This window comes from Pseudomonas inefficax, from assembly GCF_900277125.1.
Classification (GTDB): Bacteria; Pseudomonadota; Gammaproteobacteria; order Pseudomonadales; family Pseudomonadaceae; genus Aquipseudomonas; species Aquipseudomonas inefficax.
Genome location: NZ_OPYN01000103.1, coordinates 53,392 through 98,825 on the forward strand (window position 1 = coordinate 53,392; position 45,434 = coordinate 98,825).

General features: G+C 65.4%; 36 protein-coding genes (1 of these 36 running past the window's edge). 26 read left to right on the forward strand and 10 right to left on the reverse strand.

The features are described from left to right. The 4 genes from sfnR to mrdA form a co-directional block, all read right to left on the reverse strand. A protein-coding gene (sfnR, locus tag JV551A3_RS13040) for a sigma54-dependent transcriptional activator SfnR (RefSeq protein WP_085593485.1) crosses the window boundary here: on the reverse strand, positions 1–309 show its 5' end (the start). 792 nt of this gene lie to the left of the window's left edge; only the first 309 of its 1,101 coding nucleotides appear in the window; the start codon lies at positions 307–309; its stop codon lies off the left edge, out of view. A 9-nt stretch (positions 310–318) separates the two neighbouring features. After that, positions 319–1,506 (reverse strand): acyl-CoA dehydrogenase family protein, encoded by a 1,188-nt coding sequence (locus JV551A3_RS13045; protein WP_133971746.1) that lies wholly within the window; start codon positions 1,504–1,506, stop codon positions 319–321. Between the two features lie 9 nt (positions 1,507–1,515). Beyond that, positions 1,516–2,076 carry an FMN reductase gene (gene msuE, locus JV551A3_RS13050; protein WP_133971748.1) on the reverse strand — a complete coding sequence of 187 codons (561 nt, stop codon included), beginning with the start codon at positions 2,074–2,076 and terminating at the stop codon, positions 1,516–1,518. Positions 2,077–2,473: 397 nt separating this feature from the next. Further along, complete coding sequence (mrdA, locus tag JV551A3_RS13055) at positions 2,474–4,369, reverse strand: penicillin-binding protein 2 (protein WP_133978747.1); 1,896 nt, start codon at positions 4,367–4,369, stop codon at positions 2,474–2,476. A gap of 395 nt (positions 4,370–4,764) precedes the next feature. Here mrdA and JV551A3_RS13060 point away from each other — a divergent pair, with 395 nt between their 5' ends. The 3 genes from JV551A3_RS13060 to JV551A3_RS13070 are packed head-to-tail and all read left to right on the forward strand — an operon-like array spanning position 4,765 to position 8,937. Next, on the forward strand, positions 4,765–5,433 hold the full coding sequence (locus tag JV551A3_RS13060) for an ABC transporter ATP-binding protein (protein WP_133971752.1): 669 nt from the start codon (positions 4,765–4,767) through the stop codon (positions 5,431–5,433). Continuing rightward, positions 5,430–7,892 (forward strand): ABC transporter permease, encoded by a 2,463-nt coding sequence (locus JV551A3_RS13065; protein ID WP_133971754.1) that lies wholly within the window; start codon positions 5,430–5,432, stop codon positions 7,890–7,892. Before JV551A3_RS13060 ends, JV551A3_RS13065 begins: the two co-directional genes overlap by 4 nt. Continuing rightward, on the forward strand, positions 7,882–8,937 hold the full coding sequence (locus JV551A3_RS13070) for a lipocalin-like domain-containing protein (protein ID WP_133978749.1): 1,056 nt from the start codon (positions 7,882–7,884) through the stop codon (positions 8,935–8,937). The genes JV551A3_RS13065 and JV551A3_RS13070 overlap by 11 nt, the downstream gene beginning before the upstream one ends. A gap of 340 nt (positions 8,938–9,277) precedes the next feature. On the opposite strand, the gene JV551A3_RS13080 is transcribed toward JV551A3_RS13070, so the two are convergent. Continuing rightward, a complete protein-coding gene (locus JV551A3_RS13080) occupies positions 9,278–10,024 on the reverse strand; it encodes an enoyl-CoA hydratase (protein WP_133971760.1) in 747 nt (248 codons plus the stop codon). Between the two features lie 101 nt (positions 10,025–10,125). On the opposite strand from JV551A3_RS13080, the gene JV551A3_RS13085 reads away from it, so the two are divergent. The 16 genes from JV551A3_RS13085 (at position 10,126) to JV551A3_RS13165 (ending at position 30,601) form a co-directional block, all read left to right on the forward strand. Then, the gene (locus tag JV551A3_RS13085) at positions 10,126–10,770 is read left to right on the forward strand and encodes a TetR family transcriptional regulator C-terminal domain-containing protein (RefSeq protein WP_112252691.1); all 645 of its coding nucleotides are present in this window, start codon (positions 10,126–10,128) and stop codon (positions 10,768–10,770) included. 75 nt (positions 10,771–10,845) lie between these two features. Next, positions 10,846–11,562: a response regulator gene (locus JV551A3_RS13090; protein ID WP_012271826.1), complete on the forward strand. Its 717-nt coding sequence runs from the start codon at positions 10,846–10,848 to the stop codon at positions 11,560–11,562. Then, the gene (locus JV551A3_RS13095) at positions 11,559–12,335 is read left to right on the forward strand and encodes a substrate-binding periplasmic protein (RefSeq protein ID WP_133971762.1); all 777 of its coding nucleotides are present in this window, start codon (positions 11,559–11,561) and stop codon (positions 12,333–12,335) included. Before JV551A3_RS13090 ends, JV551A3_RS13095 begins: the two co-directional genes overlap by 4 nt. Then, complete coding sequence (locus tag JV551A3_RS13100; protein ID WP_133971764.1) at positions 12,332–14,584, forward strand: ATP-binding protein; 2,253 nt, start codon at positions 12,332–12,334, stop codon at positions 14,582–14,584. The genes JV551A3_RS13095 and JV551A3_RS13100 overlap by 4 nt, the downstream gene beginning before the upstream one ends. 199 nt (positions 14,585–14,783) lie before the next feature. Further along, entirely contained in the window at positions 14,784–16,190 is a 1,407-nt protein-coding gene (locus JV551A3_RS13105) for an amino acid permease (RefSeq protein ID WP_133971766.1), read from the forward strand. A gap of 338 nt (positions 16,191–16,528) precedes the next feature. Further along, a complete protein-coding gene (locus JV551A3_RS13110; RefSeq protein ID WP_133971768.1) occupies positions 16,529–17,323 on the forward strand; it encodes an enoyl-CoA hydratase/isomerase family protein in 795 nt (264 codons plus the stop codon). Between the two features lie 33 nt (positions 17,324–17,356). Continuing rightward, entirely contained in the window at positions 17,357–18,517 is a 1,161-nt protein-coding gene (locus JV551A3_RS13115) for an acyl-CoA dehydrogenase family protein (protein ID WP_039613897.1), read from the forward strand. A 17-nt stretch (positions 18,518–18,534) separates the two neighbouring features. Further along, positions 18,535–20,652: an acetate--CoA ligase family protein gene (locus tag JV551A3_RS13120; protein WP_133971770.1), complete on the forward strand. Its 2,118-nt coding sequence runs from the start codon at positions 18,535–18,537 to the stop codon at positions 20,650–20,652. Next, the gene (locus tag JV551A3_RS13125) at positions 20,645–22,252 is read left to right on the forward strand and encodes a 5-guanidino-2-oxopentanoate decarboxylase (RefSeq protein ID WP_133971772.1); all 1,608 of its coding nucleotides are present in this window, start codon (positions 20,645–20,647) and stop codon (positions 22,250–22,252) included. Before JV551A3_RS13120 ends, JV551A3_RS13125 begins: the two co-directional genes overlap by 8 nt. 34 nt (positions 22,253–22,286) lie before the next feature. Continuing rightward, on the forward strand, positions 22,287–23,516 hold the full coding sequence (alr, locus tag JV551A3_RS13130) for an alanine racemase (protein WP_133971774.1): 1,230 nt from the start codon (positions 22,287–22,289) through the stop codon (positions 23,514–23,516). 24 nt (positions 23,517–23,540) lie between these two features. Then, complete coding sequence (locus JV551A3_RS13135; protein ID WP_133971776.1) at positions 23,541–24,731, forward strand: pyridoxal phosphate-dependent aminotransferase; 1,191 nt, start codon at positions 23,541–23,543, stop codon at positions 24,729–24,731. Beyond that, positions 24,724–26,139 (forward strand): aldehyde dehydrogenase family protein, encoded by a 1,416-nt coding sequence (locus JV551A3_RS13140; RefSeq protein WP_133971778.1) that lies wholly within the window; start codon positions 24,724–24,726, stop codon positions 26,137–26,139. The genes JV551A3_RS13135 and JV551A3_RS13140 overlap by 8 nt, the downstream gene beginning before the upstream one ends. Positions 26,140–26,182: 43 nt before the next feature. Then, on the forward strand, positions 26,183–26,884 hold the full coding sequence (locus JV551A3_RS13145; RefSeq protein ID WP_085692816.1) for an NAD(P)H-dependent oxidoreductase: 702 nt from the start codon (positions 26,183–26,185) through the stop codon (positions 26,882–26,884). A 279-nt stretch (positions 26,885–27,163) separates the two neighbouring features. Further along, the gene (locus JV551A3_RS13155; protein WP_133971780.1) at positions 27,164–28,267 is read left to right on the forward strand and encodes a polyamine ABC transporter substrate-binding protein; all 1,104 of its coding nucleotides are present in this window, start codon (positions 27,164–27,166) and stop codon (positions 28,265–28,267) included. 34 nt (positions 28,268–28,301) lie between these two features. Further along, on the forward strand, positions 28,302–29,714 hold the full coding sequence (locus JV551A3_RS13160; protein WP_133971782.1) for an aminotransferase: 1,413 nt from the start codon (positions 28,302–28,304) through the stop codon (positions 29,712–29,714). 53 nt (positions 29,715–29,767) lie between these two features. After that, positions 29,768–30,601: a helix-turn-helix transcriptional regulator gene (locus tag JV551A3_RS13165; RefSeq protein WP_235874569.1), complete on the forward strand. Its 834-nt coding sequence runs from the start codon at positions 29,768–29,770 to the stop codon at positions 30,599–30,601. A gap of 160 nt (positions 30,602–30,761) precedes the next feature. Here the strand turns inward: JV551A3_RS13165 and JV551A3_RS13175 are convergent, their stop codons facing one another. Continuing rightward, positions 30,762–32,096 carry a D-serine ammonia-lyase gene (locus JV551A3_RS13175; RefSeq protein ID WP_133971786.1) on the reverse strand — a complete coding sequence of 445 codons (1,335 nt, stop codon included), beginning with the start codon at positions 32,094–32,096 and terminating at the stop codon, positions 30,762–30,764. Between the two features lie 208 nt (positions 32,097–32,304). Continuing rightward, positions 32,305–33,177: an HTH-type transcriptional regulator CatR gene (catR, locus tag JV551A3_RS13185; protein WP_133971790.1), complete on the reverse strand. Its 873-nt coding sequence runs from the start codon at positions 33,175–33,177 to the stop codon at positions 32,305–32,307. 135 nt (positions 33,178–33,312) lie between these two features. Between catR and JV551A3_RS13190 the strand changes: the two genes are divergently transcribed. From JV551A3_RS13190 to JV551A3_RS13210, 4 genes are all read left to right on the forward strand, one after another. Next, positions 33,313–34,434 (forward strand): muconate cycloisomerase family protein, encoded by a 1,122-nt coding sequence (locus tag JV551A3_RS13190; protein WP_133971792.1) that lies wholly within the window; start codon positions 33,313–33,315, stop codon positions 34,432–34,434. Between the two features lie 150 nt (positions 34,435–34,584). Further along, positions 34,585–34,875, forward strand: coding sequence for a muconolactone Delta-isomerase (gene catC / locus JV551A3_RS13200; protein WP_013973066.1), 291 nt, complete (start codon positions 34,585–34,587; stop codon positions 34,873–34,875). 282 nt (positions 34,876–35,157) lie between these two features. Beyond that, the gene (locus JV551A3_RS13205) at positions 35,158–35,652 is read left to right on the forward strand and encodes a GNAT family N-acetyltransferase (protein ID WP_133971796.1); all 495 of its coding nucleotides are present in this window, start codon (positions 35,158–35,160) and stop codon (positions 35,650–35,652) included. A 126-nt stretch (positions 35,653–35,778) separates the two neighbouring features. Continuing rightward, entirely contained in the window at positions 35,779–37,875 is a 2,097-nt protein-coding gene (locus tag JV551A3_RS13210) for a putative bifunctional diguanylate cyclase/phosphodiesterase (RefSeq protein ID WP_133971798.1), read from the forward strand. A 171-nt stretch (positions 37,876–38,046) separates the two neighbouring features. Here the strand turns inward: JV551A3_RS13210 and JV551A3_RS13215 are convergent, their stop codons facing one another. Next, the gene (locus JV551A3_RS13215; RefSeq protein ID WP_133971800.1) at positions 38,047–38,871 is read right to left on the reverse strand and encodes an aldo/keto reductase; all 825 of its coding nucleotides are present in this window, start codon (positions 38,869–38,871) and stop codon (positions 38,047–38,049) included. Positions 38,872–39,117: 246 nt separating this feature from the next. Here JV551A3_RS13215 and JV551A3_RS13220 point away from each other — a divergent pair, with 246 nt between their 5' ends. Beyond that, entirely contained in the window at positions 39,118–39,996 is an 879-nt protein-coding gene (locus tag JV551A3_RS13220; protein ID WP_133971802.1) for a DMT family transporter, read from the forward strand. A gap of 85 nt (positions 39,997–40,081) precedes the next feature. Here the strand turns inward: JV551A3_RS13220 and JV551A3_RS13225 are convergent, their stop codons facing one another. Then, the gene (locus JV551A3_RS13225) at positions 40,082–40,678 is read right to left on the reverse strand and encodes a hypothetical protein (RefSeq protein ID WP_133971804.1); all 597 of its coding nucleotides are present in this window, start codon (positions 40,676–40,678) and stop codon (positions 40,082–40,084) included. A gap of 99 nt (positions 40,679–40,777) precedes the next feature. Further along, complete coding sequence (locus JV551A3_RS13230; RefSeq protein ID WP_025338767.1) at positions 40,778–41,683, reverse strand: LysR family transcriptional regulator; 906 nt, start codon at positions 41,681–41,683, stop codon at positions 40,778–40,780. Positions 41,684–42,130: 447 nt separating this feature from the next. On the opposite strand from JV551A3_RS13230, the gene katG reads away from it, so the two are divergent. Next, a complete protein-coding gene (katG, locus tag JV551A3_RS13235; protein ID WP_133971806.1) occupies positions 42,131–44,377 on the forward strand; it encodes a catalase/peroxidase HPI in 2,247 nt (748 codons plus the stop codon). Between the two features lie 231 nt (positions 44,378–44,608). Beyond that, on the forward strand, positions 44,609–45,434 hold an 826-nt coding region (gene pssA / locus JV551A3_RS13240), incomplete at its 3' end, for a CDP-diacylglycerol--serine O-phosphatidyltransferase (RefSeq protein WP_235874570.1).

Consider the following 45,434-nt stretch of genomic DNA (forward strand, 5'->3'; position numbering starts at 1 on the left):
TGCCAGGGCGCCGGTGAAGGCGCCTTTTTCATGGCCGAACAGCTCCGCCTCGACCAGCGATTCGGAGAAGGCACCGCAGTTGACCGCGACGAACGGGCCGTTGCGCCGGCCACTGAGGTTATGGATGTGGCGTGCGACCAGCTCCTTGCCCGTGCCGGTTTCGCCGATGATCAGCACGCTCGCCTCGCTGGGGGCGACCTGTTGCAGGTGGGCGAGCAGCGCCTGTGACCGGGGGTCTTCGAAAACCTGTGCGGTCGCCCGGATCGAGGTGGCCAGTGTCGGGGACGGTGGGAGGGTCAGCAGTTGCATGGGCAATCCTCAGGAATAGAAGGATGGGGCAGGGCGCTTGTCGTTGAGGGCCCACTCGCCGAGTTCGTGGATGCGGTAATCCACCGGGTCGTGCAGGGTTTGCGTGCGCAGGTTGCGCCAGTGCCGGTCGAAGCGCAGCGAGGCATGGGTTGCGCGTGCGCCGGTGACTTCGAACAGGCGGTTGCAGATGTCCAGGCCATGGCGGCTGGCGGCGACCTTGGCGGTGCCGATGGCCAGGGCCAGGTCGCCGCGCTCTTGCGCCGTGAGGGCGTGCTCCCTGGCCCAGGCGGCATCGAGCTGGCGTGCGGCCCGTTCGATCAGCAGGCGCACGCTCTCCAGGCCGACCCAGAACTCGCCGTAATGGCGCAGCACGTACGGGTCTTCGGCGCTGCTGGCGGCGCTGGAGCGGAACCACGGCCGGCTTTCCTTGAGCGTGTACTGGCGGGCCTCCTCGAACGCCCCCTCGGCGATGCCGAGGAACAGGTTGGCGAAGTGCAACTGGGCAATCAGCGGACGCAGGGCGGCAAACGGCGTGCTCAGGGGGCCGGGGTCGAGCAGCAGTTCGTTGTGCTCCACCCGTACCCGCTCGAAGGTGGCGCTGCCGCTGTCGGTCTGGCGCTGGCCGATGTTGTTCCAGTCGCTGTGCAGGCTGATGCCGGTGCGGCCACTGGGGATGGCGGCGATCAGCAGCTTGCCGCCGGCACGTTCGTCCACCGCCGAGGCGATGAGCATTTCCGAGTCGCTGGCGCCGGAGCAGAAGCTTTTCTTGCCGGAAAACTCGCACCAGCCATCGAAGTGCTTGACCACCGTGCGGGTGTCCAGCGGGTTCAGGGCATTGCCCCAGAACCACTGCTTGCGGGCGGTCTGCTCGAACCACGGTTGCCATTGGTCCGGGCGCGAGAACAGGCGCACGGTGGCCAGCATCAGGTGATGGAAACCGAACACGTGGGCGATGGAGCTGTCGACCCGGGCGAACTCGCGCACCACCGCGAAGGTGTCGTGCCAGCTGGCACCCTGGCCGCCGAAGGCCTGCGGAATCACCAGCGACAGCAGGCCGCTGTCACGCAGGGCGTCGCGCTCGGCTTTTGGCGTGCCGCCGCGTTCATCGCGCTCGACGGCGGTCTGGGCAAACTGCCCGGCAAGTTCGCGGGCGATGGCCAGGGCAGGGCGTTGTGGCGTATTCACAGGTGCATTCATGGCCGCTCCTCAGGCGCTCTTGCGCAGCGCATGATGGGCGCCGAACAGCGGCACGGCGCGCTCGGCGGCCAGGCGGATACGGGCGGCAAGGGCTGCGCTGGAAACACGGTAGTCGGCCATTTCCGCCTGGCTGGCGAACACGCCGATGGGCAGGGTCAGGGCTTGCAGGAAGCTGAACAGTGGACGCAGCTGGTGGTCGAGCACCAGCGCGTGGCGCTCGCTGCCGCCGGTGGCGGCCAGCAGCACTGGAGTGTCGACCAGGGCGTCCTGGCCGATCAGGTCGAACAGGTGCTTGAAGTGGCCGGTGAAGCTGCCGCGGTACACCGGCGTGGTCACCACCAGCAGGTCGGCTTTTTCCACCAGGCGCAGTTGCTGTTCGACGGCCTCGGGCAGTTCGCTGCGCCACAGGGCGCTACCCAGCGGGCGGGCGATCTCGCCCAGCTCGATCAGGTGCGGCTTGATGTGCAGGTGCTGGGCCAGTTCGGCGACGATCGCCTCGGTCAGGGCCAAGGTGCGCGAAGGGCGGGCAGTGCCGCCAGACAGGGCTACGACGTTCAGTGGGGTGCTCATGGGCAGGTCTCCGGTTCGGGTTGAGCGGGGGACTTTGCTTGAGCAATCGTCGTGCCGAGATTGAATGTTCTTTTATATCAACTGGTTAGCGCATTTTGATGGTTGCGGCGCTGTTGCCGTGTGGGCGTTGCCTGTTGATCGTGTGTTGCGCTGCAGACAGTTGGCCAGGTGTTGGCGGCTGTGCAGTTAGGATATTTATAGAGGGTCAGGGAGTGGTTAAAAAGGAATAAGATCTTATATTCTTATGCTTTATTTTTATTTCGATGTCCTGGGGCCGCTTCGCGCCCCATCGCGACACAAGGCCGCTCCCACAGGATTTGCGCTGCCTGCTACGCAACACTGAACTTGTGGGAGCGGCCTTGCGTCGCGAAAGGGCTGCGAAGCGGCCCCACAAATCTCAAGTGTGCGGCACGCTCCGAGGCACTACCCCACCCGCAAACTGCGGCTTCAGATGCCCCTGCTCATCCAGCAGATAGGCATCCATCACCTCCCGCACCACCGGCCCTGCCACCCGCCCGCCAGCTTCACCGTTCTCGATCATCACCGCCACCACCACACTCGGGTGATCAGCCGGGGCAAAGCCGACGAACAGGGCATTGTCGCGGTGCCGCTCCAACGTCTTGTTGCGGTTGTAGCGTTCGCCCTGCTTGATCGCCACCACCTGCGCGGTGCCGCTCTTGCCGGCAATCCGGTACTGCGCACCAGCCGCGGCAGCGCGGGCGATGCCGCGCGGGTCGTGCATGACCATCTGCATGCCCTGGCTGACCTGGTCCCAGGCGTGCCTGTCGTGCAGCACGATATCGGGCATCGGGTTGGGGTCTACCGGTGCATCGCCGCCCACGGTCATGGCCAGGTGCGGGCGGTGCCACACGCCCTTGCTCGCCAGCAAGCTGGTGGCCTGGGCCAGCTGCAGCGGGGTTACCTGCATGTAGCCCTGGCCGATGCCCAGGATCAGCGTCTCGCCCGGGAACCAGGCCTGGCGCCGGGTGGCGCGCTTCCACTCGGCCGACGGCATCAGCCCGGACGCCTCCTCGAACATGTCCAGCGAGACCTTCTGGCCCAGGCCGAACTCGGCCATGTAGTCGTGCAGGCGGTCGATGCCGAGCTTGTGCGCCAGGTCGTAGAAGTAGGTGTCGTTGGAACGCATGATGGCGGTGTACATATCCACCCAGCCATCGCCGCTGCGGTTCCAGTTGCGGTACTTGTGGTCGTAGTTGGGCAGCTCGTAGTAGCCGGGGTCGAACACCCGGCTGCCCGGGGTGATCACGCCGCTGTCGAGGCCGGCGATGGCCACCTCCGGCTTCACCGTCGAACCGGGGGCATACAGGCCGCGCAGCACCCGGTTGAACAGCGGGCGGTCGATGGAATCGCGCAGGGCGGCGTACTGTTTGAAGCTGATGCCCTTGACGAACAGGTTGGGGTCGAAGCTGGGGTTGCTGACCATCGCCAGCACATCGCCATTGGCTGGGTCGAGCACCACCACCGAGCCGCGGCGGTCGCCCAGGGCCTTTTCCGCGGCCAGTTGCAGCTGGGCGTCCAGGGTCAGGACGATGTCTTGGCCCGGGGTCGGGGCCTTGTGGTCGAGCACGCGCATCACTCGGCCCTGGGCGTTGGTCTCGACCTCCTCGTAGCCCACGTGGCCATGCAGTTGGCTTTCATAGAAGTGCTCGATGCCAGTCTTGCCGATCGACTGCGTGCCCCGGTATTCGGTGCTGTCGAGGGTCCTGGCCTCTTTCTCGTTGATGCGCCCCACATAGCCCACCGAGTGGGCGAAATGCTCGGCCAGCGGGTACTCGCGGATGAACTGCGGTTCCACCTCCAGGCCTGGCAGGCGGAACTGGTTCACCGCCACCAGGGCTATCTGCTCCTCGCTCAGGCCGACCATCAGAGTCACCGGCTCGAACGGCTTGCGGCCACGGCGCAGATCCTTGTCGAACTGCTTGCGGTCGTCCTCGGTCAGGCTCAGCACCTGGGCCAGCGTGTCGAGCACCTTGGCCGTGTCGCCGCCGGCCCGCTCGCGGGTCATGGTCAGGTCGAAACTGGGCTTGTTGTCGGCCAGCACCACGCCGTTGCGGTCGTAGATCAGCCCGCGCTCGGGGGCGATGGGCAGCACGTGCACGCGGTTGTTTTCCGATACGGCGGTCTGCTGGTCGTGCTGCAGCACCTGCAGCACATAGAGCCGGCCCACCAGCACGGCACACAGGCTGAAGACCAGGGCGGCGCAGGCCAGAAGCCGGCGGTTGACCAGGTGCTTTTCCTTTTCGTGGTCCTTGAGTGGGATGGGTTGCGGCATTGGTGACTCTGTCCTGAGGGTAGCAGTGCCTGTAGGAGCAGCCTTGTGCTGCGAAGCGGGCGGCAGCACCCTAGTAGTTCTGCAGGCCATGATGGCCCATTCGCAGCACAAGGCTGCTCCTACAGGTGACGCGGTGGTTGTACGTGCGCGATCGGGCCGCGGATGCTACGCAACCCGTACCGTACCCTCAAGACGAGTGCCGGCTGGCGATAGGCTGGTATTGGCTGTGTGCCCCGTGCTCAGGGCGCTTGCCAGCAAAATGAAGATTTGTTCATGGCGGCGGCGTGGTGATGGAATTTGCTGATGGACCGATGCAAGTTGAGTCCACGAGCACGCCTATGTCGCCATTAACCTGCTATTCCTAAGAAAACACCTGAACCCACCAAGGCCCGTCGATGCTGGTCATCGAGCAACTGCACAAATCATTCCCCACCCCCCAGGGCCCGCTCCCCGTGCTGCAGGGCGTCGACCTGCGCCTGGCGCGCGGCAGCAGCCTGGCGCTGATGGGCGAGTCGGGCAGCGGCAAGAGTACCTTGCTGCACCTGGTGGCCGGCCTGGACCGCGCGGACAGTGGCCGCATCCTGATCGACGACACCCCGCTCGACAGCCGTTCCGAGGCGTCGCTGGCGTTGTGGCGGCGGGAGGGCGTAGGCCTGGTGTTCCAGCAGTACAACCTGATCAGCAGCCTGGACGTGGGGGCCAATCTCGCGTTCCAGGCCCGGCTGGCCGGTCGTCATGATCCCGATTGGCTGGCCTACCTGGCGCAGCGCCTGGGTTTGGCGGATTTGCTGGTGCGTTACCCGGAGCAATTGTCTGGCGGCCAGCAACAGCGGGTTGCCATCGGCCGCGCCCTGGCCGGGCGCCCGGCCTGGTTGCTGGCCGACGAACCTACTGGCAGCCTCGATGAAGCCAGCAGCGACGAGGTATTGAGCCTGCTGTTGCAACTGGTCGCCGAGGCTGGCAGTGGGGTGCTGATGGTGACCCACAGCCCGCGGCTGGCGGCGCGCTTGCAACAACGGTGTTACCTGCAGGCCGGCCGCGTTCGGCCCGAGCCGGGCGGATGAGACTTCTATCGCTGGCCCTGCTGGTGCTGCTCAGCCACTGGCGGCGCCATCGCGTGCAGTTTTTCAGCATCTTTACCGGCCTGTGGCTGGCCACGGCGTTGTGGACCGGCGTGCAGGCGCTGAACAGCCAGGCACGCAGCGACTATGCCCGGGCCAGCGCGGTGCTGGCCGGGCCGCTGCAGGCGCAACTGGTGCCGCGCCGTGGCGAGCGCTTCGACCAGGCGCTGTACGTGCAGTTGCGCAGGCTGGGCTGGGCGGTGACGCCGGTACTGGAAGGGCGCTTGCGCTTCGCTGGTGAGCCGGTGCGCAGCGTGCGCCTGATCGGCATCGAGCCGTTGAGCCTGCCGCCGGCCAGCAGCATCGCCGGTGTGCAGCCCCGAACGTTCGATCTGCAGGCCTTCATCGGCATGCCCGGGCAAGCCTGGGTCGGGCCGGACACCTTGCGCCAGCTGCATGCAGAGCCCGGGGCGTCAGTACGCGACAGCGAAGGGCAGCTGCTGCCGCCGTTGGTTCTACAACCAGCGCTGGCGCCGGGGGTGATCGTGGTCGATATCGGCCATGCCCAGGCGTTGCTGCATGCACCCGGGCAGTTGTCGCGCTTGCTGTTGGCCGCCACGCCGGGGCAGTTGCCCGCAGATATCGCGCCGTACCTTGAGCTGCAACCCCGGCAGGACGATGGTGGCTTGCAGCGCCTGACCGACAGCTTCCACCTCAACCTGACCGCCCTGGGCCTGCTGGCGTTCGTCGTCGGCCTGTTCATTGCCCATGCTGCAATTGGTTTGGCACTGGAACAGCGGCGCGGCCTGATCCGCAACCTGCGCGCCTGTGGCATCGGCCTGCAAACCCTGCTGTGGGCCTTGGTGCTGGAACTGGGGTTGTTCGCGGTGCTGGGCGGTCTGGCCGGCGTGGCCAGTGGTTACGGGCTGGCCGCGTGGATGCTGCCTGATGTGGCCGCCAGCTTGCGCGGGCTGTATGGCGCCCAGGTCGCCGGGGCGCTGAGCCTGCCCGCAGGGTGGTGGCTGATGGGCGTGCTGGTGAGCGTGCTGGGGGCGCTGCTGGCGGGTTTGGGCAGTGTACTGCGTGCGGCGCGGTTGCCGTTGCTGGCGCTGGCACAACCTCAGGCGTGGCGGTTGGCGCAGGGGCCCTGGTTGCGGCGCCAGGCCCTGGTGGCCGGCTTGTTGCTTTTGCTGGCCTTGGGTTGTGGCGTGCTCGGCGATAGCCTGCCCAGCGCTTTCGCCATGCTGGCCGCGCTGCTGCTGGCGGCGGCGCTGCTGCTGCCAGCCTTGCTCGACCGGGTGCTGGCCTGGCTGGCGCGCCATTGTCGGCGGCCCTTGTCGCAATGGTTCGTCGCCGACAGCCGCCAGCAACTGCCCGCCCTGAGCCTGGCGTTGATGGCACTGTTGCTGGCGCTGGCCGCCAGTGTCGGGGTGGGCAGCATGACCGAGGGCTTTCGCAAGACTTTCGTCGGCTGGCTTGACCTGCGCCTGTCCGCCGACCTGTATGTCACGCCAAGGGATACCGCCCAGGGCTTGAAGATAGCCGAGTGGCTCGGGCAGCAACCTTCGGTGGGTGTGGTACTGCCCGGCTGGCGTGTGGAAACACAGCTGCAGGGCTGGCCGGTGCAGGTCCAGGGCATTGTCGATCATCCCGTCTATCGCACCCGCTGGCCATTGCTGGCGCAGCAAAAGCAGGCCTGGCAGCAACTGGCCGCCGGGCAAGCCGTAATGGTCAGTGAACAGCTGGCCAGGCGACTGAAGCTGCAATTGGGCGATCACCTGAAGCTATCCGCAGACACTTCGCCAGCCCTGAGCGTTGTGGGCATCTATGCCGATTACGGCAACCCCAAAGGGCACATGCTGGTCAATGCTGGTTGGCTGCGCGCGCACTGGCCACAGGCAACCCTCACCGGGCTGAGTGTCGATCTGGCGGCCGATCAGGTGTCGGCGCTCAAGGCTGCATTGCATCAGCGCTTCGCCCTGGACGAGGGCCGCGTGGTCGAGCAGGCGCGTCTCAAACGCTGGTCCACCGATGTGTTCAACCGCACCTTCGCCGCCACTGCCGCGCTCAACAGCCTCACCCTTGGCGTGGCAGGCGTGGCACTGTTCATCAACCTGCTGACCCTGGCCCAGACCCGCCTGGGCCAGTTGGCGCCGCTGTGGGCACTGGGCGTGCGGCGCATGCACCTGGTGTGGCTGAGCCTCGGGCAGACACTGCTGCTGAGCAGCCTTACCGTGCTGCTGGCGATTCCGCTGGGTATCCTGCTGGCCTGGTGCCTGGTAGCGGTGGTGAACGTGCAGACATTCGGCTGGCGTTTGCCGCTCCATGTGTTCCCTGCGCAACTGCTGCAACTGGCCTTACTGGGCATGCTTACCAGCCTGTTGGCCAGCGCCTGGCCACTGTGGCAACTGGCGCGTCGCCAGCCGCGCGAACTGTTGAGGCCGTTTGCCGATGAAACCTAGCGCCTGGCTGTTGCTGTGTGGGTTGCTGGGCGGCTGTGATCAGCCTGCCGAGCAAAGCTATGCCGGGCTCGGGCAGCAAGCGGGCGAATTCAGCCAGGTCAGCCGCGGCCATCGCCTGGAATTTCCGCGTGACCATGGGGCCCACGATGGTTTTCGCATCGAATGGTGGTATGTCACCGCCAACCTCAAGGACTTCCAGGGAAGGGACTGGGGTGCGCAGTGGACGCTGTTTCGCTCGGCCCTGCGCCCAGGACCCGAAACTGCCGGCTGGAACAGCCCGAACCTGTGGATGGGGCATGCGGCGCTGACCGGTCCCGGTGGTCATCGGTCTGGCGAAACCTTGGCGCGTGGAGGTATCGGCCAGGCCGGTGTGCAGGCCCAGCCGTTCCGGGCGTGGATCGATGACTGGTCGTTGCGGGGCAGCAGGGGCATCGAGCATCTGCAAATGGCTGCCGGTGGTGAAGGCTTTCGCTATGACCTGCAACTGCACAGCGATCGGCCCTTGGTGCTGCACGGGGACCAGGGCTACAGCGAGAAGTCCGGCAAAGGGCAGGCATCGTACTATTACAGTCAGCCGTTCTATCGGGTGAGTGGGGAAGTGCAGCGTGACGGCCAGTGCATTGCTGTCACCGGCCAGGCCTGGCTGGACCGGGAATGGAGCAGCCAGCCGCTGGCTGCCGGGCAGACGGGTTGGGACTGGTTTTCCCTGCACCTGGACAGTGGCGCCAGGCTGATGCTGTTCCAGGTGCGCGAGGTGCAGGGGGCGGCGTATCGCGCCGGGACCTGGGTCGGCCCGCAGGGTGAGGTGGTGGCGCTGCAGGGCGCGCAGGTGCAGCTGCAGGCGCTGGCCTGGGCGCGGCAGAAGAATGGCAAAAAGGTGCCGACGCGATGGCGGGTGCAGGTGCCCGAGCATGGGGTTGATGTGCAGGTCGAGGCTGTGGAACCGCAGGCCTGGATGGAGACGCGGTTCCCGTATTGGGAAGGGCCAGTGCGCTTGACCGGGAGTGCGGGTGGGCGGGGGTATCTGGAGATGACCGGGTATTAGCGATCCTGGGGGTTCTGAGTTTTCCTGGGGCTGCGTTGCAACCCACACCGGTAAGCCCACGGGTGCAGCGTTGATCTCGAGGTTGTCGCTGTACCTGTGGGAGCGGCCTTGTGTCGCGAAAGGGCCGCAAAGCGGCCCCAGGATTGATGCGCAATAGTTGAAATTGCTGGGGCTGCTTTGCAGCCCTTTCGCGACACAAGGCCGCTCCCACAGGGAATCGCGCCAACTTTTAGAATTTGACAAGACAGTTGCTCCAACAGGTACTGCACAAGGCTTGAGGTCGATGCAGTCGAGGGGGAGCTGGCTTGCCGGCGATGGGCCGCAACGCGGCCCCAGGTTTTCAATCTTTGATCAACCCTCGCAACACCGCTCGCGCTTCTTCAGTACGCAAGCACTCTATGAACAACCGGCTTTCCCGTGCCACCGTGGCCTCCAGCTCCGCACGCTGGCCATCCTTGAGCAGCCGCTTGCTGATGCGCAGTGCCGCCTGCGGGTAGCCTTGCAGCTGCCGCGCCAGTCGCCTTGCAGCTGCCAGGCAATGTTCACCGTCTTCATGCAGTTCATTTGCGAGCCCCCACGCCACCATCCGTTCGCCGTCGAGCAACTCGTTTGCCAGCAGCAGGCGAGCCGCCCGGGCATGGCCAAGCAAGCGCGGCAGCAGCAAGCTGGAACCAAACTCCGGGCACACGCCCAGCGGCGCGAAAGGGATTCGCAGCTTGGTCGTACGGCTGACCAGCACCTGGTCGCAATGCAACAGCAAGGTGGCGCCGATGCCGATCGCCGCACCACTGACCGCGGCAATCAGCGGTTTGTCCAGGCCCATCACCACCCGCATCAGGCGGAACACCGGGCTGTCCAGGTCGGCGGGCGGGTTGTCGAGGAAGTCGCGCAAGTCATTGCCGGCGGTAAAGCAGTGTGGCCCACCGGTGAGGATGATGGCTTCGACATCAGGGTCTTCACCTGCCGCTTGCAGCAGGTCGCCCAGCTGTTGGTACATGGCGGTGTTCAAGGCGTTGAGCTTGTCGGCGCGGTTGAAGGCCAGGGTCAGTAGGCCCTGGTCCAGGTCACGTGTGATCAGGTCGTTCATGGCAGCCGCTTTTGTTGTTGTGGGCATGAGTGCCAAGGGTTTATCACGCAGTCCGGCTTGTTGTACAGTCGTTCAGTCCAGCCCTAGCCCGAGAGCCGCCGATGAACCAGGAAGCCCGCTACCACCGCATGCTGCCGGAATTGCGCAAAGCCAACCTGGTCGAGGCGACCCTGGTATGCCTCAAGCGCCATGGCTTCCAGGGCGCGTCGATCCGCAAGATTTCCGCCGAGGCCGGGGTTTCGGTCGGGTTGATCAGCCATCACTACGCCGGCAAGGATGAGCTGGTGGCCGAAGCCTACATGGCGGTCACCGGCCGGGTGATGGGCCTGCTGCGCGAGGCCATGGCCCAGGCCGCACCCAATGCCCGCGAACGGTTGTCGGCGTTCTTCCGCGCCTCGTTCTGCGCCGAATTGCTCGACCCGCAATTGCTCGACGCCTGGCTGGCGTTCTGGGGCGCGGTGAAGACCGCCGATGCGATCAACCAGGTGCATGACCATTCCTATGGTGAGTACCGCAATGAACTGAGCGGGCTGCTGGCCACGCTGGCCGACGAGGAGGGCTGGCAGGGCTTCGATGCCGACCTCGCGGCCATCAGCCTGAGCGCCTTGCTCGACGGCCTTTGGCTGGAGTCGGGGCTCAACCCCGGTACCTTCACCCCCGAGCAGGGTGTGCTGATCTGCGAGGCATGGGTCGATGGTCTGCAGGCCGGTGGTCGACGCCGCTTCAGCCCGCCGGAGGGCTGTTGATCGCCTGTTCAGTAACGAGTACGCTGCTGTCGCGAGTGTGTAGAACAACACCAATAAAAAAAGAGACGACACGCAATGACGCCTCGGGTATTGATCGTCGATGACGATCCGCTTATTCGTGACTTGCTGCAGGCCTATCTGTCCCAGGAAGGCTATGATGTGCACTGCGCCGACACCGCGGAAAAGGCCGAAGCCCTGCTCGGCAGCCAGGATGTCGACCTGGTGCTGCTGGACATCCGCCTGCCCGGCAAGGACGGCCTTACCCTGACCCGCGAGCTGCGGGTACGTTCGGAGGTCGGCATCATCCTCATCACCGGCCGCAACGACGACATCGACCGCATCGTCGGCCTGGAATGCGGCGCCGACGACTACGTGATCAAACCGCTCAATCCCCGCGAACTGGTATCCCGCGCCAAGAACCTGATCCGCCGTGTGCGCCATGCCCGCGAGGTGCACCCGGCGCCAGCCTGCGCGCAATCGCTGAAGCAGTTCGCCGACTGGGCGCTGGACACCGACCGTCGGCGCCTGATCGACGCCCGTGGCGGGCAGACCCTGCTGACCCATGGCGAGTTCCAGTTGCTCAGCGTGTTCCTGCGCAACAGCGGCCACACCCTCAGCCGCGACCAGTTGATGGACCAGATCCGCAACCGCGAGTGGGTGCCCAACGACCGTTCCATAGACGTGCTGGTCGGCCGCCTGCGGCGCAAGCTGCACGACGACCCGGCCGAACCCCAGCTGATCATCACCATCCACGGCACCGGCTACCTGTTCACCGCCAGCGTGGCGGCATGACCCGCAGCGCCTGGGTGCTGGCCTTGGCAATGTTCGCCATGCAGGCCAGTGCAAGGCAGCCGGTGCGCTACTGCGACTACCCGGTGTACCCGCCGATTTCCTGGAGTGACGGCCACCAGGTGCGTGGCCTGGCCCCCACCGTGGTGCGAGAGCTGTTCGCGCGCATGGGCTACCAGGTGCAGACCGTGGTGCTGGGCAACTGGAAACGCTGCCTGATGGACGCCGCCGCCGGGCGAGTGGACGTGGTGCTGGCCTACAACAGCGACCAGCGTGACCAACGCATGCGCTTTTCCACGGTGCCGGTGGTGCGCGAGGAAGTGGCGGTGTTCTACAACCGCCTGCGGCCAGTGCAGTTCCAGCGCCTGGAGGACCTGGCCAGTTACCGCGGCGGCCTGCTGTACGGCGAAAGCTACGGCGCCGAATTCGACCGCTTCGTCGCCCGCCACCAGAACATCGAACGGGTGTCGTCCAGCCAGCAGAACTTCGGCAAGCTGATCCGTGGGCGCATCGACTACGTGATCCAGGAGCGGCGCACCGGCCAGCTGTTCATCGAAAACCTGCCCGGGGCGCAGGACATTCGCGTATTGCCCACGGCCCTGAGCGTGGACTACCTGCGCGTTGCGATATCACGGCAATCGCCCTTGAGCCAGCATATGGACGAAATCGACGCGCAGCTGCTGCGCATGAACCAGGCCGGCGAGATCGAGCGCTGGCTGGAGCAGAGCGAAGTGACCTATCGCGACATGGTCAACCTGCCGGCAGACTCCCGATGATCCGCCTGCGCACCGATGGCTTGCTGCGTCGCCTGCTGCTGTTCATCCTGCTGTTCAGCCTGTGCTTCACCGTGCTGGCCAGCTCGGTGCAGCTGTACTTCGAATACCGCCGCGAGATGCGCGATATCGAGGCGCGCATGGCGTTGATCCGGGCGGGTTACCTGGCCAGCCTGGAGCGCAGTCTGTGGGACCTGGACGAGGCACAGCTGGATACACAACTGCGCGGCCTGGTGGACTTTTCCGATGTCGCCCGGGTGCGCCTGGTCAGCGACGATTTCCAGCTGCTGCGCGGCGTCGCCGAGCCCAAGGGGCCGCTGCGCATCGAACGCTTCCCCCTCGATTACCAGCCGCCCTCGGGGCCGGCCAGGCACCTGGGCGAGCTGGAAGTCAGCATCGACCTGGGCGCGGTGCACAGGCGGCTGTATGCCACAGGCCTTGCCAGCCTGCTATGGATGGGCGTGTTCCTGTGTGGCCTGGCGGTGGCGTTGTCGGGGCTATTCTACCGCCTGGTCACCCGCCACCTGCAAGTGATGGCCGAGTTCGCTCGGCGTATTGGCGCCGGCCAGTGGCAGGAACCGTTGCGCCTGGGGCGGCGCACGTCAACACGCCCGGACGAGATCGACACCGTGGCCAATGCCCTGGATGACATGCGCCGCGCCATCCTCAGTGACATCGAGCGCCGCGAGCGTGACCGCCTGGCGCTGCAGGACAAGCGCGACGAACTGCAAGCCATGGTCGAGCGGCGCACCGCCAGCCTGGCCCGGGCCAAGGACGAGGCCGAAGCCGCCAACCTGGCCAAGTCACGTTTCCTGGCGACCATGAGCCATGAGCTGCGCACACCGCTCAACGGCATTCTCGGCATGGCCGAGCTGCTGCGCGGCGGCCGGCTGGAGGCGGCCGACCGCCAGCGCGTCGAGGCCTTGTACAAGGCCGGCGAGGGGCTGTTGGCGATTCTCAACGAGGTGCTGTATTTCGCCCGCCTCGAGGAGGGCGAGAGCCGCGCCGAGCTGGTCGGTTTTTCGCTACGCCAGTTGTGCCAGGAAGTGCTGGCGCTGCTCGAACCCATGGCCAGGGACAACGGCGACGCCCTGCAACTGGAAATCGACGAGCAATTGGCCGAGTACCAGCACGGTGCCGAACAGTATCTGCGCCAGGTGCTCAGCAACCTGCTGGCCAACGCTATCAAGTTCACCGAACACGGCCAGGTGCGTCTTGCGGTGCAGGTACTGGCCAGTGACCAGGGCTCGCAGCGCTTGCGGGTGTCGGTCAGCGACAATGGTATCGGCATCGAGCCGGCTGTGCAGGCCAGGGTCTTCGACCGCTTCGTCCAGGCCAGCGAGGCGGTGGCCCGGCGCTACGGCGGCACCGGCCTGGGCCTGGCGATCTGCAAGCACCTGGTGGAAAAACTGGGGGGCTGCATTGGCCTGGACAGCGTGCAAGGGCAGGGCAGCCGTTTCTGGTTCGAGCTCGACATGGCCCGCGGGCAGCCAGTGCTGGCCAGTTCACCAGCCCCTTCGCCGCTGGCCAGCCTGGACATCCTGGTAGTCGAGGACGTGGCATTGAACCGCGAGGTGGCCGGCGGGCTGCTGCTGCGCGATGGCCACCGGGTGAGCTTTGCCGAAGACGCCGGGCAAGCCCTGCAGGCCTGCGCGCAGCGGCGCTTCGACTTGATCCTGCTCGATGTGCACCTGCCCGGCATGAGTGGGGTGGAGCTGTGCAGGCAGCTGCGTGCCATCCCCGGGCCGAACCGCCATAGCCGGGTCCTGGCCCTGACGGCTGGCGTGCAACCGGGGCAAGTGCCGGGTTATCTGGACGCCGGCATGCAGGGGGTACTGGCCAAGCCCCTGCGGCTGGAGAACCTGCGCCAGGCGCTGGCCGAAGCGGCGCCCGCTGAAGTGACGGGCGTCGACGCGACAATCGACTGGTCGTTGCTGGGCACCCACCGCTCGCTGCTGGGGGAACAGAAGCTGCAAGGCCTGCTGAAGGTGTTGCGCCAGTCGCTGGAGCAGCACGCCACGGCGTTGGCCGAGGCGCTGCCGGCCCAGGACTTTACCGAAGTGCTGCACCTGGCCCACCGTCTGGCCGGCAGTTGCGACTCCCTGGGTTTTTCTGGCCTGGCTGCGCTGTTGCGACGCCTTGAAGACGCAGCCAGGCAGCATGACGAACAGGCATTGAAAGCGCTCGGCGAGCCGCTGGCCACCGAGCTCGCCCAAGCCCGCGCCACCCTGGAACAGCTGATCCAGAGCTGACGTACAAAAAAGTTACGACTTTTTACATCTTCGATCCGTTCGTACAACGGCACCTTACATCCGTTTCCAATAATCCATGGCAACCGTGTTGCACGCGGTCCATGAGGCTTATTGGAGACAAGAATAATGACATGCCGTAGCGCTCAGCCCCTCCTTCACAGCACACCGCGCGGCACCAGCCGCAATGGCGAGGTGCGCCATGACTGACACTCACGAAAAGATCCAGCTCACCCGCGCGCTGAAAAGCCGACACATCTTCATGCTGTCGCTGGGCGGGGTGATCGGCACCGGGCTGTTCATGGGCTCGGGCGTGACCATCAACCAGGGCGGCCCGGTAGGGGCGATCCTGGCCTACCTGGTCGCGGGTTTGCTGATGTACCTGGTGATGGTCTGCCTGGGCGAGCTGTCGGTGCAGATGCCGGTTTCCGGCTCGTTCCAGGCCCACGCTACCAAGTTCATCGGCCCGGCCACCGGCTTCATGATCGGCTGGGTGTACTGGATGAGCTGGGCCACCACCGTGGGCCTGGAGTTCACCGCCGCCGGCATGCTGATGACCCGCTGGTTCCCGGAGGTGCCGATCTGGTACTGGTCGGCGCTGTTCGTGGTCGTGCTGTTCGGCCTCAACGCCCTGGCCACCCGCGCCTTCGGCGAGGCGGAATACTGGTTCTCGGGGATCAAGGTGGCGACCATCGTCGGCTTCATCATCATCGGCCTGCTGGTGATCTTCGGCGCCATCCCGCTGAGCAGCGGGGCGCCGGCACCGATGCTGGACAACCTGATGGGCGAGTCGCTGTTCCCCCATGGCCTGTCGGCGGTGTTCGCGGTGATGATGACCGTGGTCTATGCCTTCCAGGGTTGCGAGATCATGGGGGTCGCCGCTGGCGAGACCGAACACCCGGAAAAGAGCATCCCGCGGGCCGTGCGCAACGTGGTGTTCCGCGTGCTGATCTTCTACGTGCTGGCGATTGCCGTGCTGTCGGCCATCGTGCCGTTCGAGCAGGCTGGGCTGATGGAGAGCCCCTTCGTGCAGGTGTTCGACATGGTCGGCATTCCCTTTGCCGCCGACCTGATGAACTTCGTCATCCTCACCGCCATCCTCTCGGTGGGCAACTCCGGGCTGTATGCCTCCACGCGCATCCTGTGGGCCATGTCGAAGAGTGGCATGGCGCCGAAAAGCCTGTCGCCGCTGAGCAAGCGTGGCGTGCCGTTGCGGGCGCTGAGCATCACCCTGTGCTTTGCGCTGATCTCGTTGATGACCAGTTTCATTGCCGCCGACACTCTGTTCATGGTGTTGATGGCGGTGAGTGGCATGTCCGGCACTGTGACCTGGATCGTCATCGCCCTTGCGCAGTACCGCTTCCGCAAGGTCTACCTGCGTGACGGTGGGCAGTTGCAGGACCTGAAGTACCGCGCGCCGCTATACCCGTTGGTGCCGCTGCTGTGCATCACCCTGTGCAGTTCGCTGTTCGTGTTCCTGGCGCTGGATGAAACCCAGCGGCCGTCGCTGTACTGGGGCTTTGGCTTCATTGCCCTGTGCTATGCGGCGTACTTCTTCGTCAACCGCCGTCGGCAGGGGGCTTTCGAGCCGAGCGTGCCAGGGGTCTGAGGTTTCAATCTCGGGGCTGCTACGCAGCCCATCGCGACGCAAGGCCGCTCCCACAGGTACCGCGCAGACCTGAAGTCTGTGAATGACTTGTGGGAGCGGCCTTGTGTCGCGATGGGGCGCAAAGCGCCCCCAGCAATCCGTCAGTTGTACAAAGTTGTAACAACCACCTCCTATCTCAACCTTTACAAAACAAATAAGCCTAATAAAAACAACGACATACATCGGTTTCAAGGGTTGTTACAGCCCCATCCCCGCCCAATTGCCGCCTTGTTGAACACTCGTTTAGTATCTCCCTCATCAAGCCCTCTCAAACCATCACAACAACACCGAGGCCCCCCATGACCACCCCGTCGTCGTCACTGTTGAGCAAGGTCGAAGCCGGCGTTGCCTGGATCACCCTCAACCGCCCCGAGCAACGCAACGCGCTGGATATCCCCACCCTCAAGCAACTGCACGCCCTGCTGGAAACCTGCAACAGCGACCCAGCCGTACGCGTGGTGGTGCTGACCGGCACCGGCCGCAGCTTCTGCGCCGGTGCCGACCTGGCCGAATGGGCCGCGGCCGAGGCCCAGGGCACCCTGGAAAGCTATGGCTGGACCGAAACCGCCCATGCCCTGATGTTGCGCCTGCACAGCCTCGACAAGCCCACCATCGCTGCCATCAACGGCACCGCCGTGGGCGGTGGCATGGACCTCAGCTTGTGCTGCGACCTGCGCATCGCCGCGGCCTCGGCGCGCTTCAAGGCCGGCTACACCAGCATGGGCTACAGCCCCGATGCCGGTGCCAGCTGGCACCTGCCACGGCTGATCGGCAGCGAGCAGGCCAAGCGCCTGTTGTTCCTCGATGAACTGTGGGGTGCCGAACGTGCCCTGGCGGCCGGGCTGGTCAGCGAAGTCTGCGCTGACGAGCAACTGCCTGCCGTGGCCGCTGAGCTGGCCGGGCGCCTGGCCAATGGCCCGACCTTCGCCTACGCGCAAACCAAGCGGCTGATCCGCGATGGTGCCCGGCGCACCCTGGCCGAGCAGTTGGAAGCCGAGCGCCAGGCCGGCCTGCTGTGCGGCCGCAGCCAGGACGGTGCCGAGGCGCTGCAAGCGTCGGTGGAACGCCGCGCCCCCCGTTTCACCGGCCAGTAACCCGATAACCGACCCTCACCAGGACCTTCGCAGATGAATTTCCAACTGACCCAAGAACAAGAAATGTTGGTGGAAGCGGTACGCAGCTTTGTCGCCAAGGAGCTGCTGCCCCATGAAGAGGCCGTGGACCGCGCCGATGCCGTGTCGCCCGAGCTGGCCGCGCAAATCCGCGGCAAAGCGATCGCCGCCGGGTTCTATGCCTTCAACATGCCCGAGGAAGTTGGCGGCGGTGGCCTGGACTATCTGTCCCAGGCGCTGATCGAGCGCGAACTGTCCAAGGTGTCCTGGGCCCTGCACGTGTTCGTCGCGCGGCCATCGAAAATCCTCATGGCCTGCAAGGACGAACAGATCAACGACTACCTGTTGCCCTGCGTGCAGGGCGAGAAGATCGACTGCTTCGCCCTCACCGAGCCGGGCGCCGGCTCTGATGCCAACGCCATCAAGACCCGTGCCGTGCGCCAGGGTGACGACTTCGTCATCAATGGCAGCAAGCACTTCATCAGCCATGCCGGTCACGCCGATTTCGCCATTGTCTTCGCCGTAACCGATACCTACGAGCACAACGGGCGCAAGCGCAACGCGGTAACGGCCTTGCTGGTCGACCGGGGCACGCCGGGCATGACTATTCGCCGCGGCCCCAAGTGCGTTAGCAACCGTGGCTACCACACCTACGAGCTGTTCTTCGACGACTGCCGGGTGCCGGCCAGCAAGGTGCTGGGCGAGGTCGGCAAGGGCTGGGAAGTGGCCAACGCCTGGCTGACCGCCGGCCGGGTGATGGTCGCCGCCAACTGCGTTGGCCAGGCCCAGCGTGCCCTCGACCTGTCGCTGCAATGGGCTGCCGACCGCAAGCAGTTCGGCCAGGCCATCGGCAGCTACCAGGGGGTGTCGTTCAAGCTGGCCGACATGGCCACGCAGATTCGCGCCGCGGAAATGCTCACCCTGCACACCGCCTGGAAAATGGACCAGGGCAGCATGACCGACGGCGAGGCCGGCATGGCCAAGCTGTTCGCCAGTGAGGTGCTGGGCAAGGTTGCCGACGAAGCCGTGCAGATCTTCGGCGGCATGGGCCTGATGGATGAAGGACCGGTCGAGCGCATCTGGCGCAACGCACGTATCGAGCGCATCTGGGAAGGCACCTCGGAAATCCAGCGACACATCATCGCCCGCGAACTGCTGCGCCCGCTGCTGCGCTGAGCGCCAGGAGAACACCCATGTCGCATTCGATTCGTGACAACCTCAAGCGCCTGCTGGCCCCCCGGCACCTGGCCTTCGTCGGCGGGCGCAGCATGGCGCGGGCGCTCAAGCGCTGCGCCGAAGGTGGCTTTGGCGGCGAGCTGTGGCTGGTCAACCCGCAGCATGACAGCCTCGAAGGCATCCCCTGTGTGGCGCGGGTGGCCGACTTGCCCTATGCCCCGGACGCGGTGTTCATTGCCACCAACCGCGAGCTGACTTTGCAGTGCGTTGCCGAACTGGCCGCACGCGGCGCCGGTGGTGCCATCTGCTATGCCTCGGGCTTTGCCGAAAGCGGCGAGGAGGGCCGCCAGCTACAGCAGCGCCTGCTCGCCGCCGCCGGCAACATGGCCTTGCTCGGCCCCAACTGCTACGGCCTGCTCGACTACTTGCACGGCGCTGCCCTGTGGCCGGTAGCCCATGGTGGCCAGCAGGTGGAGAAGGGCGTGGCGATCCTCACCCAGAGCGGCAACTTTGCCTACAACCTGTCGATGAGCGACCGCTCGCTGCCGGTGGCCTACATGGCCTCGGTCGGCAACCAGGCGCAACTGGGCGTGGCCGAGTTGATGGACGTGCTGCTCGACGACCCACGGGTAACCGCCATCGGCCTGCACCTGGAAGGCCTGAAGAACGTGCCGGGCTTCGCCCGTGCGGCCTGCAAGGCATTGCAGCAGGGCACGCCGATCATTGCCTTGAAGACCGGTGTGTCGCAGATAGGCGCCGAACTGGCGCTCAGCCACACCAGCTCGCTGTCCGGCTCCGATGCCTTGTACGACAGCCTGTTCCAGCGCCTGGGCGTGATCCGCGTCAGTGGCCCGGTGAGCTTCGTTGAAACCCTCAAGGCCGCCGCCTGTGGGCGCTTGCCAATGGATGGCGAGCTGATCGCCCTGGCTTGTTCCGGTGGCGATGCCGGCTTGATCGCCGACTATGCCGAGCGCAACCATCTGCTTCTGCCGCAGCTCGAACAAGGGCAGGTGGCGCAGTTGGCCGAGGTGTTGCCAGCCTATGCCAACCTGGTCAACCCGCTGGATTTCACCACGGCCATCTGGGGTGATGCAGCGGCCCTGCAACGCATGCTGGACAGCACCCTGAGCGGTGCAGCCGACGCGGCCATGCTGGTGCTGGACTACCCGGCGGCGTTCACCGGCGAACGCAAGGAATGCGACCTGCTGCTGGCGCTGTACTGCGATGCGCTGGAACGCCACGGCAAGATCGGCTTCGTCACGTCGGCGTTCCCGGAGCTGTTGCCCGCCTCTGCGCGCGAGCGCTTGCACGCGCGTGGCATCGCCGCCCTGCAGGGCGTGGAGGATGGCCTGGCAGCCTGGGGCCGCATCGTCGCCTACCAGCGCAACCGCCAACGGCTGCTGGAGCAAGGTGAGGCTACGCGGGTGCCGCTGTGCCCACAGGCCCTCGCGGGCGAGGGCCAGCTGCTGGACGAATGGCAATCCAAGCAAGCCTTGCGTGCCTTCGGCCTGCCGGTACCAGCCGGGGTGTTGAGCACACCCGAGCGCGCTGTGGCAGATGCCGCCCGCGTCGGCTACCCGCTGGTATTGAAGGCGGTAAGCGCGCAACTGCCGCACAAGACCGAGGCCGGTGCGGTGGCGCTGAACCTGCGCGATGCTGCCGCCCTCGAGGTTGCGCTGGTGCAGATGCGCCAGCGCATCGCCGCCTACGCCCCGCAGGTAGCGTTCGACCAGGTGCTGCTCGAACCGATGGCCGAGCAGCCGCTGGCTGAACTGATCGTCGGCGTCAAGCGCGAGCACGACTTCGCCCTGGCTTTGGTGATTGGTGCCGGTGGTGTGCTGGTCGAGTTGCTCAAGGACAGCGTCAGCCTGTTGCTGCCGACCACCGACAACGCCATCCGTGCCGCGCTGCTCAGCCTGCGCAGCGCCAGCCTGCTGCAAGGCTTCCGTGGCCGCCCGGCCGCCGACCTCGACGCATTGGTTGCGGCAATCCGCGCGGTGGCCGACTACGCCTGCGAAAACGCCGGGCAACTGCTGGAGCTGGATGTGAACCCATTGATGGTCGGTGCCCACGGCGCCACCGCGGTCGATGCGCTGATCCGCCTCGGCCAAGTGCAAGGAGAACGACATGAATAAGCCCACCCAGACTGCCGGCCAGGCGCTGGTACGCCTGCTGGCCAACTATGGCGTGGAGACGGTATTCGGCATCCCCGGCGTGCACACCCTGGAGCTGTACCGTGGCCTGCCGGGCAGCGGTATCCGTCATGTACTCACCCGCCACGAGCAGGGCGCCGGCTTCATGGCCGACGGCTATGCCCGGGTAAGCGGCAAACCAGGTGTGTGCTTCGTCATTACCGGCCCAGGCGTGACCAATGCCGCCACCGCCATCGGTCAGGCCTATGCCGACTCCATCCCGATGCTGGTTATTTCCAGCGTCAACCACACGGCCAGCCTGGGCAAGGGCTGGGGCTGCCTGCACGAAACCCAGGACCAGCGCGCCATGACCGCGCCGATCACCGCGTTCTCCGCCGTGGCCCTGCGCGGCGACGACCTGCCCGAACTGATTGCCCGCGCCTGGGCCGTGTTCGATAGCGAACGGCCGCGCCCGGTGCACATCTCGGTGCCGCTGGACGTGCTGGCGGCGCCGGTCAGCCGTGACTGGAGCGATGAGGTGGTGCGCCGCCCCGGGCGCGGCCAGCCGTGCCGCGACATCCTCGACCAGGCCGCCGTGAAGCTGGCCGCCGCCAAGCGCCCGATGATCATTGCCGGTGGTGGGGCATTGCATGCGGCCGAGCAACTGCAGCAACTGAGCACCCGGCTGGCAGCGCCACTGTTCACCAGCGTGGCCGGCAAAGGCTTGCTGCCAGTGGACGCGCCACTGAATGCCGGCGCCAGCCTGTGCGTCGAGCCCGGCTGGCAGCTGATCAGCCAGGCCGACGTGGTGCTGGCAGTGGGTACCGAAATGGCCGATACCGATTTCTGGCGCGAGCGCCTGCCGATCAGTGGCGAGCTGCTGCGCGTGGACATCGACCCGCGCAAGTTCAACGACTTCTACCCCTGTGCCATTGCCCTGCACGGCGATGCCCGGCAAACCTTGGCCGGCCTGCTCGAACACCTGCCAGCGCTGGACCGTGACCCGGCCCAGGCCAGCGAAGCCGTGGCCAACCTGCGCCAGGCCATTCGCAGCGGGCATGCGCCGCTGCAGGCCGTGCACCAGGCAATTCTCGACCGCATTGCCGCCGTGCTGCCGGACGACGCCTTCATCAGCAGCGACATGACCCAGCTGGCCTATACCGGCAACTACGCCTTTGCCAGCCGGGCGCCGCGCAGCTGGCTGCACCCCACCGGCTACGGCACCCTCGGCTACGGCCTGCCGGCCGGCATCGGCGGCATGTTCGCCAGCGACCACCGCCCAGGCCTGGTGCTGGTGGGCGACGGCGGCTTCCTCTACACCGCCCAGGAACTGGCCACCGCAGTCGAGGAGCTGGACCGACCGTTGGTCGTGCTGTTGTGGAACAATGACGCCCTTGGCCAGATCCGTGACGACATGCTCGGCCTGGACATCGAGCCGGTCGGCGTACTGCCGCGCAACCCGGACTTCATCGGCCTGGCCCGTGCCTTCGGTTGCGCGGTGCGCCAGCCGCGTGACCTGGACGCGCTGCAGGCCGATCTGGCCAGTGGTTTCGCCACGCCTGGCGTCACCTTTATCGAACTCAAACACACCTGCGTCTGCTAAACGGCAGACACCACGAATAACAAGAGAAACCACCATGCCATTTCGCCGTACCCTCCTGGCTGCATCCCTCGCTCTGCTGATCACTGGCCAGGCCCCGCTGTACGCCGCACCACCCCTGTCCATGGACAACGGCACCACCGCCCTGACCGCGCAGAACAGCAACGCCTGGGTCGAAATCAGTGCCGGCGCGCTGCAACACAACATCCGTACCTTGCAGGCCGAGCTTGGCGGCAAGTCCAAGCTGTGCGCCGTGCTCAAGGCCGACGCCTATGGCCACGGTATCGGCCTGGTCATGCCATCGATCATCGCCCAGGGCGTGCCTTGCGTGGCGGTGGCCAGCAACGAAGAGGCCCGCGTGGTCCGCGCCAGCGGCTTCACCGGGCAACTGGTGCGGGTACGCCTGGCCAGCCTCAGCGAAGTGGAAGATGCCTTGCAGTACGACATGGAAGAACTGGTCGGCAGCGCCGAGTTCGCCCGCCAGCTCGATGCCATCGCCGAACGCCACGGCAAGAAACTGCGCATTCACATGGCGCTCAATTCCAGTGGCATGAGCCGCAACGGTGTGGAAATGACCACTTGGTCCGGCCGGGGTGAAGCGTTGCAGATCACCGACCAGAAGCACCTCGAGCTGGTCGCGCTGATGACCCACTTCGCCGTGGAAGACAAGGACGATGTGCGCAAGGGCCTGGCAGCGTTCAACGAGCAGACCGGCTGGCTGATCAAGCACGCGAAACTTGATCGCAGCAAGCTCACCCTGCATGCCGCCAACTCCTTCGCTACGCTGGAAGTGCCGGAAGCGCGCCTGGACATGGTGCGCACCGGCGGCGCGCTGTTCGGCGACACCGTGCCGACGCACACCGAATACCAACGTGCCATGCAGTTCAAGTCGCACGTGGCAGCGGTGCACAGCTACCCGGCAGGCAACACCGTCGGCTACGACCGCACCTTCACCCTGACGCGGGATTCGCGCCTGGCCAACATCACCGTCGGCTACTCCGATGGCTATCGCCGGGTGTTCACCAACAAGGGCCATGTGCTGATCAACGGCCACCGTGTGCCGGTGGTGGGCAAGGTGTCGATGAACACGTTGATGGTCGATGTCACCGACTTCCCCGATGTGAAGGGTGGCAACGAAGTGGTGCTGTTCGGCAAACAGGCCGGGGGCGAAATCACCCAGGCCGAGATGGAAGAAATCAACGGCGCGCTGCTCGCCGACCTGTACACCGTATGGGGCAGTTCCAACCCGAAGATTCTCGTCGACTGAAACCGCCAATGAAGGGAGATTGCCATGCGCTACGCCAAGCTCACTCAACGCATCGCCGGCGACGGGGCCGCAGCCTGGGACATCCACTACCGCGCCCTGGCGCTGCAGGCCGAGGGCAAGGATGTCCTGCTGCTGTCGGTGGGTGACCCGGACTTCGACACCCCTGCACCAATCGTCGAGGCGGCCATCGACAGCCTGCATGCGGGCCATACCCATTACGCCGATGTGCGCGGCAAGCTGGCGCTGCGCCAGGCCATCGCCAATCGCCACCGGCAGCGCAGCGGCCAGGCCGTCGACGCCGACCAGGTGACGGTGCTGGCGGGGGCCCAATGTGCGCTGTACTGCGTGGCCCAGTGCGTGCTTGACCCGGGTGACGAGGTGATTGTCGCCGAGCCCATGTACGTGACCTACGAGGCCGTGTTCGGGGCCTGTGGCGCCAAGGTGGTGCCGGTGCCGGTCAAGCCGGAGAACGGCTTTCGCGTGTGCCCGCGTGACGTGGCAGCGCGCATCACCCCGCGCACCCGCGCCCTGGCCCTTAACAGCCCGCACAACCCCTCGGGCGCGAGCCTGCCGCGCGCCACCTGGGAAGCGCTTGCCGAACTGTGCATCGCCCACGATCTGTGGCTGATCTCTGACGAGGTGTACAGCGAGCTGCTGTACGACGGCGAGCATGTCAGCCCTGGCAGCCTGCCGGGCATGGCCGAGCGTACCGCCACCCTCAACAGCCTGTCGAAGTCGCATGCCATGACCGGCTGGCGGGTGGGTTGGGTGGTCGGTTCGGCCGAGCTGGCCTCCCACCTGGAAAACCTCGCTCTGTGCATGCTGTACGGCTCGCCGGACTTCATCCAGGACGCCGCCGTGGTCGCACTGGAGCAGCAACTGCCGGAACTGGATGCTATGCGCGAAGCCTATCGCCAGCGCCGTGACCTGGTGTGTGAACAACTTGCTGACTGCCCGGGTATCAAGGTGCTCAAGCCCGATGGCGGTATGTTCGTGATGGTCGACATCCGCGAGACCGGCGTATCTGCCCAGACCTTTGCCGACTACCTGTTGGACAGCCAGGGCGTGTCGGTGCTTGCCGGCGAAGCGTTCGGCCCCAGCGCTGCCGGGCATATCCGCCTCGGCCTGGTGCTGGGCAATGCGGCGCTGATCGATGCCTGCCGCCGCATCGCCTGCTGTGCCGACGAACTGAAACGGGACTACGGCCATGCGTGAGTATTCGCGGCTGTACATCGACGGCGCCTGGCAGGTACCGAGCGGGCAGGGCATGGCCGAGGTGATCGACCCGGCCACCGAACAGACCATCGGCCGCGTGCCGCTGGGCGCCGAGGCCGATGTCGAACGGGCGGTGATGGCTGCGCGGCGGGCCTTCGATGGCTGGTCGCGCACAGCGTCCAGCGTACGCGCCGGGTACATAACGGCGCTGGCCGCACAGCTGAAAAGCCGCGCGGCGGAAATGGCCTCGGTCATCACCGATGAGTTGGGCATGCCGGTGCAGTGGTGCCAGGCAGTGCAGGTGGAAGGCCCGATTGCCGGGCTGGAGCAGTACGCCGAACTGGCCGGGCTTATGGATGAGGTGCGCGAAGTCGGCAACTCGCTGGTGTACCGCGAAGCCGTTGGCGTGTGCGCGTTCATCAACCCGTGGAACTACCCGCTGCACCAGATGATCGGCAAGCTGGCGCCGGCCCTGGCCGCTGGCTGCACGGTGGTGGTCAAGCCCAGCCAGGAAACACCGCTGCATGCGTTCCTGCTGGCCGAAATGATCGAGGCCATCGGCCTGCCGGCCGGGGTGTTCAACCTGGTCAGCGGGCCGGGGGCCAAGGTTGGCGAGGCCCTGGCCCGGCACCCGCAGGTGGACATGGTGTCGTTCACCGGCTCCACCGGCGCTGGGGTGCGCGTGGCCCAGGCGGCCGCGCCGACGGTGAAGCGGGTGTGCCTGGAGCTGGGCGGCAAGTCGCCGTTGCTGATCACTGCCGACGCCGACCTGCACGCGGCGGTGCGCCATGGCGTACAGGACGTGATGATCAACTCGGGGCAGACCTGCACGGCCCTGACCCGCATGCTGCTGCCGGCCAGCCGCTACGCTGAGGCGCTGGAGATCGCCGAGGCCGAGACCCGTGCGCTGGTCATGGGCAACCCGCGTGACCCGGCCAGCTTCCTCGGGCCGATGTGTTCGGCAGGCCAGCGGCGCACCGTGCTCGACTACATTCGCCTGGGGCAGGAGGAGGGCGCTCGCCTGCTGTGCGGCGGTGATGCGCCAGCCGGTTTCGAGCGCGGCTTCTACGTGGCGCCGACGTTGTTCGCTGACGTCGACAACCGCATGCGTATCGCCCAGGAGGAAATCTTCGGCCCCGTGTTGTGCCTGATCCCCTATGCCGATGAGGCACAGGCGCTGGCCCTGGCCAACGATTCGCCGTTCGGCCTGTCCAGTGCGGTGTGGGCCGGTAGCCGCGAGCACGGCCTGGCCCTGGCGCGGCAGCTACGCGCAGGGCAGTGCTTCATCAACGGTGGCGGGTTCAACTACCAGGCACCGTTCGGTGGCTACAAGCAGTCGGGCAACGGGCGCGAGTGGGGCGAGGAGGGCCTGGCGGAGTTCGTCGAGGTGAAAGCGGTGCAGTGCTGAGCCACAGCTGGAAGACAACCTGTTTTGTGTGAGGAGAATGTTTGTGAATGTACTGATCGTCCACGCTCACCCCGAGCCGCAATCGTTCACCGCTGCGCTGCGTGACCAGGCCGTGGAAACCTTCCGCGCCCAGGGCCATCAGGTGCAGGTCAGCGACCTGTACGCCATGGGCTGGAACCCGGTGGCAAGCGCCGATGACTTCAGCCAGCGCGAGAACCCGGAGTACCTGGTGTATGCCCTGGAGCAGCGTCAGGGGGTCAAGCGCGGGGCCATTGCCGCGGATATCCAGCAGGAACTGGACAAGCTGCTGTGGGCCGACTTGCTGGTGCTGAACTTCCCGATCTTCTGGTTCTCGGCGCCGGCCATGCTCAAGGGCTGGATCGACCGGGTGCTGGTGTCGGGGGTGTGCTATGGCGGCAAGCGCTTCTACGACCAGGGCGGGTTGGCGGGCAAGAAAGCGCTGGTGACCGTGACCTTGGGTGGGCGCGAGCACATGTTTGGTGATGGAGCCATTCACGGGCCGCTGGAGGACATGCTGCGGCCGATCCTGCGCGGCACGCTGGCCTATGTCGGGTTCGAGGTGCTGCCGCCGTTCGTGGCCTGGCATGTGCCGTATATCAGCGACGAGGCGCGGCAGGGTTTTCTGCAGCAGTATCGGCAGCGCCTGGAGCAGCTCTCGGATGACCAGCCGCTGGTTTTCCCGCGCCTGGAGCAATTCGATGAGGCGCTTTACCCGCTAACCTGATTTTTCTCCTGTATCAGCCACTGGGGCCGCGTTGCGGCCCTTTCGCGACACAAGGCCGCTCCCACAAGGACTGCGCAGCCTTCGAAGCTGGCAGTGCACCTGTGGGAGCGGCCTTGTGTCGCGAAAGGGCTGCAAGGCAGCCCCAAGGATTCGACAGGTTGTCGCGGCCCATCCACCAAAAAACGACCACCCACACATTCGGGGTATGTCCCCCTTCGGCAAATCCCTCGATAGTGCCTCCATCGGCTCGATCCCGAGCACTCACACGATGGAGTTGCCATGCGCAAGGTACTGAAGGTGATTGGCGGTCTGCTGCTGGCGTCTGGCGCCAGCCTGGCCCAGGCGGCAGAGGTGGACAGCGGTAACACGTTGCGGTTGTACAACTGGACCGACTATATCGGCGAAACCACCCTGGCCGATTTCGAGAAGGCCACCGGCATCAAGGTCATCTACGACACCTTCGACGGCTACGAAACGGTACAGACCAAACTGCTCACCGGCCGCTCCGGCTACGACCTGGTCATGCTCAACGCTGCCCTGGTACCCCCGCTGATCAGTGCCGGGGTGTTCCAGGCGCTGGACAAGCAGCAACTGCCCAGCTGGCACAACCTCGACCAGCAGGTGGTGAACAACCTGCAAGGCTACGACCCCGGCCTGAAATATTCGGCGCCCTATACCTGGGGCAGCTCGGGGGTAACCTACAACGTCGACAAGATCACCGCACGCATGCCCGATGCCCCCATCGGCTCGCTGGCCATGCTGTTCGACCCCAAGATCGTCTCGCGCTTCGCCGACTGCGGCGTCACCCTGATGGACGCACCGACCGAAGTCATTCCGCTGGCCCTGCAGTACCTGGGCAAGGACCCACGCAGCGCATCGCCGGCCGACCTCAAGGCGGCCGAACAACTGCTGTTGGGCATTCGCCCGTACATTCGCAAGTTCGACTCGGTCAACTACCTCACCAGCCTGCCCAATGGCGATGTCTGCCTGGCCCTGACCTGGTCCGGTGACTACGCCACCGCCCAGGCCCGCGCGGTGGAAGCGAAGAAGGACATCAAGCTGTCGTTCTTCATCCCCCAGGAAGGCTCGCTGATCTGGTTCGACAACCTGTACATCCCCAAGGATGCGCCGCACGCGGCCAATGCCCACCGCTTCATCGAGTTCCTGCTGCAGCCGCAGACCATGGCCAAGGTCACCGACTACATCCACTACGCCAACAGCAACGCCGCCGCCACCGCGCTGGTGCGCGACGAGATCCGCCAGGACCCGGCCATCTACCCCGACGCGCAAACCCGCGAGCGCCTGTTCGCGCAGAAAACCCAGAGCCCTAAGGACATGCGCGCCATCACCCGGGTCTGGAGCACGGTCAAGACCGGTTTCTGAACACTGCCCAACGATCACTGCCAAGGAGCTGCCCATGGCCACCCCAAGCAAAGCATTCGCCGTTGCCCACGACCCGCTGGTGGAAGCCGACAAGGCCCACTACATGCACGGCTACCACGTGTTCGACGAGCACCGCGAGCAAGGCGCGCTGAACATCGTTGCCGGCGAGGGCGCCTACATCCGCGATACCCACGGCAACCGCTTCCTCGATGCCGTCGGCGGCATGTGGTGCACCAACATTGGCCTGGGTCGCGAGGAAATGGCCCTGGCCATCGCCGACCAGGTACGCCAGCTGGCCTATTCCAACCCGTTCTCCGACATGGCCAACGATGTGGCCATCGAGCTGTGCCAGAAGCTTGCACAGCTGGCACCGGGCGACCTGAACCATGTGTTCCTCACCACCGGCGGCTCGACCGCGGTCGACACTGCCTACCGGCTGATCCAGTACTACCAGAACTGCCGTGGCAAGCCGCACAAGAAGCACATCATCGCCCGCTACAACGCCTACCACGGCTCCACCACGCTGACCATGTCGATCGGCAACAAGGCCGCTGACCGGGTGCCGGAGTTCGATTATCAGCACGACCTGATCCACCACGTGTCCAACCCCAACCCGTACCGCGCCCCGCACGACATGGACGAGGCCGAGTTCCTCGACTTCCTGGTGGCCGAGTTCGAGGACAAGATCCTCTCGCTGGGGGCCGATAACGTGGCGGCGTTCTTCGCCGAGCCGATCATGGGCTCGGGCGGAGTGATCATTCCGCCCAAGGGCTATTTCCAGCGCATGTGGCAGCTATGCCAGACCTACGACATCCTGTTCGTCGCCGACGAAGTGGTGACTTCGTTCGGGCGCCTGGGCACCTTCTTCGCCAGCGAGGAACTGTTCGGCGTAACCCCCGACATCATCACTACCGCCAAGGGCCTGACTTCGGCTTACCTGCCGCTGGGGGCGTGCATCTTCTCCGAGCGCATCTGGCAAGTGATCGCCGAGCCGGGCAAGGGCCGCTGCTTTACCCACGGCTTTACTTACAGTGGCCACCCGGTGTGCTGCACCGCGGCGCTGAAGAACATCGAGATCATCGAGCGCGAGCATTTGCTGGAGCACGTCAAGGATGTTGGCGGCTACCTGGAACAGCGCCTGCAAAGCCTGTGCGAGCTGCCGCTGGTGGGTGATGTGCGCTGCATGAAGCTGATGGCCTGTGTCGAGTTCGTTGCCGACAAGGCCAGCAAGGCGCTGTTCGCCGACGAAGTGAACATCGGCGAACGCATCCACAGCAAGGCCCAGGCCAAAGGGCTGCTGGTGCGGCCGATCATGCACCTGAACGTGATGTCACCGCCGTTGATCATCACCCATGCGCAGGTGGACGAGATCGTCGAAACCCTGCGCCAGTGCATCATCGAAACCGCGCGCGAACTGACGGCGCTTGGCCTGTACCAGGGCCGATGAACCTGGCGCAAAGGGCTGTGCGCGGGCGTGCCTGGCAGGCTAGACTGCCGGGCATGACCCAGGCCTCCCCCGACACTCCGCTGACCCTTTCACTGGGTGCGCTGCAGCAATGGCATGCGGCGCTGCAGCGCGCATTGGCCCACAGCGAAACGCCCGAGGCGCTGGCGCATGTGGCAGCGGCCATCGGCCAGCTGGTGCAGGTGGAATCGATGATGATCAGCCTCGAGTGCCAGGGGCGGGCGCCGCAACTGCTGTACCAGCAAGGCATCCCCGACTTGCACCGCGCCGCCGTGCTGGAGCGCTACTTCAGTGCTGGCTACCTGCTCGACCCGTTCTGCCTGGCCGTGCAGAGCGGCCTGGCCGAGGGCTTCTATCACCTGCAGGAAATCGCCCCGGACAACTTCTTCGACAGCGACTATTACAAGGCCTACTACCTGGGTACCGGTTGCAGTGAAGACAGCTATTACATCGTCGACCTCAGCGCTGGCCGCAAGTTGTCACTGAGCTTGTTCCAGGGCTGCAGCGGCACGCGCCTGGGTACGGGGCAGATCGACCTGCTGCGGGCGCTGGAGCCGATGGTACGCGAACTGCTGGGGCGCTACGCCCGCCACCATCTGGAGCCCGGCCCCGCACTGGCTGAGCGTGGCAGCCTGCAGGCGGCGTTCGACAGTTTTGGCTGCCAGGTGCTGACCGACCGTGAGCGGGAGGTGGCACACATGATCTTGCGTGGGCATTCGGTGAAGTCCACCGCGCTGGAGCTGGGCATCTCGCCGGAGACGGTGCGCATGCACCGCAAGAATCTGTACCTGAAGCTGGAGATCAACTCTCAGTCGGAGTTGTTTGCGCGGTTTATCGACTGGCTGCGCGGCGGTCACCTGCCGGCCTAGCAGCAAAGGAGCAACTGCTTACTCAAATCTGAAAGCTGGCGCGATCCCTGTGGGAGCGGGTTCACCCGCGAAGCAGGCACCGCGGTGGATGGCACGGGCTTAGCCCGTGTTCGCGGGTGAACCCGCTCCCACAGGTACAGCGCTGCCCCCCCAATAATTATCAGTCCCGCCCTTTAGCCAGATAGGCCGCAAACTCCGCCTCCGGCACCATGCTGCCACCGGTCCCCCACACGAGGTGCGTGGCCCGCTCCATGCGCCCGGCCGACAGGCCCATGCGCGTCAGGTACTCAGGCGATTCAAGCACCTTTACCATGCCCGGCATCCCCGCCAGCGCCGAAGGCTCCAGCCGCGCGTTCTCCTGGTCATGGGCCAGCACCAACAGCTGGTACAGCGTCTCGTCGCTGACCGTGTAATAACCATCGAGCAAACGCTGCATCGCCTTGCCGACAAAACCGGAAGGGCGGCCTACCGCCAGGCCGTCGGCGGCGGTCAGGTTGTCGATGCCAAAATCCTGCACGCTGGTGGCGTCATGCAAACCGCTGTACACCCCCAGGAACATGCATGGCGAGTGGGTGGGCTCGGCGAAGATGCAGTGCACATGGTCGCCCCAGATCAGCTTCAGGCCGAACGCCACACCACCCGGGCCGCCGCCGACCCCGCAGGGCAGGTAGACGAACAATGGGTGTTCGGCATCCACCTTGATTCCCGCGGCCTCGAACTGGGCGACCAGCCGCTCGGCCGCGACGGCATAGCCGAGGAACAGGTGCGGCGAGTTCTCGTCGTCGACGAAGTAGCAGCTCGGGTCCGCCGCCGCCTGCTGGCGCCCTTGCTCCACTGCCACGCTGTAGTCGCTTTCGTACTCGACCACGCTCACGCCATGGGCGCGCAGTTTGTCCTTCTTCCACTGGCGGGCATCGGCCGACATGTGCACGGTGGCCTGGAAACCCAGCCTGGCGCTCATGATGCCGATCGACAGGCCGAGGTTGCCGGTCGAGCCGACCGCAACCTTGTACTGGCTGAAGAACTGCCGGGCCTGGTCGCTGGCCAATAACCGGTAATCGCTGTCGAGGCTGATCAGGCCTGCCGCCAGGGCCAGGTCTTCTGCATGCTTGAGCACTTCATGAATACCGCCGCGGGCCTTGATCGAACCGGAGATCGGCAGCTCGCTGTCGGCCTTGAGCCAGAGTGAACCGCTGGCTGGCAGGCCTGCCGCCTGCAGCAAGGTGGCGTGCAGGGCGGGCAGCGGGCGCAGTGGCGACTCGATGATGCCGCCGCTGGTGGCGGTGTCCGGGAACACCTTGGCCAGGTAAGGGGCAAAGCGGGCCAGCCGCGCACTGGCAGCGCTGACATCGGCGGCACTCAGGCCGACATCGGCCAGGGCCTGGGCGGCAGGGGCGATGTGCGGGTTGAACCAGCGGGTTTCGCGCAGGGCCACCAGGTCTTCGATCAGGGGGTGGGAGCTGCACCATGCTTGCAGTGTCTTGCCGTGAATCATGCTGGGTTTTCCTGTTGGTTGATGATGGCCGGGGGCGCATTCTTCTGGCCTGCGCAGGCCCTTGTAGGAGCGGCCTTGTGTCGCGAAAGGGCTGCAAAGCAGCCCCGGCAATTTGTGCATCTGCGCTGAAACCCTGGGGCTGCCTTGCAGCCCTTTCGCGACACAAGGCCGCTCCTACAATCGACCGCGTTAAGGCCAGGGAGCGCCCTCATTCGGCCTGCCGCGCAATCAATGCCAGGCAGCGCTGCACGATCGGGCTCACATCGCCCTTGCGCCGGCTGAGGATGATCGGGCTGACGGCGCCGCTGTCGAGCAGGCTGACATATTCGATATCGGTGCGGTGCTGCTGCTGCACCGACGCCGGCACCAGGGTCACGCCTACGCCGACGGCCACCAGGCCGATGGCGGTTTGCAGTTCGTTGGCCCACTGGCTGACGCGGATGCTCATGCCGTGGTGGGCGAACAGCGCCAGCACATGGTCGGCATAGCTGGGCCGCGGGTTGGCCGGGTAGAGGATGAACGCCTCGTCAGCCAGCTGGGCAAGTGTAAGCGGGCTGCCCGCCAGAGGGTGGCCCTTGGGCAATACGGCCACCAGCGGGTCCTCGCACAATACTTGCTGGTGAATGGCTGGGTCATCGATGCGAATGCGCCCGAAGGCGATGTCGATGCGCCCGCTTTTCAGTGCTTCCACCTGCTGCAGCGTGGTCATTTCGTTCAGGCCCAGTTCCAGCTCGCTGTCCTGGCGAAGCTCGCGGATCAGCTCCGGCAGCACCTTGTACAGGGTCGAGGGGGCAAAGCCGATCCCCAGCCACTGGCGCCGGCCCTGGCCGATGCGACGGGTGTTGTCGCTGATGTGCTCCAGCTGCTGCAGCACGGTGCAGCTCTGCTCGTAGAAGAAGCGACCCGCCTCGGTCAGCCGCAGCGGGCGCTCGCGCACCACCAGCAAGGTACCGAGCTGGTCCTCGAGTTGGCTGATCTGCCGGCTCAGCGGTGGCTGGGCAATGTGCAGTAGCTCGGCGGCGCGAGTGAAGTTCAGGGTTTCGGCCAGGACCTTGAAGTAACGCAGGTGGCGCAGCTCCATCAGACCTCCAGGGTATGGTGGGAGATTCATTCGATATTGGACGGCTATCAGGGTCTCGCGCAATCCTTGAACAAGCAAGTAAATGCACCACTCGGGCCTGCGGCTGGCAGCCCGAAACAACGGGACCTGGCAACAATGACAAGCGCGCTGATTGAACGTATCGAGGCAATTATCGTCGACCTGCCGACCATTCGCCCGCACAAGCTGGCGATGCACACCATGCAGCAGCAGACCCTGGTGGTATTGCGCGTTCGCTGCAGCGATGGCGTGGAAGGCATCGGCGAGGCCACCACCATCGGCGGCCTGGCCTATGGCTACGAAAGCCCCGAGGGCATCAAGGCGAACATCGATGCGCACCTGGCGCCGGCCTTGATCGGCCTGCCGGCAGACAATATCAACGCCGCCATGCTCAAGCTGGACAAGCTGGCCAAGGGCAACACCTTTGCCAAGTCGGGTATCGAGAGCGCCTTGCTCGATGCCCAGGGCAAGCGCCTGGGCCTGCCAGTCAGCGAACTGCTGGGTGGCCGCGTGCGCGACAGCCTGGAAGTGGCCTGGACCTTGGCCAGCGGTGACACCGCCCGCGACATCGGCGAAGCCCTGCACATGCTGGAGATCAAGCGGCATCGGGTATTCAAGCTGAAGATCGGCGCCAACCCGTTGGCCCAGGACCTCAAGCATGTGGTGGCGATCAAGCGCGAGCTGGGCGACAGGGCCAGCGTGCGGGTGGACGTCAACCAGTACTGGGACGAGTCCCAGGCCATCCATGCCTGCCAGGTGCTTGGCGATAATGGCATCGACCTGATCGAGCAACCGATTTCGCGTATCAACCGCAGCGGCCAGGTGCGCCTGAACCAGCGCAGCCCGGCGCCGATCATGGCCGACGAGTCGATCGAAAGCGTCGAGGACGCCTTCAGCCTGGCTGCCATTGGCGCGGCCAGCATCTTCGCCCTGAAAATCGCCAAGAACGGCGGCCCGCGCGCTGTACTGCGCACCGCGCAAATCGCCGAGGCTGCCGGCATCGCCCTGTATGGCGGGACCATGCTCGAAGGCTCGATCGGCACCCTGGCTTCGGCTCATGCCTTCCTGACCCTGCGCCAGCTCACCTGGGGCACCGAGCTGTTCGGGCCGCTGCTGCTGACCGAAGAAATCGTCAACGAGCCGCCGCAGTACCGCGACTTCCAGCTGCACATTCCACGTACACCAGGCCTGGGCCTGACCCTGGATGAACAGCGCCTGGCGCGCTTCGCCCGCCGCTGAGTCACGCTGGCTGAAAGAACACACAACCCCTGTGGGAGCGGCTTCAGCCGCGAAGCAGGCGACACGGTGGATGGCACGGGCTTCGCCTGTGTTCGCGGGTAAACCCGCTCCCACAGTGTTCGCGCCAAATCAGAGAAAGGAGAAACCCGCATGTTGTTCCACGTGAAGATGACCGTGAAACTGCCGGTCGACATGGACCCGGCCAAGGCCGCCCGGCTCAAGGCCGACGAAAAGGAACTGGCCCAGCGCCTGCAGCGCGAAGGTACCTGGCGCCACCTGTGGCGCATTGCCGGCCACTACGCCAACTACAGCGTGTTCGATGTACCCAGCGTCGAGGCGCTGCACGATACCCTGATGCAGCTGCCGTTGTTCCCGTACATGGACATCGAGGTCGATGGCCTTTGTCGGCACCCCTCGTCGATTCACAGCGACGACCGCTGAGTCGCGCCTGTCCAGACGCCGGGGCTCGCAGTCACCGCCAGCGTGCGTTGCAAAACAGCTGGCCCTGAAGGGGAACCTGTGGGAGCGGGCATGCCCGCGAAGCAGGCACCACGGTGTATGGCACCGGCTTTGCCGGTGTTCGCGGGCATGCCCGCTCCCACAGGGTACCCTGCCAATAGATGACTGGTTTTTGCCTGGGCCTTTCCGTGCGGGGAGGGCCTGGGCTTTTTGCTGCCAGGGGCGGTTGATCTAGAATCCGCCTTTTACCCGAGCCCCCGCACCATGCTGCCCATCGAATTGCTGGCAACCACTGCCGACCAGGCCCCGCTGATTCGCAACCTTTACCAGTTCTACGCCTACGAGTCCTCGGACTGGGAGCAGGAAGACGTCGAAGTGGACGGCCGCTTCTATATCCATGACGAGCACCTGCAACGTTACTGGCAAGCCGATGGCTGGGGCGCGTACCTGGTGCTGGCAGACGGCTTCATCGCTGGTTTCGTGCTGGTCGAACGCAGCGAGCTGACAGGCATCGACGCCTTCGAACTGGCCGATCTGTTCATCCTGAAAAAGTACCGCCGACAGGGCATCGGCCGGGCGGTGGCGTTGCAACTGCTGGGCGGCGAGGGCGACTGGCTGATGCGCTGTTACGCCCAGGACATGCCGGCCGTGGCCTTCTGCAATGGCGTGCTGGCCGCGCTGTCGCGCCCGGCGCAGGCCATAGCCCTGGATGATGAACCGGGCTTGCTCAATTTCCTGGTGACGGGCGCCCGCCATTGAGGGTTGCCAGCCTTCGCTCGCAAATTGAAGGGATCGTGGCTTTTTGTGAACTACTTCACAAAATTGTCTTCGAAGGCATAATGCCACCAATCCTTTTCATGCCTTTCGAAGGCCCAGGTAAAGATCATGTCGCTAGTCGCAAGCCCCGACATCATGTACCGGCTGTTGATCCAGAGTGTGGTGGACTATGCCTTCTACCTGCTCACCCCCGAAGGTATTGTCGCCAACTGGAACCCCGGCGCCCAGCGCGCCAAGGGCTACCTGGCCGAGGAAATCGTCGGCCAGCACTACTCGCTGTTCTACACCGATGCCGAGCGCGCCGCGGGGCTGCCCGCGCTCAACCTGGAGCAGGCGCGCAGCACCGGGCGCTTCGAAGAGATCGGTTCGCGGCGGCGCAAGGACGGTACGACCTTCCATGCCCATGTGGTGATCGACGCGGTGCACGACGATGCCGGGCAACTGGTGGGGTTCGCCAAGGTCACCCGCGACATTTCCGAGCACCACCGGCAAGAGTTGGAACTGTTACAGGCCAAGGAACTGGCCGAGCAGTACAGCCAGGAAATGGCCAAGCTGTCGCAGTTCCTTGATTCGGTGATTGCCAACATCCCCGCCAGCGTCATTGTCCAGGACCTGGAAAGCCAGCGCATCCTGCTGGCCAACCAGCAGGCCGAACGCCTGTTCGGCGGCCCCCAGCGCAGCATGATCGGGCAGTTGCCCGGCGAATGCCTGGCACCGGCCGTTGCCGGTTACCTGGAGCAGCAACTGGCCCGTGGTGCCCGCAGCACCAAAGGCCATGCCGCCGAAACCCGGGTCGACACGGCCTGTGGCCCACGCACCCTGCGCAGCCGCGCCTTGCTTAGCCAGAACCGTGAAGGCCAGGCCGACTACGTGCTGTTCGTTGCCGAAGACGCCACCGAAGAGCTGGCCGCCCACGCGCAGATCCACCACATGGCGCACCACGATGCGCTGACCGGGCTGCCCAACCGCACCCTGTTCAACGAACGCCTGCGCCAGGCGCTGGTGCGTGACAGCGAGCACGCCAAGCTGACCGCCGCCCTGTGCCTGGACCTGGACAACTTCAAGAACATCAACGATTCGCTGGGCCACGCCTTTGGCGACAAGCTGCTGCGCGCGCTGGGCAAGCGCCTGCGCCGCGAGCTGCGCGAACACGACACCTTGGCCCGCCTGGGCGGCGACGAGTTTGCCGTGGTGCTGACCGGCCTCGAAGGCCGGGACGCCGCATGCAACACTGCGCAGCGCCTGATCAATGCGATCTGCCCACCGTTCCAGATCGAGGGGCACCAGTTCACGGTGGGGGTGAGCATCGGCATCGCCATTGCGCCTGATGACAGCGACCAGGCCGAGCAACTGCTGGGCTACGCCGACATGGCGCTGTACGAGGCCAAGCGCAACGGTCGCAACCGCTACGAGTGCTTCAACGTCGAACTGGACGTCGCCGCCCGCCAGCGCCGTCTGGTGGAAACCGACCTGCGCACCGCATTGCACCTGGGCCAGTTGCAGTTGCACTACCAGCCGGTGGTCGACCAGCAGACCAGCAGCGTTACCGGCTATGAGGCGTTGCTGCGCTGGGACCACCCGACTCGCGGCATGGTCATGCCCATGGACTTCATCCCCATCGCCGAGGAAACCGGCCTGATCCATGAACTTGGCACCCGGGCGCTGAACCTGGCCTGCCAGGAGGCGGCCAGTTGGGACAGCGAGCAGACGGTGTCGGTCAACCTCTCGGCGGTGCAGTTCAAGAATGCCAACCTGGTGCACAGCGTGGCCCTGGCGCTGGCCGACTCCGGCCTGTCGCCACAGCGGCTGGAGCTGGAGGTCACCGAGTCGGTGCTGCTGGGCAACAGCGAGGAAAACGTGCGCACCCTGCGTGCACTGAAGGACCTGGGCGTGTCCATTTCGCTGGATGATTTCGGCACCGGCTATTCCTCGCTGGGCTATTTGCGTTCGTTCCCGTTCGATCGGATCAAGATCGACAAGTCATTCGTGCATGACATGTGCGACAGCCGCGAGGCGATGTCGATCATCCGCGCCATTACCGACCTGTCCAATAGCCTGATGATCAAGACCACGGCCGAGGGGGTGGAGTCGGAGGAGCAGATGCGCCGGTTGGCGGCGGAGGGGTGCTCGCACTTCCAGGGCTACCTGTATGGGCGACCGGCACCGGCAAACGAGCGGTTGAAGCAGGTCATGACGCCGGCGTGACGGCCTACGCGGCCCATTGTGGGAGCGGCCTTGTGTCGCGATTAGGGCGCGCAGCGCCCCCAACATTTTCAGCTTCGCCGCAAAAATTGCCGGGGCCGCTTTGCGGCCCTTTCGCGACACAAGGCCGCTCCCACAGAAAGATCGTGTCAGCTTTCAGATATTGAGCAGCACTCAGCTGTTCCAGTCCGGCGCAAACGCCGGGCTCACCACCCGCTGGTCCTTCGGCAACCCGGCGATCGCCGCGCGGTCCTCGTCATCCAGTTGCACGTTCGACGCCGCCAGGTTGGCCAGTTGGTTCTCGCGGCTGCCGGCCTTGGGGATCACCGCCACGCCGTCCTGGTCCAGCAACCACTTCAGCGCCACCTGGCTGGGCAGTACGCCGTGCTTGCGGGCGATCGCCTGGATCACCGGCTGCGCCGCAGCCTGCCCACGGGCCAGCGGGGTGTAGGCGGTGAGCAGCAGGTCGTGGCGGCGGGCATAGTCCAGCAGCGGTTGCTGGCCGAGCAGCACATGGTATTCCACCTGGATCGCCGACAAGGGTGCGCCCAGGGTTTCCACCACCTGGTGCAGCAGCCCCAGCGGGAAGTTGGCTACGCCGATGCTGCGTGCCTTGCCCTCGTCACGCAGGGCCACCAAGGTTTCGATGCTGCGGGCCAGGTCCCAGTCCTTGCCGGGCCAGTGGATGTGGAACAGGTCGACCTGCTCGGTACCCAGCGCACGCAGGCTGCCCTCCAGCGACTGGCGCATGGCCTTGGGCGCCAGGCGATCCCACCATACCTTGGTGGTCAGGTGAATCTGCTCGCGCGGCACATCGCTGTCGCGCAGGGCCTGGCCGACGGCAGCTTCGTTGTCATAGGCAGTGGCGGTGTCGATGTGCCGGTAACCCACTTCAAGCGCCTGGCGCACGGCCTGGGTGCACTCGCTGCCGGTCATCGGCCAGGTGCCCAGGCCGATCGCGGGCAGGTCCAGGCCGTTACGGGTGGTGAGCCTTTGCATGTAAATTCCTTGTAGGGTGTGCAGGGTTCGCCCTCGATGGTCGGCGATCAGCACGGCACGGGCCATGTGCGTGGGGCGGAAAGTGGTCGATCAGCGAACAGAAATTGCAGTCGGCCTCGCTAGCGGCAATTGAACTTCCTTATTCTCGGGCATCTCTTCTAGAATCCGAACTGTTGCATCCGCCAGGCAACGCCTGCGCGGCCTTCCCCGGGCGCCGCATCCAGCCGCGCCGTCATCGAGAGTGCCATGAGTTCCAGCACACCGCTGTCCGGAGTCAACCAACCCCTGCGCGGCATCGCCCTGGTGGTGGTGGCGACGTTCCTGTTCGCCAGTCACGATGCCCTGTCCAAGTTCCTCGGCGGCTTGTACCCGATCATCATGGTGGTGTGGGCGCGGTATGTGGTGCACACGCTGCTGATGGCCGGCATCTTCCTGCCCAAGGCCGGCCTCAACGTGCTGCGCACCCGCCGCCCGCTGTTGCAGACGTTACGTGCCCTGAGCCTGCTGAGTACCAGCCTGCTGTTCACCACCGGGCTGCAGTACCTGCCGCTGGCCGAGGCCACTGCGGTCAACTTCCTTGCCCCGGTGCTGGTCACCGCGCTGTCGGCGCCGCTGCTGAAGGAGCGGGTGACGGTGGGGCAGTGGGCGGCGGTGGTGATGGGCTTCATCGGCGTGCTGGTGGTGGTGCACCCGGGCGGGGCGATGTTCACCCCGGCCATCCTGTATCCGTTCGGTTCGGCGCTGGGTTTCTGCTTCTATCAGTTGCTGACGCGGATCCTGGCCGCGCATGACAGCCCGACCACCAGCAACTTTTATGCGGGGTTGTGCAACACCCTGGCGATGAGTGCGCTGGTGCCGTTCTTCTGGGAGGTGCCGCGTTGGGACCATGCGCTGCTGATGCTGGCGCTGGGTGGCTTTGGCATGACTGCGCACCTGCTGCTGACCCAGGCCTTCCGCCATGCGGCACCGGCCTTGCTGGCACCGTTCAGCTATTGCCAGATCGTGTTTGCCGGGTTGCTTGGGTTGGTTGTGTATAGCCAGGTGCCGGATACCCTGAGCCTGGTGGGTATCTCGGTGATTTGCCTCAGTGGGCTGGGGGCGGCATGGATGCAGCGGGGTAAGTGACAACCTGTAGTGGCCTCTTCTCGGGTAAACCCGCTCCCACAGGTACAGCGCAGCTGTGGGAGCGGGTTTACCCGCGAAAGGGCCCTCAAACCCGACCCTTCAACAACGCCTGCAGCGAATCGTCAAAGTCCCGCAGTGCATCCGCCTGCACCTCCCGCTCATCCTCGACCACCCGCGCCACATCACCCAGGCTTTTGCTGGCCCGCCCTTCCGCGCGGCCGATGTAGGTCAGCTGGTCATCGAAAAAGCGCGCCACCACCCGGCTTTCGATACCTGCTCTGGCCAGACGGCTTTCGGTGTCCAGCAGCACGATCACATCCGGGTGGTCACCCAGCAGCGTGTCCAGGTCGTCATAGAAAGTCACTTCGGCAAACTGCTGCGCCAGTGACCGTGCCAGCCAGTCATACGCCTGGCTCTCGCTGCCCAGGGTCGCAGCAGGGCCGCGCGGGCCCTGGGCCGGCGCAACTGCCTGGGTACGATGGCTGTCGAGGTATTCGAGTGTTGCTTCGGCGTCACGCCCCAGCAGTACCGCCACCCGTTGGCCGGGTGCCAGGGCGACACTGGAAATGGCCGTGGCGGAATAGAAGTGCCCGTAGGGCTGCGCGTCGGTAGCGGCCGGGCTGGCACAACCGCCAAGGGCGGCCAGCAAGGCGAGCAGGGCAGCGATCATGCCGGTTTTCATGGGAGGCCTCATCAATCAGTGAATGCCGCCATCTTCCGCCCGGGCTTGGCACAGCGGAACTTGATGGCATTCATGGTAGCTATCGATGAAGTCGATGCATCACTGCGTGGCCATGAACTGCAGGATGCGCTCGCGCAGCCAGCGCTCGGCCGGGTCATTGTCCTGGGCGCCGCTCCAGACCATCGACAGTTCCGCCTCGGTGATGTCGAACGGCGCCGGGTCGGCGCGCAGGCTGCCGTCGTCGGCCAGGGCGCAGGCGGCGTAGTCCGGTACCGTGGCGATCAGCTCGGTGTTGCGCAGCAGGGCGCGCAGGCTACCGAACTGCGGCACTGCCAGCACCACCTTGCGGCAGCGGCCGATGCGCGCCAGGTCAAGGTCGATATTGCCGCTCATGTCGCCGGAGAACGACACCATCACATGCGGGCGGGCGCAGTATTCGTCGAGGGTCAGCGGGCCCGGGCGGTCATCGGCGCGCAGCACCCGCACGCCGATGTTGCGCAGCTTGCGGCGCTTGGCGGTGGCCGGCAGGTCGGTGGTGTAACTCACGCCCACCGAGATCTCACCGCTGGCCAGCAGCCCTGGCATCAGCAGGAAGTTGGCCCGGCGCACCACCACGCTGATGTTCGGGGCCTCTTCGCGCAGGGCCTGCAGCAGGGCCGGGAACAGGCCGAACTCAGCATCGTCCGACAGGCCCAGACGGAACACGTTGCAGCTGTTGACCGGGTCGAACTCGCGGGCGCGGCTGATGGCTGCGGAAATCACGTCCATGGCCGGCCCCAGTTCGGCGAAGATCTGCATGGCCCTTGGCGTAGGCTCCATGGCCCGGCCGTTGCGGATCAGCAGCGGGTCGTCGAACAATTCGCGCAGGCGGGCGAGGGCGGCGCTGACGGTGGGCTGGGTGATGAACAGCTTTTCGCCGACCCGGGTCAGGTTGCGTTCGATCATCAGGGCTTCGAACAGTACCAGCAGGTTCATGTCGACGCGGCGCAGGTCGTTGCGGTTCATGAGGGTACGGGTTCCGGGTTGGAAGGGTTGGCGTTGTATTGGAGCATATGGACAGCTTGGTTGCCTTGTATGGATGTGCCGGCCTCTTCGCGGGTAAACCCGCTCCCACAGGTTCAGCACAGGTATTGAGAGCTGTGCAGTACCTGTGGGAGCGGGTTTACCCGCGAAGAGGCCGGCACAGAAAAGCTGACAGAGCCAAGCTATCGCCCCTCAATAGCCACTCTATTAGAACTCTGCTCAAGCTCGGCTAGTCTTTCCCCTGGCCCCGCGAATTCTGCCAGCGGGCGGCATGTCAGCACCTGTGTGCAAGACCGCGCCAACCCCGTCATGACAGCTTCGCAAGCCCCGTGTAGACCTGATGAGGGGTAGCACGAGCCCACGCGCTCGGCTGAAAGAACACCTGGCATAGACCGGAAATCTGGATAACCGACCCAAAGGTACCCGCAGATGTCGAACGAATCGAAATGCCCGTTCCATCAAACCGCAGGTGGCGGCACCACCAATCGTGATTGGTGGCCTGACCAGCTCAACCTGAGAATTCTTCACCAGCATTCCTCCAAGTCCGACCCGATGGACCCGGATTTCGATTATGCCAAGGCATTCAAGAGCCTCGACTTCCAGGCCCTGAAGAAAGACCTGACCGCCTTGATGACCGACTCCCAGGACTGGTGGCCCGCCGACTTCGGCCACTACGGCCCGCTGTTCATCCGCATGGCCTGGCACAGCGCCGGGACCTACCGCATCGGCGATGGTCGGGGCGGTGCAGGCTCCGGCCAGCAGCGCTTCGCCCCGCTCAACAGCTGGCCGGACAACGTCAGCCTGGACAAGGCCCGGCGCCTGCTGTGGCCGATCAAGCAGAAGTACGGCAACAAGATTTCCTGGGCCGACCTGATCGTGCTCACCGGTAACGTCGCCCTCGAATCCATGGGCTTCAAGACCTTCGGCTTCTCCGGCGGGCGTGCCGATGTGTGGGAGCCGGACGAAGATGTGTACTGGGGTTCGGAAAAGGTCTGGCTGGGCGGTGACACCCGCTACGGCAAGGCCCAGCCGCCTGGCAAGGGCGACCTGGTGGCGGAGCCGGCCAAGCACCCCGAGGAGCAGGGCCGTACCCTGGAGGGCGAGCGCAACCTGGAAAACCCCCTGGCCGCCGTGCAGATGGGCCTGATCTATGTGAACCCGGAAGGCCCGGAAGGTACCCCCGACCCGGTGGCCTCGGGCAAGGACATCCGTGACACCTTCGGCCGCATGGCCATGAACGATGAAGAAACCGTTGCCCTGATCGCCGGTGGCCACGCCTTCGGCAAGACCCACGGTGCAGGCCCTGCCGACAACGTCGGCCCGGAGCCGGAAGCTGCAGGCCTGGAGCTGCAGGGGTTGGGCTGGGCCAACAAGTTCGGCAGCGGCAAGGGTGGCGATACCATCACCAGTGGCCTGGAAGTGACCTGGACTTCCACCCCCACTCGATGGAGCAACGAATACCTCAACAACCTGTTCAACTTCGACTGGGAACTGACCAAGAGCCCGGCCGGTGCCCACCAGTGGCGGCCGAAGGAGGGCAAGGGGGCAGGCACCGTGCCGGATGCCCATGACCCGGGCAAACGCCACGCGCCTTCCATGCTCACCTCCGACCTGGCGCTGCGCTTCGACCCGATCTACGAGCCGATTGCCCGCCGCTTCAAGGACAACCCTGAACAGTTGGCAGACGCTTTCGCTCGCGCCTGGTACAAGCTGATCCATCGCGACATGGGCCCATTGGCGCGCTACCTGGGCCCGGAAATGCCCAACGAAGAGCTGCTGTGGCAAGACCCGCTGCCAAAAGTCGACCACCCCCTGGTGGGCGAGCAGGACATTGCCGCGCTCAAGGCCAAGGTGCTGGCGGCGGGCCTGAGCGTTGGCGAGCTGGTGGCTACAGCCTGGGCGGCGGCGTCGACTTTCCGCGGTTCGGACAAGCGTGGCGGGGCCAATGGTGGCCGCCTGCGCCTGGCGCCGCAGATAGACTGGCCGGCGAACCAGGGCACAGGCAAAGTGCTGGCGGCGCTGGAGAGGATCCAGGCCGAGTTCAATGCCGGTGGCAAGAAGATCTCCCTGGCCGACCTGATCGTTCTGGCTGGTACTGCGGCAGTGGAAAAGGCCGCCAAGGACGGCGGGCACGACGTCAGCGTGGCGTTCCGCCCGGGGCGAACCGATGCCTCCCAGGCGCAAACCGACGTCGAGTCGTTCGCCGTGCTGGAGCCGCTGGCCGATGGTTTCCGCAACTTCACCAAGTCCCGCTACAGCGTCAAGGCCGAGAAGCTGCTGCTGGACAAGGCCCAGCTGTTGACCCTGACCGCGCCGGAAATGACCGTGCTGATCGGCGGCCTGCGTGTGCTCGGTGCCAACCATGGCGGCAGCCAGCAGGGCGTGTTCACCGACAAGGTCGGTACCCTGAGCAACGACTTCTTCCGCAACCTGCTGGACATGGGCGTGGAATGGAAACCGACTTCGGCGGATAACGAAACCTTCGAAGGGCGCGACCGCAAGACCGGGCAGTTGAAGTGGACCGGTAGCCGGGTTGACCTGGTGTTCGGCTCCCATGCCCAGTTGCGGGCGTTGAGCGAGGTGTATGGCAGCAGTGATGGCCGGGACAAGTTCGTGCGGGACTTTGTGGCGGCCTGGGAGAAGGTGATGGAGCTGGATCGCTTTGACCTGAAATAGCTTCGTCAGAAATGGGGGCGCTTTGCGCCCCTATCGCGACACAAGGCCGCTCCCACAGGTTCGGCGCCGCATGTGGATTCGGCGGTGGCTTGTGGGAGCGGCCTTGTGTCGCGATGGGGCTGCAAAGCAGCCCCATGCTCTGCGGGGGCTGGACCATTTCAATCTTCCTGTGCAAGCTGATGCTCGACAGTGATTGCACACAGAAGGTGATCGTTCGTGAACCCCGAATCCATGCTGGCGGCATTGCCAGGCTACGCCATGTCGGCCGAGTCGATCCAGGTGCTGCCCGGTGCCAAGGCCTACCGCGCCTGCCTGCTCGAGCGCATCCGCGCCGCAACCCGGCGTATCGTCATCGTTGCGCTGTACCTGCAGGAAGACGAGGCCGGCCAGGAAGTGCTGGATGCCTTGTACCAGGCCAAGGCCGCGCGGCCGGGGCTTGAAATCACCATCGTGGTCGACTGGTTCCGTGCCCGCCGCGGCCTGCTGGGCGCCGGGCGCCAGCCGGGTAATGCCGCCTGGTACCAAGCCCAGCGCCAGCACCATGGGCTGGACATCGTCATCCATGGCGTACCGGTGCAGACCCGTGAGCTGTTCGGCGTGTTGCACCTGAAGGGCAGTATCATCGACGACTGTGTAATCTACACCGGCGCGAGCCTGAACAATGTGTACCTGCACCGTTTCGACCGTTACCGCCTGGACCGCTACCACCTGTTCCAGTCACCAGAACTGGCCGACGCGATGGTCGGTCTGGTACGGCGTCTGTTGCACCACACCGCCACTCCGCGCCTCGATCTGCCGGCGCCACCCTCCACCCGCAGCCTGCGCGGCGACATCCGACGTTTGCGCGCGCGGCTGCGGCGCATGGCCTATGAGGCACCGACCAGCGGGGCGGGGCAGGGCCTGCGGGTTGTACCGCTATTGGGTGTGGGGCGTGGCAACCCGCTGAACAGGGCACTGTGCGCCTTGTTGGCGGCGGCGCGTACGCAGATCATCATCAGCACGCCGTATTTCAACCCGCCCCGGGTGCTGATGCGCGAGCTCGACCATGCCCTGGCGC

What these genes read in the sequence shown, in the direction of transcription:
- JV551A3_RS13045 (WP_133971746.1), bottom strand. Translation starts at nt 1,506, where the DNA reads ATGAATGCACCTGTGAATACGCCACAACGCCCTGCCCTGGCCATCGCC.
- msuE (WP_133971748.1), bottom strand. Translation starts at nt 2,076, where the DNA reads ATGAGCACCCCACTGAACGTCGTAGCCCTGTCTGGCGGCACTGCCCGC.
- mrdA (WP_133978747.1), bottom strand. Translation starts at nt 4,369, where the DNA reads ATGCCGCAACCCATCCCACTCAAGGACCACGAAAAGGAAAAGCACCTG.
- JV551A3_RS13060 (WP_133971752.1), top strand. Translation starts at nt 4,765, where the DNA reads ATGCTGGTCATCGAGCAACTGCACAAATCATTCCCCACCCCCCAGGGC.
- JV551A3_RS13065 (WP_133971754.1), top strand. Translation starts at nt 5,430, where the DNA reads ATGAGACTTCTATCGCTGGCCCTGCTGGTGCTGCTCAGCCACTGGCGG.
- JV551A3_RS13070 (WP_133978749.1), top strand. Translation starts at nt 7,882, where the DNA reads ATGAAACCTAGCGCCTGGCTGTTGCTGTGTGGGTTGCTGGGCGGCTGT.
- JV551A3_RS13080 (WP_133971760.1), bottom strand. Translation starts at nt 10,024, where the DNA reads ATGAACGACCTGATCACACGTGACCTGGACCAGGGCCTACTGACCCTG.
- JV551A3_RS13085 (WP_112252691.1), top strand. Translation starts at nt 10,126, where the DNA reads ATGAACCAGGAAGCCCGCTACCACCGCATGCTGCCGGAATTGCGCAAA.
- JV551A3_RS13090 (WP_012271826.1), top strand. Translation starts at nt 10,846, where the DNA reads ATGACGCCTCGGGTATTGATCGTCGATGACGATCCGCTTATTCGTGAC.
- JV551A3_RS13095 (WP_133971762.1), top strand. Translation starts at nt 11,559, where the DNA reads ATGACCCGCAGCGCCTGGGTGCTGGCCTTGGCAATGTTCGCCATGCAG.
- JV551A3_RS13100 (WP_133971764.1), top strand. Translation starts at nt 12,332, where the DNA reads ATGATCCGCCTGCGCACCGATGGCTTGCTGCGTCGCCTGCTGCTGTTC.
- JV551A3_RS13105 (WP_133971766.1), top strand. Translation starts at nt 14,784, where the DNA reads ATGACTGACACTCACGAAAAGATCCAGCTCACCCGCGCGCTGAAAAGC.
- JV551A3_RS13110 (WP_133971768.1), top strand. Translation starts at nt 16,529, where the DNA reads ATGACCACCCCGTCGTCGTCACTGTTGAGCAAGGTCGAAGCCGGCGTT.
- JV551A3_RS13115 (WP_039613897.1), top strand. Translation starts at nt 17,357, where the DNA reads ATGAATTTCCAACTGACCCAAGAACAAGAAATGTTGGTGGAAGCGGTA.
- JV551A3_RS13120 (WP_133971770.1), top strand. Translation starts at nt 18,535, where the DNA reads ATGTCGCATTCGATTCGTGACAACCTCAAGCGCCTGCTGGCCCCCCGG.
- JV551A3_RS13125 (WP_133971772.1), top strand. Translation starts at nt 20,645, where the DNA reads ATGAATAAGCCCACCCAGACTGCCGGCCAGGCGCTGGTACGCCTGCTG.
- alr (WP_133971774.1), top strand. Translation starts at nt 22,287, where the DNA reads ATGCCATTTCGCCGTACCCTCCTGGCTGCATCCCTCGCTCTGCTGATC.
- JV551A3_RS13135 (WP_133971776.1), top strand. Translation starts at nt 23,541, where the DNA reads ATGCGCTACGCCAAGCTCACTCAACGCATCGCCGGCGACGGGGCCGCA.
- JV551A3_RS13140 (WP_133971778.1), top strand. Translation starts at nt 24,724, where the DNA reads ATGCGTGAGTATTCGCGGCTGTACATCGACGGCGCCTGGCAGGTACCG.
- JV551A3_RS13155 (WP_133971780.1), top strand. Translation starts at nt 27,164, where the DNA reads ATGCGCAAGGTACTGAAGGTGATTGGCGGTCTGCTGCTGGCGTCTGGC.
- JV551A3_RS13160 (WP_133971782.1), top strand. Translation starts at nt 28,302, where the DNA reads ATGGCCACCCCAAGCAAAGCATTCGCCGTTGCCCACGACCCGCTGGTG.
- JV551A3_RS13165 (WP_235874569.1), top strand. Translation starts at nt 29,768, where the DNA reads ATGACCCAGGCCTCCCCCGACACTCCGCTGACCCTTTCACTGGGTGCG.
- JV551A3_RS13175 (WP_133971786.1), bottom strand. Translation starts at nt 32,096, where the DNA reads ATGATTCACGGCAAGACACTGCAAGCATGGTGCAGCTCCCACCCCCTG.
- catR (WP_133971790.1), bottom strand. Translation starts at nt 33,177, where the DNA reads ATGGAGCTGCGCCACCTGCGTTACTTCAAGGTCCTGGCCGAAACCCTG.
- JV551A3_RS13190 (WP_133971792.1), top strand. Translation starts at nt 33,313, where the DNA reads ATGACAAGCGCGCTGATTGAACGTATCGAGGCAATTATCGTCGACCTG.
- catC (WP_013973066.1), top strand. Translation starts at nt 34,585, where the DNA reads ATGTTGTTCCACGTGAAGATGACCGTGAAACTGCCGGTCGACATGGAC.
- JV551A3_RS13205 (WP_133971796.1), top strand. Translation starts at nt 35,158, where the DNA reads ATGCTGCCCATCGAATTGCTGGCAACCACTGCCGACCAGGCCCCGCTG.
- JV551A3_RS13210 (WP_133971798.1), top strand. Translation starts at nt 35,779, where the DNA reads ATGTCGCTAGTCGCAAGCCCCGACATCATGTACCGGCTGTTGATCCAG.
- JV551A3_RS13215 (WP_133971800.1), bottom strand. Translation starts at nt 38,871, where the DNA reads ATGCAAAGGCTCACCACCCGTAACGGCCTGGACCTGCCCGCGATCGGC.
- JV551A3_RS13220 (WP_133971802.1), top strand. Translation starts at nt 39,118, where the DNA reads ATGAGTTCCAGCACACCGCTGTCCGGAGTCAACCAACCCCTGCGCGGC.
- JV551A3_RS13225 (WP_133971804.1), bottom strand. Translation starts at nt 40,678, where the DNA reads ATGAAAACCGGCATGATCGCTGCCCTGCTCGCCTTGCTGGCCGCCCTT.
- JV551A3_RS13230 (WP_025338767.1), bottom strand. Translation starts at nt 41,683, where the DNA reads ATGAACCGCAACGACCTGCGCCGCGTCGACATGAACCTGCTGGTACTG.
- katG (WP_133971806.1), top strand. Translation starts at nt 42,131, where the DNA reads ATGTCGAACGAATCGAAATGCCCGTTCCATCAAACCGCAGGTGGCGGC.